This is a genomic window from Pseudoalteromonas sp. 0303 (assembly GCF_013349995.1).
Taxonomy (GTDB): domain Bacteria; phylum Pseudomonadota; class Gammaproteobacteria; order Enterobacterales; family Alteromonadaceae; genus Pseudoalteromonas.
In genome coordinates, this window is record NZ_JABVXF010000036.1 from 1 (window position 1) to 43,140 (window position 43,140).

A 43,140-nucleotide genomic window follows, 5' to 3' on the forward strand; every position below is an offset into this window, starting at 1 on the left:
TAGTGACAATGTGGGCGTTATTAGATCAGAAAAGAGGCGGATGTTAAAGCCTTTTTACAAAGTGCGATCCCGCCGTGACAATGCCACGAAGAAGCGCACCATTGTTTTTGCTGTCGCGAAGTTTATGAGCCAGAAGGACTTAACTGAAAAGCGCATTGAGTTTTGCCAGTTGCCTTACGCTATCCATCGTATTATGGGGGCGTAACATGGAGTTAAAAGACTACCAAAACGGTGTGTTGGATAAACTGGACTATTACTTAAAAAAGCTGGCCGACACCAAGGAAGAAGCGGAAGACTTTGTTGCATTTCAGAAAATGAAAGGCAAAGAGGCCCGCTTAACCGATTACGCCAAAGATACGTGGGAAGCTCTGGTACAGGAGCGCCGTATTGACCTACTTAAAGACAAAAGCGGTCACCTAGTGCCTGCGCCTTATATCACAAGATTTGATGGCTTAGAGCGGCCAATTCCTAATGTATGCCTGAAAGTACCGACGGGTGGTGGTAAAACCTTACTTGGTGTTGCTGCGGTTGAGCGCCTGCAAACGGATTTGTTTACGCAACAAACTGGTATGGTGCTGTGGGTAGTGCCGTCGGATGCCATTTACAAGCAAACCTGGAAACAGTTGGCCAATCGTGAGCATCCGTATCGACAAATGCTAGAGCGTGCTTCGGGTGGGCGCGTAAAAGTGCTCGAAAAGAACGATGCATTTACCAAGCGGGATACCGACGAAAACCTGTGCGTTATGTTGTTGATGCTGCAATCCAGTGCGCGTCAATCCAAAGAAACCTTGCGCATGTTCCGCGATAGCGGGCGATTTACCACTTTCTTCCCGATTGAAGATGACACCACAGCCAATGAGGCGCTATTGAGCAGTATTCGCAATCTAGATTGTAACGATCTATCCGATTACGGTTGGCAAGAAGGCATAGCCCCAGGCTCAGTGTCAGTTAAACAAAGCTTAGGCAATGTGTTACGCATGGTTCGCCCAGTGATTATTGTGGATGAGGGGCATAAAGCCTATAGCGAAACCGCAAGAGAAACCCTGTGTGGCTTTAACCCTAAGTTTATTCTTGAGCTCTCGGCCACACCTAACGCAAACGGCAAGCATCACTCAAATGTACTGGTGAACGTGTCTGGGCAAGCGTTGAAAGATGAGCAAATGATTAAGTTACCCATCAACTTAATCAACGAAGACAAAAGTGAGTGGAAGCATACCTTGTCGCTTGCGCACGCTAAACTGGCAGAGCTTGAACAGGATGCCGGGCAGCTTCAAAACGAAACCGGTCGCTATATTCGGCCCATCATGCTGATCCGAGTTGAGCGCACAGGTAAAGACCAACGAGATTCAGCCTTTGTGCATGCGGAAGACGCCCGTGAGTATTTGATAGAAAAACTGGGCGTAAATGAAAATGAAATTCGCCTGAAAACGTCTGACAAAGACGAGTTGGGTGATGATGATTTGCTCAGCGAAATGTGCCCTGTTAAATACATCATCACAAAGGATGCGCTACGTGAAGGTTGGGATTGCCCCTTTGCTTATGTGTTAACCGTGTTGTCTAAAATGACCGCAAAAACGGCAATCACCCAAATGATTGGCCGGGTACTCCGTCAACCACATGCGCGATTGACGCAAAAACCAAGTTTAGATGAGTGTTATGTCTACACCTTTGATCAGGATGTGATGGAAGCCGTCGCCGGTGTTAAGCAAGGTTTAGAAGAAGAAGGTATGGGGGATGTGGCGAATCAGGTTAAAGCCTCAGAAGCCAATAAACCCGCCGCGGTAGTGAGCAAAGAAACCTTATTGCGTAGAGAGCGTTTTCGTAACCTACCGAAAATATTCTTGCCTCGGGTTTTACACCGTGATGCAGGGTACAAAGATGGCTACCGTTTGTTTGACTATGAACGGGATGTGCTGGGTGACCTAGATTGGGAATCGCTGTCTTATTTGAATGCTGATAACTTCCAGCTAGTGGACGACAAGTTACAGCGCACGATTGCCCGTATCGACTACAAAATGTCAAAGGATAACCAAGGCGAATTGGACTTGGCCGATCCGGTTCACGAGAACATCGAGTTTGACCCGAATGCAGGCCTGGATATCTCGTTTATGGTAAGGCAGCTCACCGATGTTATTCCAAATCCATGGCAAGCCATGCGGGTATTAACGCACACGTTAGACATCTTGCGTGGTAATGGCGTTTCTGAGGAGGCTTTGTTTACTAACCGCCTTGAACTACTCAAAGAGATGAAGCGCGACGTTAAACAACAGGTCGCGCAATTATCGGAGCAAATCTTCAGATCTAAGTTGGACAAGGGTGATATTTCCCTACGTCTACTCGCTTCAGATAACAAGAAGCTAAATTGGGAACTGGCGCAAACCCTAGAGGTTAATGTCAGTGAGCATGAGCAGGTGCTTCGCCGCAAGGATGGATCTGAACTCGAAAAAAGCTTGTTCGAAAAGGTCTATCAAAATGGGCTGAACAATTTAGAGCGCGACACAGCTTGGTATTTGGATAAGCAAGAGTCTGTGTATTGGTGGCATCGTATTGCAGTAAATCAACGTGAATACAGCCTGCAAGGCTGGCAAAAACAAAAGGTTTACCCTGACTTGTTGGTGTGCGTCGAACAGCCAAACTCTGGCAGTTACCGCTTCTCTGTACTGGAAACCAAGGGTGAGCATTTAAAAGGAAACGATGATACTGAGTACAAACGCCGATTGTTTGAGCTATTAACTGAGCACGTCAAGACGGCGGTAGATGCTGGCGAACTTACGTTGGAAGCAGCGTCGGGTGGTATGTCGTTCAAAATGCTTATGGAAGACAGTTGGTCACAAGAGATTGTGCCTGAATTGAATTAATGAGTCATTTGTTGGTGTTGTGTTGTCTCCAACCTTGTCGCCCCTTCTAAAAGAGGGGCGAAACTCAAAAGGAATATCAAGTTAACGAGGATTTAGATGAGTCAGCCAATACCGACTTCTTATAATCAAATCATTGCGCATACGATTGAACAGGCGCTTGCCCTATCGGTGAATGCAAAGAGCGAAAATGCTATTGCTGGCTTTTGTCAGTTACAAGGCCCAACAGGCGGGGGCAAAAGTAGTTCGCTTTATCGTAGTCCAGACGGGAAAATTCCAGCAAGCCTTGAGTTTATAAAATCCAAAGGGTTGCAGGCCATATTGGTCACCCATCGCTGGAACATCCTGCATGACATTTATGAAAGTGCCACAAGTGCAAAAGACAGCTCAGGTAATCCACTGCTCGTTAGTATCCTTTATGCTCAGGATGAAACTGTTGTTAGTGCGGTTTCTCAAAGGGCACTGCCACACGAACAAGGCGTTCAAAAGTCTGACTTGCCCGATCCTTATAAGGCCATTGAGGACATCCATGGTTTAGGAGTGTTTCGTTCTAATGCTGATAAAGAGGCTCTCGTTCGTGCTTGCCACAACGTTGCTGCCATTGCCCGTAATGTTGAGTACAAAAAGAAAAATCCTGATTCGATGGGCGTCTTACTCGAACGAGAAGAGCAGGAACTAAGAAAACTGTGTGGCTTTGTCGAGCGCACACTACTTGGGTGCATGTCGTCCTTAGAGAAGGCCGTGAAGTATGCCAGTAAGCACCATGGCAAGACGCATGAACTCACAGCGCAAGCAAAAGAAAAGCTTCGTTTATATAGAGAAAATAAATGGGTGCGTCGAATTTTCCCGGCGATTGCCTGGCACGATGATAAGCAACATTTGCTGGTGTTAACGACGCAGAAGCTGTTCGCTTCCTTTTACGACGGTAAACAGAAAGTCAGAATGTCGAGCGGCCAACTGGCCGGAAAAGTAGTATTTGTTGACGAGTTTGATTACCAAGCGGACATTCTACAGACGTTACTTGCCCAGTCTCAAATGGTGCAAGAGCCGCCTGAGTGTATTGGTCAATTACTTGAAGGGGGCAAGCGTCTTTTAGCGCGAATGCAGTTTGTTACTGCACAGCCTATACCTGAGCTTTACAGTGAGCTGAAACAGCTTATTGCGGAGCTAGAGGAGGATTTGACCAGCAAAGGTGTCGATCTCAATCAGTCTAGGGCGCTGGTAATCCCTTTAAAGCAGTATGAATCCGGTGTGCCGTTCGAAAAGAAATATCTGTTTCGCTCAGATCATTTAGTAACCAGTGAGCCTTTGCAATTACAGCAAAAACCTCACGGCTTTGAAGTGAAAAGTTATGGGCAAAGCGATGAAGCATCAGTTGATGTCGGTGATTTTTTGCGTGTGATGGAGAAATATATCAGACGCTTCAGTTTGCTATTGTCGCAGTTCGCAACCGATGAGTCCGAAGCCTATGAGTATCTCGTTCGGCTAAACCGATTGCTGTTTGATCCTGCGAATGACTATCGACCATCCTACTACAGCACAGCGTTACCCAGCTTATCGCTGTTCTCCTTGCCTCGCACTAGCTTGCCTGAGTTAGAAGCGCTGAGTAAATCAAATCGATTACCCAATACTCAGACGAATATGTTTGGCCTAACAACTTGGCTGTTAACCACGGATGAAGCCGAAGCGGATATTGACCCGCTGAGGATCAAGATTAAACGCGCACTATTGCCGACAACGCCTGAAGGGTTAATGGTTTCGTTATCGAGTCGAAACCTCGTTTTTGCACTATCCGCAACCTCTTATATCGAAAGAGGGATTGGTCATTTCGATATACGTTGGATTGAAAGTGCTTTGCGTTACGTGGCTCAGGCTCGCAACCCATACTGTACCGAGAGTTTTTTGGGCGATAGCTTTGAGCAGCGCCCCGAAGATTGGTTTAAGAAGCCAATTCCGTATTTACAAACTGACGAGGATAAGCAGCTGCAAATGGCAGTGATCCGATCGTTGGTTAAAGAAAAATCTGAAAAGCGTCGCTCGACACTGAAAACCACGATCCACGACTTTGATGATGCTATCAATGCGCCAGTTTTTCAGGAAGCAAAACTGCATTTGAACGCTGCATTTTTTGAGGCTGAGCACTCAGATTACAAGTATGAATACCGGCAGTCTGTGTTATTTAAATTACTGCACGTTCTACATTTGGCAGCGAATGAGCCACAACATAAAGGTCACCTGGCTTTTGTTAACTCAGTCAAATACCTTCGGAAATGGTTGATAAGTGATACCGCTGAAAACAGTAGGATGAGCGCGGATTGGCTTGAAATGGAGCGTTTAACCACTGGCGTATTGTCTTCTTTTGATGATGTGTTTATTCCTTTGGCTGTCAATGGTAAGCCCATGATGATTTGCTTGCTCAATGCTGAAGCACAAAAGCGAGAAGGATTTGAGCACGCATATCAAGCGGCGTTCGACTCTGGCCGTACCGTGGTGGTAATGACACAAACTGCATCCGCTACCAATGGCATTAATTTGGATTACTCCTTGCCTAACTCTCAAGGGCAGATGGATCTGACGTCGCTGTTTATTATTGAAAGTAAGCACTTTTACTTTTCACCATGGGATAGCAATGACGATGATGACGAAATGTCTCATGCTGGCTTTCAGCTCAGAAACTTAGAAAAATTAGTCAGGCGTTCAGAGTTTTCACGTAAGCAGCAGCGGCAATTTATTATGCCGTTAATGAATAACTCAGTCGCTAAAATCCAGGAGCTAAACAAGCTCTATAAAGCGACAAATGACTACGTTAAGAATCTTGCCGCTGACGTGCAGCAGCAAGTTGGTCGTATTGAACGTGCTTGGACGTATGTGCCCCATGTCGCCATTCATTTAAGCGATGATTTAGCAGGCCATCTTCGCAACTACGGCCAATTAACCGTTTGTACTAACAACCGAAATTGGGTTTCAAACCTTAATAATCAGCTGATTGATGATCTTACTCATTCCGAAGATGCATCGGTTTCCAACTTTCTTACCCTGTTGAAAACGCGATCCCAAGATGGCTCTGCTGCGGTAGATATTATTGATAACAAGTTAGTTTCCGCTATCCGAGATGCACGACAAGGTAAGGGTTGTATCGAAGATATTTCAGGACTTTGGCATGAACTAGGCCGCGCTGTATTGCAGCATGATCTCCAATGGATGCCGCATAACAATACGTTTGGCATTACTGAGCCTTTGTGTCGTTGGGCGTGCTTTGAACGGCCCAAGGAAACAAAGGTTACTGGTGAAATATGGTACGACCCAAAAAGTTGGCAGTTCTTTGAAAAGCGTGCAGCGGGATTGATCAAATATAACCCACAGACGCTTTATGAGGTTGTTAATCGGCAACCTGCTATTTCGGATTGGTTTAATCGTAAAGGTTTTCGAACGTCGTTTCAGCCGTTTGCCAACGACATTGAAGAGCAATTTGCATTTCATCCCGTTGTGATTCAGCGAATTTTACAAGGGCGTATTGGTGAGGAAGGTATTCGCGCACTGCTGAGTGACAAGCAGCTAGCCACTAAACAAGACGTCTACAACCATGAGTTGTTTGAATTATATGATTTTGAGATAGCAAACGCGGATGTTTTTGTTGATGCTAAATTTTGGTCTATAGCTGCACTGGAGCAGTCGGATGAAGGCTTTGAGCAATGGCTTGCTTCTGGTAAACGTCCTGAATTTGCGCCTTTGGGATTAATTAAGAAGCTGGAAAAGATCCGACAAATCCGTGGTGAAAATGCCATTTTGGTTATCGCGAACCTATTGACTGGTGAAGATTGTTCCTTATCGGGCTTTTCTGAAATGTTGGAGCCGGTAAAAATTGAAAATGCTTCAATCCTGTTTCTACCAGGTTGTTTGGTGAGCGATGGATATCAAATGACGTCTGGCTTTAAGTGGTTTTCGAAAATAGTTTGGCAGCGTATGGGGGAGCAAGGTTAATGGATAAAAATAAAGATTTGAGGAAGTTGCCGCTGTCTCATTTGGTTTATTTGAATAGCGAGGTTGATGCAGATAAAGCCAACAAATTTGTGGTTTATCACTATCCACTCATCAATAACAACTATCAGTGGAAAGAGAAGAAAGCCTGGGAAGAACGTATCGATGCTGAACTAGACAGTCGGCAGTTTGCCTATTTAATGAAAAAAAATGCTAATCAGTTTGGTCTCTATGTGGCTTTACAAAGTTCAAGTGATATTCCTCCATCTATTGTAGACGCTGAGTTGCAACCTATTACTCCCGTTCGAGTTGAATATTCACCAGTGTTAAATCCTGTGTGGATTCGACTAATGATGCGATCATTACGGGCTTTTGGCGGTCATTGTAAAGGCGCTTACAGTTTAGGTTGTCCGTTATTGAAAGTAGATAGCTGGGCTGGCGGTGTTAATGCGATCAGCCTAGATTGTAGAACTCAGCAGTTAAATGATGGTAATACCACTGAAATTGCTCTGTTCTATACCAATGTTCCATTAAGACCGTTATCTAATGATGATGATATAGATCGCATTAAGAAGCCTCTATGGGTCTATGACAAAAATAAGGTACTCGTCAGGTGGTATCCTGGCCATGAAAGAAAACCGAGAGGTACGCTGTTTAAAGAAATTGGAAAGAGTAAAAATTCACGGAAACAGCGTCCGTTTCTGGATCTTTCTACACCAACTAGGTTTGAGCAAAGTTGGCCTATGGTGTTAAAACCAGTGCAAGATGCGTTTATCTGTTTTGCGCGTGACTATGGTTTTGAACTTTCAGCTAAAACATTAAATCTCCAACCACTGTCGTTGAAAACAAAGCATAAGGCCAATAAGGCTAAGTCATCTTTCCCAAGCATCGAGATATCCGGTGAAATCAAGGTTATAGACCTAAGAGTTAATACCGTTGTTGCTTGTGAAGAAATCTTAGACTTATTTAAATCGCTCATTGCACAGAAAGGCGTCGATGTTTCGTGGGATTTACTAGATGGAATTGCGGTAAATGACTTTGAACGGATAAAGCTTGACCGTTCGGATCGCGTTTTGATTCTGCTTGATCAGGAAAAAGGTATTGAAGATGACCGTTATCCACTAACGAAGTCTTTAGTTGGACGGTGTGCAGTTCAACATATCAATGTTAATCCTCATGATGTAACGGGAGATCCAGTCGAAAAAAGGTTATTAATCGAGTCAAAAAGAGACGATGACCCGATAAAGCTATACGTTGCGTCTGAAGGTGGATATTACACCTACAACTACGAATTATTAGATACCAAGGCATACAAAGAAGCGATTATTAGAAAGCTTGAAGTGGTTCTTAAAGAGTTAGAGCTTAAACGTTTACTCATTGACGTAGACCGGCCTGTTTCTCAGGTTTTGCCATTGCAACGCGCCTGTTTAAATGAATCAACCATTGTCATTACTGATGGTTATTTGTTTACGGTTTCAAACGACAGGCCGGTGTTGATCCCCTTCGATCCCACTGATTCTGGTATGACTTTGAAAATAAATGAGTACCTCGCCAATTTCGAAACATCCGTAGATGATTTGCTCACTTTGATGAATGAGAAGTGGCCCTATAGTTATCGTCAGAATGTCGTAATGGATTACTACGGTACTGAAGTTGATAAACAACGACGATTTGCGGCAAGAATTACGCTTGTTTTGAGTAAGGATAAGGATTCACAAGTATCAATCATGATGCAAGATCCATCTTACGACCAAACGAATGTATTGCCACTGGGTATGGAAGATGCGCTTTCGGATTTAACCAAGAAACAGAAGCCTTATCCGTTGACGGATTGGGTTCTGCCAGATAGTGAAGTATTGCTCAATATTGTCAAAGAATTGAGTGATGATGGCGTGTTATCCAGCCAAAAGGCAACAATGCGATTTGAAAGTGAGTTACCCGAATTAGTTGAATTATGGCAAGAACAATTAGTTTCGCTTCATCAGCAAAATGAAACGAAGGTGACTTACTATCAGGTAAAAAAAGAGGTTATTCAGCGTTGGTTAGATAAGCGAGGAAAGAAAAAAGATACATCAATCAGCGGTAGTTTAGATACCTTGTTATCTCGATACTTTGATAAGCCTTTAAATGACATCAAACGCTGGATGAGTAACATTCCGGGTATTCAACGCATATGGTACGACAAAGAAAAGGGATATTTTGTTGTCGGTGGATTAACCTCTCCAAAAGCTCAGTTGATGAGACAGCCAAGCATCCGACAATGGCACACCTTGCAAGGTGAATTGGACATCGAATTACTTGCTGATTTGCTAGATGTTGATTGGGTTCGTATGAATCAGCTTGCGGGTAACCCCTGCGTCACAACATTAATCAAGCGATGGAAAGAGATAAATCCCGAGTCTAGAGATGCGATTTTGCTCAGTTGCTAAATGACTTTATTAAATAATTCTGTAAATGAAATTGAAGCGATAAAAAATGCTAAGTAATAGGATAAATAACCATGTTCACGGTAAATCATCAAACCAACAGGATTAGTCCTGTTAGGGCAAAGAAGTTCAGTGAGCTTGGCTTTTCTGAGCGAAAACACCTTCAGGAATGGTTGGCGCATGAACCTTCTGCGCTGGGTGAAGAGTTATTAATTATTCAAAAGGAGTTCGATGGCTTTGATGATACCCGCGAACGCTTAGATTTACTTGCGCTAGATAAAGATGGCAACTTGGTTATCATTGAAAATAAACTGGATGACAGCGGTCGTGATGTGGTCTGGCAGGCGCTTAAATATGCCTCCTACTGCGCCAGTTTGACCAAAGCGCAGATAGTTGAAATCTACCAACAGTACTTGGATCGCTATGAACTTGTAACAGGAGAAGTTGACCCGTTAAATGGCCCCCAAGGTGCTGCACTTAATGCCAGTCAAAGAATTTGTGAATTTCTGGATGCGCCAGATCTGGATGAGGTCAAGCTCAATCTAGGTAACAGCCAGCGTATTATGTTGGTTGCGGCAAACTTTCGCAAAGAAGTGACCAGTACTGCACTTTGGCTCTTGGGGCAAGGCATTAGTATTGCTTGCTTCAAAATTACCCCTTATTCGTTGGGAGAGCAGCTACTCATCAATATTGACCAGATCATCCCCACGCCCGAAGCGAAGGAGCTGATGATCGGTATTAATGCTAAAGAAGCGGAAGAAAAAACGACCGAAGTGGTACTGAAAAACCGCCATACGGTGCGTCGCGAATACTGGGAGCGAGCCTTAGAGGCGTTTCAGAAAAGTCCGTGCCAGCTCTACAACAACATTAGCCCAAGTAAAGATCATTGGCTATCAGCAGGTTCTGGACTGAGTGGTTGTCCGTATAACCTGATTTTTCTGCAAAAAGAGCTTCGAGTTGAGCTTTGGATTAGCCGTGGAATTACCGAAGAGAATAAATATCTCTTTGATTCATTGCTTGGGTCCAAACAGGACATTGAACAAGTATTTGGTGCGGAGCTTGAATGGATGAGATTGGATGAAAAGAAATCTTGTCGTATTCAGTTTTCAACCAAAGCCGATGGCTTCAACAAAGATACGTGGCCCAATGCGGTTGCGTGGCACTTAGAGCAGATGACTAAGTTAGAAAAAGCTTTAAAAGGGCCGCTGCAAAAAGCGGCTGAAGCGCTAAAAAACAAACCGGCAGAGGTATCCTGATTCCCGTAAGCTGAATTTTAGTATTTCAACTCGCTTGTTTCATCGGGTGCTAAAAGACCTAAATACATTGTCTGCACATATAAGTATTAAATCTTTGAATCTAATTAGCCAGCAACACTAGATTGAACCTTCACACTATCGTGTCGGAGGTTCACTATGTTCAAAAACCTATTTTTTCAAACAAAAGCACTACCAGAGCTGTCATCTCAACTGGATGCAGAAATTCCACGCTACCCGCCATTCCTAAAGGGGTTGCCAGCTGCGTCCCCCGAGGATTTGCAGTCCACACAAGACGAGCTAATTGCCAAACTGCGCCAGGTACTTGGCTTTAACCTGCGTGATTTTCAAAGGCTAATTCAGCCCTGCATTGATCATCTGGCTGCTTATGTTCATTTGTTGCCAGCTTCTGAGCATCATCATCACAGTGGCGCTGGTGGTTTATTACGTCATTCGTTGGAAGTTGCTTTCTGGGCTGCACAAGCTGCTGAAGGGATCATCTTTGTTGCCAGCGGCACACCGGTTGAAAAAAAAGAGCTGGAACCAAGGTGGCGTGTTGCGGCCGCTCTTGGCGGTTTGTTCCATGATATTGGTAAGCCTGTTTCAGACTTGTCCATTACAGACGAAGATGGACGCTATCAGTGGAACCCTTTTTTAGAGACCTTATCCCAGTGGACCAGTAACAACAGCATTGAACGCTATTTCATTCGCTGGCGCGACGGACGGTGCAAGCGGCACTAGCAATTTTCAATTTTGGTATTAAACCGGGTGATGACACCTGAGTTGCTCGCCTGGTTAACCCAACCGGGCCCTGAAATTTTGCAAGCCATGCTGGAAGCAATTGGCAATACCGATCCAGAGCATGTCCTGTCCAAATTGGTCATTGAAGCTGACCAAACCAGTGTCCAGCGAGACCTGAAAGCTCAACGCATTTCCGTTGACGACAATGCCCTTGGTGTCCCAGTCGAACGCTATCTACTTGATGCCATGAGGCGATTGCTTGCCAGTTCCCAGTGCTGGTCAATCAGCGAGACGCCAGAGTCTGGGTACGAAAATCGAATCAATCAACCCATCTTTACCTGGTTTGGAAAAGCGCGGCTAAGGACATCATTGAGCTGTTGGCCAAAGACAAGATACCTGGCATTCCACGAGATCCCGATACCCTTGCGGACATCCTCATTGAGCGAGGATTGGCCACTAAATCCACCTCAAATGAGCGATATGAAAGCCTTGCCCCTGAAGTGCTGATCAAAGACGACAAGCCAATCTGGTTAGCCATGCTGCATATAGTTGAGGCCGATTTATTGTTCAGCTCGAATGTACCAAGTGGTGTGACACTGTTTAGTAAACCTGATTGGGAAGCAACACAGCAAACACAAGCAGAGCCTCAGAGTCGTTCTTGTGAGCAGCAAGGCTTGTCTGAAGCGTCATCATCAATTGAACTCAGCAATTCGGCTGAGTCGCCATCGACAAAATCATCCGAACAAGATGATGAACTTCGTCATGCCAGTGATGTTAATCACCTTCAGGCAACTGAAAATGTTCCGGGTGATGGATGCGAAAAGCCTAACGATTCAAACGATGCCGCTATCTCAAATAACGTAAGCCAGCAAAACGAAGCAACATTGAATCTCCCTGAATCTTTGGCGTGGCTCCCAGAGGCCAGCAGTGCGTTGGTTATGGTTGGTGAGCAAGTCCTGATCCGCTATCCCGATGCCGTAAGACATTGGTGTGCTCCCCGAAAACTGCTTGCTGAACTCAGTCAATTAGATTGGCTTGAACTAGATCCGGCAAACCCGACGCGTAAAGCCAGAACTGTGACTACAAATGATGGCGTTCAGGAGCAAGGGTTACTGCTGAAACTATCGATTTCTAAAGGGCTTACTTCACTGATTGACCTTCCCAAACAAGACGCAGAATCAGCGGCAGCAATTCAGAACGAAGAGGCTTCACAGCGTCCGAGTCGAACTGAGACAACCAATGCCCAAGCAAGAGAGCCCGCCAAAAGAGCGGAGCGTAAGCAAAAGCCGATTGCGCCCAATGCGAACTCAAGTACAGACCCCAAACACGCGCAGCGGCAACAGATGGTTAATTTTGTGAAAGATTTGCCCATCTTACTGACCGATGGCGATTACCCAGACGTGGATCATAGTGCCGATGGTATTCGCGTCACGATACAAACCTTACGCCAAGTCGCCAATGAGCATGGCATTCCAGCCGGACAGCTGCTTCGGGGGATCTCGGCCAGTGACCAATGCCAGTTTGATGAGGGGGAAACGGTTTTGTTTACCGCTCACGCTAAACGTTAATCCTTTTGAAATTAATCGGATTGCAAACGGTTATTTTGCGGAGCATGAATGAAAGAAAACGCATACGAGATGCCTTGGCGCACGAACTATGAAGCCATGGCAGCAGCAGGTTGGCTGGTCGGAGCAACTGGGGCAATTGCCGCAGAAATGCTGACTGAGCTACCACCTGAGCCATTTTGGTGGATGACAGGGATTTCCTCGGGCATGGCGTTGTATCGCCTGCCTGAGGCTTACCGTCTTTATAAGTTGCAGATGGGGCTAAAAGGCAAACCATTGGCATTTATGGAGCTGTCGCATTTGCAAAAGGTGATGGCAAAACATCCTGATGAATTGTGGTTAGGGTATGGCTTTGAGTGGGACCAACGTCATGCCCAACGCGCTTATGAAATCCTAAAAAGGGATAAGCAAACCTTGCTTAACCAAGGTCACGGCAAACAAATGGGTTCGACCTGGATTCATGGTGTTGAGCCCAAAGAAGAAGATGTTTACCAGCCAGTTGGTCACACTGAGGGGCACACCTTAATTGTCGGCACCACCGGTGCGGGAAAAACACGATGCTTTGATGCGATGATCACTCAGGCCATTTTGCGCAATGAAGCTGTGATTATTATTGACCCCAAGGGAGACAAAGAACTTAAGGATAATGCACAGCGAGCCTGTATTGCCGCCGGTAGTCCTGAGCGCTTTGTGTATTTTCATCCGGGGTTTCCAGAGCATTCAGTACGACTTAATCCCCTGAGGAACTTTAACCGGGGTACTGAAATCGCCAGCCGAATTGCGGCACTAATCCCATCCGAAACCGGTGCTGATCCATTTAAAGCCTTTGGCCAAATGGCACTGAATAACATAGTGCAAGGTTTGTTGCTTACGTCACAACGTCCTGATCTGAAAACACTGAGACGATTCTTGGAAGGTGGCCCAGAAGGCTTGGTAGTAAAAGCCGTCACAGCCTGGGGGGAGCAGGTGTATCCGAACTTTAGTGTGGAGATTAAACGCTTTACTGAAAAGGCCAATACCTTGGCTAAACAAGCCATGGCGATGCTGCTTTTTTATTACGAACGCATTCAGCCCGTTGCCGCCAATACCGATTTGGAAGGGCTATTGAGTATGTTTGAGCATGACAGAACCCACTATTCCAAGATGGTGGCTTCATTGATGCCGGTGCTCAATATGCTCACCTCAAGTGAACTAGGTCCATTGCTATCACCTATTGCAAACGATGTGGATGACAGCCGGTTAATTACGGATTCTGGCCGTATTATCAACAATGCCCAAGTGGCGTATATCGGGTTGGATTCATTGACCGACGCCATGGTTGGTAGCGCCATTGGTTCGCTGCTTTTATCCGATCTCACCGCCGTGGCCGGTGACCGCTATAACTATGGTGTTGAAAATCGTCCCGTAAATATCTTCATCGATGAGGCGGCTGAAGTCGTCAACGATCCCTTTATTCAACTGCTCAACAAAGGCCGTGGCGCAAAAATGCGTTGTGTGATTGCTACTCAGACCTTTGCTGACTTTGCCGCTCGTACAGGCAGTGAAGCTAAGGCTCGCCAGGTGTTAGGTAACATCAACAACTTGATAGCTCTTCGGGTGATGGATGCCGAAACGCAGCAGTACATTACTGACAATCTGCCAAAGACTCGGTTGCAGTACATCATGCAAACTCAAGGTATGTCGTCCAACTCGGACAGCCCCGCGTTGTTTACCGGCAATCATGGCGAGCGCTTGATGGAAGAAGAAGGTGATATGTTTCCACCGCAGTTATTAGGCCAGCTTCCCAATCTGGAGTACATCGCCAAGCTTTCAGGTGGCCGTGTGATCAAAGGCCGTATTCCTATTTTAACCAGCTCTACACAGGCAGCATAAGGAGTCTGTATGCATCATTCTGTCTGTCTGAAAATGACAACACTTACCAGTAAAGAAATGCTCGCTCAGTGGCAGCAACATAACCCTCAGTTCAAGGAAACCTTAAGACTGCTTGAAACCGACTGGCCTCATGCTTTGGCCTCGGTGTTTTGCTTGGCGGACTACTTAACGGATGCGTTCACGTTAGATGGCCATTCCATCTTTGATTTGTGTCTGTGTAATGGCTTGGGCAGTTATGAAGAAGTTAGTTGTGATGATGACAGTGTCCGACTGTGGCATTTCATTGAGGCATTGACCTGGACTGCCGCCAGTGCTTTAACGGGGATTCGCCTGCGTGATCCTGACCATTTCGAGTGGGCCGCCGTAGATGGTGTGTATTTCTACTCCTGGATTCGTAATCGTCCAAATCGGATGGCGTATTTGGCTGAAGGACGCATCGACGTGCGTTATGTCAGTGGCCATACGACGACAAAGCGGCTTCAACAAGTGATTAAAGCCCGGATTATGACGCCAACCGTTGCAGCCATGCTGACCCGAGTCGAAGAGGATGTTTGGCATGAGCAAGCATAAGTCGGTTTGGCTACTTTGTCTGGCGCTGATGCTGGAGATTATTGCCATTGGCGTGTTAGTGCCCGGTGATTGGACTGGCCGGGTCATTAGTAAAGAGAAGCAGATGATCCAAAACCAATTGGGCGCACAAACAAGCTATTGGATTGGTCAAACTAGCCATAGCTGGTATCAGTCATGGGTTGTGGATACGCAGATGGAGCAAACTGTGCGTGATTTTCTGATCCCCACTGAAGAGCAGCGACTGCGCTCTAAAGGGATGGAGAACATGGGAGGCTTTTGGTTTGTCTGGGTAGAAGACCGTATTCAGGCATTTTTTGATGTGTTGTACCAAGTGTTCACTCGATTTGCTTTGCTGATGGTCTGGTTGCCCTTTGCGCTTATTCTCATGTTACCGGCGCTGTGGGACGGCTTGATGACCTGGAAAATTAAGAAGACAACCTTTGATTTTTCGAGCCCTATCATTCACCGCTACAGCATGATCATCCTGGGCTCAGGCGTCATTTTGCTGTTTATGGGATTGTTTGCCCCGCTGGCTATTCCACCGGTGGTACTACCGTCGATGATCATCGGTTTAGCATTGATGGCAGGGTTGGCGTTAAGTCACTTGCAGAAGAAGATATGAGGCCTAGGTTAATGTCTACTAAGACAGGATGATAACATCGAAAGATGATATGAATATTCGCGTTTTTCACATCATGATTAGATGTGATTGTGAGCTTTATTCAAATCATGCTATGATTTGAATATGCTATTATTTAAATCAAAAGGCGACAAGATGTGGATCTGGCAACAAGCTGACTGGCCAAACTTTATCTGGGATGAAAAGGTTATTGACCCCAAGTTACGAGACATTCGCTTTCACCAAGGAATGTTGTTGGGCAAGATGTCGAGTCAACCTAAAGACCAAAAACAAAGTATGTTAGACACGCTATTGGCGAACATTATTCATTCGAGTGCCATTGAAGGTGAGAAGCTCAATGCTTTTTCTGTTCGCTCGTCGTTGGCTAATAAACTTGGTCTTTCTGAAGAAAAACCATTTCCAACCACTGAACGCACTGATGGCCTTGCAGAAATAATGCTAGATGCGGTGGAGAATTTAGACTCGCCGCTCTCACTTGAGAGAATATTACAATGGCATAAACGACTGTTTCCTGAAGGTTACACCATGTTTAATCCTGTGATAGGGGGGCAGTTACGCGGCGAAGAGCCTATGCAGGTAGTGTCGGGTAGGATTGATAAACCCACGGTGCATTTTGAAGCGCCGAGCCGAGATGTGCTTGAGTCCGAACTAGGCGTGTTTATTCGCTGGTTTAATGACTCTCGTGAGGACCCTGCTTTAGATCCATTGCTTAGAGCGGCGATAACACATCTCTGGTTTGTGACGCTCCATCCTTTGGATGACGGCAATGGTAGGATCACCCGCTTACTCACTGATTTGGCGCTGGCCCAGGCTGAGCGCCAATCTGTCCGTTTCTATGCAATGTCAGTGGCGATTCTAGCCAACCGTAAAAGCTACTACGAAATATTAGAGCAATCCCAGAAAGGTGAACTTGATATTACCGCTTGGCTTATGTGGTTTTTAAACACCTTAGGTGAAACATTCACCAATGTGCTCGAAGAAATCGACCAAACGGTTTTTAAAACAAACTTCTGGCGAAATGTCGATCAAACGCGACTGTCCTCGGAACAAGTAAAAGTGCTCAATCGAATGCTTGATGGAGATTTTGACCAAGGCATTAATACGTCGCAATACCATAAAGTGGCGAAAGTGAGTAAACCAACCGCATCTCGTCATTTAGCTGCGTTGGTCGAGCTTGGTTGCTTGGTAAAAAGTGAAGCCGGGGGGCGGAGCACTCGGTATAAACTGGCGCACGTGAGTTAAAAACACGAACATTGAGAGAATTACGCCAATATAACTAGCGACAATTTCAACTAGCTTAAGGTTTGCGTGTTCGAGCGATTTTGCGTGTAAGATTCCGTTCGATGAGAGCAAATTCGCGACTTAGCTTATGAAATTCTCTTGCAACACTAGGATTTTTAAGTGCTTTATCTTTCAATGTTTTTAGAGACATCAATTTTACCCCTAAGCTAGTTCATAAGATTGGACTTTCAGCGTTGTCTTTTGATTTCTGAGAGCTGATAAATCATAAGCATTTTGCAGGCGCAACCAGTGGTCAGCAGAGGGCTTAGCAAAAGCCAACTCCAAGCGCACGGCCATTTCAGGAGTTATTGCACCTCGTCCGTTCAATACATTGGATAGGGTTTTACGGCTTACATTTAAGTGTTCTGCAACATCGGTAATCGTCAACTCAAACGGCTCGATGATCAACTCTTTTAATATCTCACCAGGGTGAGCTGGATTATGCATAGTCATTAGTGATAATCCTCGTAGTTAACAATTTCCGCATTTCGTTCATTGAATCTGAATGTAACGTGCCAATTGCTGTGAACTAATTGTAACCCTTAAGGTTGCGATATCAATCTGATTGTAAGAGCAGAATCACCAAGCCACCTCAAAACCTTAAAGAATTCGGCATCTAGCTGACCACTGAAGCTGCCAATCCCGAGGCATCCTTCACTTCTCAATTCAAACAACGAGGAGTGACTATGGAACCTGTGAGTATTCCATCCTATATCGATGACCCGCCGCACTTCCTGCTTTGGAGTGCCGATGAGATGGCTCCCATTCTGTTGGGGCTAGTGATCGGCATTTTTACCGGTAATGCCTTGGTTTTATGCCTGTTGGGGTTGGTGACAACCAAGCTCTATCGGCGTTTTCGTGATGGTCGCCCGGATGGTTTGATTCTTCACGCCATCTACTGGGCCGGACTGTTGCCAACCAAAGCCAAGACGATCCCTAACCCATTTATCAGGAGCTATCTGCCGTGAAGTTCGACGTGTTTTTAAAATCATGGCAAGGCACGCAATTAGAGAACCGATGGCAACGGTTCCTGATTGCGGTGCTGGTGCTATCTAACTTGCTGCTTGCGGTTGCGGCATTTTCTCGCAATACCGTGGTAGCCATTCAACCGCCAACCTTGTCTGAAACGGCTGAAGTGTCACGAAACCAGGCTACTCAGCCTTACTTGGAATCCTGGGGGCTCTACCTGGCTGAGCTTATGGGCAACGTGACGCCGGGTAATGTGTCTTTTATCCGGGGTGCTATTGAGCCGCTACTTTCTCCAGCGGTGTACCAGCAAGTGGTCGATGCACTGGAGATTCAGGCAAGACAGATCCGTGAAGACCGAGTCACGCTCAAATTCCAACCCAGACAAGTGGAATACGAGTATGAAACCGGCCATGTCTTTGTGACCGGTTACTCCTTGGTTTCTGGGCCATCTGGAGATGAGCAGCGCCAAACTCGCACCTATGAGTTTGACATCGATATTGAGCAATACCATCCAAAACTTAGCTGGATGGATACGTATGAGGGGCAAGCTAGAACGAAGCGAGTTCGTGAAAAGTTGACCCAAGAGCAAAACCGGAGGGTGAATGATGCGAACCAAAATTAGTCGATGGATGACACCAAGCTTAATCGCAATTAGCTTGAGTGGCGTTCTGTTATCACAAGCGTCGTATGCAGACGTGGAATTACCGATTGTGCCAGCCAGTGTGATGAAGCAGTCTGCTACTGCAAATCCACCGGTTCAAAGCAATTCGGTTGCAGCGGATACGCCAACAACGCTACTGATGACACCGGGGGTTAATGAACTGATCCCTGTAGCACTTGGTCATCTGAATCGAATTGTGACGCCGTTTGAATCGCCTCAGGTGAGAACAACCAGTGATGCTCAGACGCAAATCAAGGGGAATGTTGTATATGTAGCCACGGACAAAGAATCACCGGTTTCACTTTACATCACTCCGCCTGGTCAGGAAGCGCCCGCATTATCTGTCACCTTAGTGCCTCGTCGTATTCCACCGCGTGAAATTACCTTAGCTATTGATGGTCAGCAGTGGCCTATTAAGGGCGTCGTGAACCGCAAAGCCGCCACTTGGGAAACAGCTCAGCCATACGTTGATAACCTACGAGACTTACTCAGACGCCTTGCATTAAATGAGTTGCCACAAGGCTATGACATCCGTTTGGCTGTCCAAACTGACATAAGCCCTAAATGTTTTCAGCCAGGCTTAAAGTTTGGTTTTAAGCAGGGGCAAATTGTGACGGGACATTACTTCACCGTCTATGTAGGACTGGTTGAAAGCTTTGCCGATGAGCCGATAGAAGCCAGTGAAATAGCCTGTCATGCACCGGATATAGTGGCAAGCGCCTACTGGCCTCGCAATATCTTGTTGCCGGGTGAAAAGACTGAGTTGTATGTGGTTGTTCGCAATCATCGTGAAGAAGCGGTGGAAAGTCAGCGACCTTCGCTTCTTGTGGGAGGTGAATAACGATGAAAGCACAATGGGAACAAATGAGCCCGAACATGAAGCGTGGCCTATCGGTTGCTGGTATTGCTGGTGGTCTCATTCTTATGGTGATGGTGTTTTCACCTAATCCTGATGATGGCTCAAGCAGTCGGAACCGACAGGAAACGATCCGGCACATTCTTACAGATACCAATACTCGTGATGTTGGGGTCGATAGTTTGGCTGCAAACGTAAAACTACTCAGTGAGCGCAACGAGCAGTTACGCCGTGAAGTTGAACGCTTGCGTCGTGACGTCGATTCAGGACGGCTAAACCCAGGTTCGCCTTCAATACCAAGTGAGGTTAATGCGGAGTTGGCTCGCCTTCGAGCGGAGCTTGATGATGTTCGCGCTGGAGGTGATTCAGTAGCTGAAGGCACAAATAGCCGGTTTGAAGTGCCTTTATCTGCCATGGAATTGCCTAAAGAAGAAAAGCCACTGCCGTCTAACCCAGACGACTATTTTGCCAATGCGCCGCTGCCAGATCCGCTCTATCAACAGCCAGTCAATGGTCAAGGGACACGAGCACGGGATGTTCCATTGCCGCCAATCACGATTCGTATGATTGAGCCTGAAGTGGTTGCCGAACCAGACGTTGTTGTGCAAGAAGCGCCGCCTTTGTATCTACCGGCGGGCAGCATCATCTCAGGTACTTTGATCACAGGTTTGGATGCTCCTACTCACGAGTCCGCAAGACGTGAACCTTTTCCTGCATTGCTGAGGATTCAAAAGGAAGCCATTTTACCCAACCGATTTAGAGCGGATATCAAAGAGTGTTTCTTGATCGCCGCAGGTTACGGTGATTTGAGCTCTGAGCGTGCGTATTTGCGAGGCGAGACCATTTCATGTGTGAGAGAAGATGGTGGCGTCATTGAAACGCGACTGGATTCTTATGCCGTGGGTGAAGACGGCAAAGCCGGTATTCGTGGCCGATTAGTGTCGAAACAAGGCCAGCTGGTGGCCAAATCGATGATGGCCGGATTCCTTCAGGGCTTGGCTGGCGCATTTGATGTGAATCCTGTACCAACGATTCAGACGGGTAATGCCGGTGATACTCAGCTGTACCAGCAAGTCATGAGCCAAGAAGCATTACAAGGCGCTGCGATTAAAGGCACTGGTAAAGCATTGGATCGAGTGGCCAAGTTCTATTTGGACATGGCTGAAAATATGTTCCCAGTCATAGAGGTAGACGCTGCAAGGAAAATTGAAGTCATCGTCACTCGTGGGGCCTCGTTGTCGTTGGCCACTTCACAAGGGGTAGGTGCAAGAAGATGAAAAAATCCTGCATGTTGCTAACCGATCGAAGTCCGTTTCAGACAATAAGATGTGTATCCAGAGGAGAGTGAATCATGACGACATCAATGCAGAACAACCCAAAGCACCAGTCAAAACAGTGGTCTAAAGCTGGATTACTTTTATTGGCAGTCGGCTCAACCTTATTGTCTGGCTGTAGTTCATTGGGTCTTGGGAGTAGTGAATATGGATGCCCAGGTATGCCTGACGGTGTGCGCTGTTTATCCGCTCATGAAGTCTATGAGCTTACCAGTAATGGCGCTGCACCCAAGACGATTGATGCTGTGGCGACTCGAATTGGTTCTCCCTCTGGGTATTCACAATCTGATTTAGAGACAGGACTGCTGAGCCATCCAGCATTACCCGAGACGCAGCAATCTGCACCTATTCGCATTCCTTCAAGGGTAATGCGGATTTGGATTGCGCCTTGGGAGGATGACCGTGGAGATCTGAATTTATCCAGCTACGTGTTTACCGAAATTGAACCGCGCCGGTGGGATATTGGGGTGTCAGCACCTCGAACAGTTTCGCCAGTGCTACGTCCACTTCAGACTCAAAGCGATTCAGCGTCAGCGGGAGCTGCTGGTAAGCGCGATAACTTGAGTATCTACGGAGAAACTAACGAATGACAAATGCAGTTCGCACCATTCAAACTCAGCGCCTAATGACCATTGGTGCGCTTGGTTTAATGGCGTTAATGATTTCGGAGCCCTCATTTGCGGGCACCGGTGGTGATGCTTTCACCGATGTGTGGGATACCCTAAAAGATTGGACCCAAGGTACTTTGGGACGGATCGTAGCGGGAGCCATGGTTCTGGTGGGTATTGTGGGCGGTATCGCTCGCCAAAGCTTGATGGCTTTTGCCTTGGGCATTGGAGGCGGTATGGGTCTCTACAATACGCCAACAGTCGTTGAAAGTGTCATGTCTGCAACTTTACCTGTTGTTGCCAGCACTCAAGAAGTCGTTGGCACAACAGTTCCAGCAATCAGCGCCGTCTTACTGGGCACCTGATAAACTCTATAGAGACCTTTAAAAGGTTTGGGTCTACAAAGTCACTGCTTTGTGGACCCAATTTTTACATTCTAAATTCATTATTTGTAACGTTGCCTAGTAACTCGTTACTCACAGTTTTAAATAGTTTCGCCAAAGTATTTTGCAGGTAAACTTGAAACTTATCCTGAGCTAGGGTTCTATCAAATACATCTGTTGGTAAGAAACGTTTCATTTCTGCAATGAACGCTTCACTAGACACAATATCAGGAAGTCGTTCGAGAAAGTTTTCCAACATTTTGTTGAAGTGCTCAAGTTTATAATCTGACACTTTGTTTTTAACTAAGTCCATATTGAGTGTCGCGCCTTGTTGCTGTAACCAAGCTAAATCCCATATATCTCGGTGGCGGACATACCTTGTAGTGGCAGGTAAAGAAATGATTTTATCCGCCATGACCTCATCCAAGCTTTCTGTCAGAATTAGCGTATCACTGTATCCATCAGGCAAAAAATCGTAGTTTATTTGAAGAGGTTGCGGCTCTCTTGTATAGGCTGGAATGTTTGCCACTTCTACTTTGATTTTTTGTTTTGGCAGATCTTTTCTCTCAGGAGAAGTCACTACCGCTATTTGCCACTTATCAATGCTCAATTCAGAATATTTAGGATCTTGCTTTAGATCCTTTGGTTCTTTTACTGTCACTTCAAGCCCGTATCGTTCGCCAATGTACTTTTCTATACAATATTTCATGTCTGCCAACATTGCTGAGCTGAAATCCTTCCCGCCAGCAAAATCCAGATCTTCGCTGAAACGATTGCCGCCATAACAAAGGCGCAATGAAGTGCCACCTTGAAAAGTTAGTTTGTCTAGAAGTCCACCTTTCTCTAGCGCAAATAAAATATCGTAGTGTAAGAGCTCTTTCTCTATCACTGAACGCATATGAGATACATTTTCAACTTGCATTGCTTTATTTACCAATTGCGCGAAATTTTCTTGATCAATTTTCATATAGCCCATCCTTGCTTACTAAATGTGTATTTCGGCCAACTCGTTTTAAGTCTCTGTATGCAGTTTGTTTCGTTGCTAACCTAAGCGGTCTGCCGACTAAACTGGTATTTTCTAAAATATCCATTGGATCTCGTTTCGTATGCGTAAATTCAATTGTACCCAAAGGTGTCTTGAATTCACCGGAACGTCCCGTTGTCATAACAGTTAAGCGATCTACTGGAATTTGCGAAATAACTCCAAAATCAGAAAGTGCAGACTCTAGGCTAATGTAGTTATATTCTCCACGCCGAATGGTTTTAGCAATTTGCTCCAACGTATCGCTGCCTTTCGACTGCGCTAAATTGTATAAGTACACACCATTAATGATACGGGTGAGTAAGCCATCGTCTTGCAAACGTTTAATTCCTGCACGCAATGCTCGTTCATTATCTTGATGAAAGATTTTCGCCAGATCTGAATTAGTAAAAACACAGCGACCACGCTTGTCGTATTCTAAGAGCTTTTTAATTGCCTCAGCCTTTTTCACAATACGCCTCTAGTTATCAAAGATGACACTTAAACATGTCATAAGTGTAGATTTAATCCTTGCGGAGTGCAAGTATACAATAACGACACTAAAAAATGTCAAACTTGTAAACTTGACTTCTGGGAGGAAAGGGCTTGGTTAGTTTACGCGGTGATGAAATTTAACACCCAGAGTGTGAAAAAGAGGATTTAGATAAACTAGATAAATTAGGGGAAGCCTGTAAGGCTGCCAGAATGAGAGCTATACCTCTACTAATAGTGCGTAACAACACGTGGCACCCTAGCAAGGCATCCAATTCTTCAATCTATCTAACCGAGTCCACATAGGACAACTGCATAGACTGGAGCCTCGATTTACATTAACGAGGACTCCTCATGCGAAAACTATCTCCAATTATTCTGGCGCTTGCGCTGTCTCCATTGGTTCAAGCCGAACCTGTGTCTGAAGTGTCGCCCGTTGGCAAAATTGACGGCATGGTTTCTTTGCCTGTCACGGGTATGAAAGCTGTCGAAAGCAATGGCCGTATTGTTTTCATGTCAGACAGTGGCCGGTTCGTCATTGATGGCACACTCTATGATGCCTGGTCCAAAAAGCCGCTTACCAGCCTTGATGAAATTCGAGAAGCGGGAAACACGCTGGATTTAAGTCGCCTTGGCTTAAAAATGGATGATTTGAACCCACTGACTTTAGGCGAAGGCAAAAAGAAAGTGGTGGTCTTTGTTGACCCACGATGCCCGCACTGCCATGAGCTTTTGAAACAAGCTTTACCGCTAACCAAAGAATACACCTTCCAAATACTTCCTGTGCCAGTGCTTGGTCCTGATTCAGAGCGTCAGGTTCGCCAGCTTGGCTGTGCGCGTGACAAAAAAGCGGCCACCGATGCATTGCTGAATGGCCGGATTGGTAACCTAGAACAGGATGATGCCTGCAACTTAGAACCAATGCAGCGTACCTTGGTGACGGCTCAAATCCTGGGCATTCAAGGTGTGCCTTTCATCGTCGCCAATGATGGTCGCATCAGCCGAGGCCGTCCTTATGATCTTTCTGCTTGGTTGGAGGGGCGTTAATGAAAGCCTCTCTGTATTCAGGGCAACGCGCTTCAGAGCTCTTGCCTGTATTGGCCTATTCCGACGATGAGCAACTGTTTTTCATGGAAGACCAGAGTGTTGGCTTTGGTTTTCTATGTGACCCATTGCCGGGTGGTGATGAGTCTGTTGCAGACAGGGTTAATGTTCTACTCAACAACGACTGGCCAAAAGACACTTTGCTGCAATTTGGCCTGTACGCATCCCCTGATATTCAAACCGACCTTCAGCGCATGATGGGCTTACGGCATCGTCAATCCGATCCATTGCTTAGGGCGTCGATACGCAAACGTGTGGATTTCCTCGATGGGGGCACGGTTCAACCGATAGAAGAATCGACCCAGACTCAGGTACGCAACTTTCAACTGATCGTCACCTGCAAATTGCCTTTGGAAAGTCCTATACCGACGGAGCGTGAGTTGAGTCGAGCATCCGCGCTTCGAGCTTCTTTCTCTCAGGCGTTGGCAACGGTTGGTTTTCGCGTCACTGAGATGACTGACCGAAATTGGCTCGCGGCATTAAGTGCGCAACTTAACTGGGGAAAAGATGCTTCTTGGCGTAATCCATCTCCAATCCGCAGTGAGGCAGATAAACCACTTCGAGAGCAAGTGTTGGATTATGACCGAGCTATCAAGGTGGATAGCCAAGGTCTAATGTTGGGTGATTACCGAGTTAAAACCTTATCGTTTAAGCGCTTGCCTGAGCGGATCTGGTTTGGTCATGCCGCAAGTTTTGCGGGCGATATGATGACGGGCAGTCGCGGTTTACGCGGCAGCTTTTTGCTGAATGTCACCATTCACTTTCCCTCAGCTGAGGCGATGCGATCTCGTTTAGAGACGAAGCGTCAGTGGGCGGTCAATCAGGCCTATGGCCCGATGCTCAAGTTTGTGCCGGTGCTTGCAGCCAAGAAAAAGGGATTTGATGTTCTTTTTGAAGCTTTGCAAGAAGGTGATCGTCCTATTCGGGCCAATATGACTTTGACGCTGTTTTCACCAACGGAAGAAGCGTCCATCAGCTCTGTTTCAAATGCTCGAACCTATTTCAAAGAACTCGGATTTGAGCTGATGGAAGACAAGTACTTCTGTTTGCCCATTTTCCTGAATGCCTTGCCATTTGGTGCTGATCGCCAGGCGATGAACGACTTGTTTCGATTCAAGACCATGGCGACACGGCATGTGATCCCTCTCTTGCCTTTGTTTGCGGATTGGAAAGGCACTGGCACGCCGGTGATTAACTTTGTTTCCCGTAATGGCCAGATCATGAGTGTATCCCTTTATGACTCGGGCAGTAATTACAACTGTTGCATAGCAGCGCAATCGGGTTCGGGTAAGTCATTCCTGGTGAACGAAATCATCTCCTCCTACTTATCTGAAGGCGGGCAATGCTGGGTGATTGATGTTGGCCGCTCCTATGAAAAACTGTGTGAAGTTTATGACGGAGAGTTCTTACAGTTCGGGCGGGACAGTGGCATTTGCTTAAACCCGTTTGAAATCGTTGAGGACTATGACGAAGAAGCGGATGTACTGGTTGGGTTATTGGCCGCAATGGCCGCACCTACGCAGTCATTAACCGATTTTCAGATGGCCAACCTAAAACGTCAGACCCGTGAACTGTGGGAGAAAAAAGGTCGTGCGATGTTGGTTGATGATGTGGCAGAGGCTTTAAAAAATCATGAAGACCGACGTGTGCAAGACGTGGGTGAGCAGCTCTATCCGTTTACGACACAGGGCGAATATGGCCGCTTCTTTAATGGCCACAACAATATTCGCTTCAAAAACCGTTTCACCGTTTTGGAGTTAGAAGAGCTCAAGGGGCGCAAGCACCTGCAACAAGTGGTGTTGCTTCAGCTTATCTACCAAATCCAACAAGAGATGTACTTAGGTGAGCGGGATCGTCGCAAGATTGTGTTCATTGACGAAGCCTGGGATCTGCTGACTCAAGGTGATGTCGGTAAGTTCATCGAAACGGGTTACCGTCGATTTCGAAAATATGGCGGCAGTGCTGTGACGGTAACGCAGTCGGTCAACGATTTGTATGACAGCCCTACAGGAAAAGCCATCGCTGAAAACTCGGCCAATATGTACCTGCTTGGCCAAAAAGCCGAAACCATCAACGCGCTCAAAAAAGAAGGCCGTTTGCCATTAGGTGAAGGCGGTTATGAGTACCTGAAAACGGTTCATACCGTCACGGGTGTCTATTCCGAAATTTTCTTTATTACCGAGATGGGCACCGGGATTGGCCGCCTCATCGTCGATCCGTTTCACAAGCTGTTGTACTCGTCCCGTGCAGAAGATGTAAACGCGATTAAGCAGTTAACGCGCAAAGGCCTTTCTGTTGCTGATGCCATCTCCCAGTTGTTAAAGGAGCGAGGCTATGAATAAGACCACGCTTTGGCCATTTATGGCCTCTATTACTTTGTCTATTGCTGGTAGCGGTTTAATGACCAGTTGGCTCTTAATGAAAACACTCGAACCCATCCACAGCCAGTTGGCGTTAAGTACGCCCATTGCAGTCGTGGATTTTGGGGAGGCGGTGTTGTCACTGGGTCCTAATGCCAGCGAACAAGACATCGAATCCAGGTTGTTTCAGACCAATCAGCAAATTGAAAAGTTAAAAGCAGCCGGTTTTATCGTGCTGGATGCCCAAGCGGTGGTGGGTGCAGATGATTCTGTATTCGTGCCAGTAGGCTCAAAGGAGGTGTCTCATGCAGATACTCCGTAAAAGAATGCCTTGGCGGCCATACCTCATCCGGTTGACCGTTCTTGCGTTAATCATGGCCTTGGTAGGCACCTACGCCATGATGCGCTACCGAATAGGTATTGATACCCAGCAAGAGCGCTGCCTGCCTGATACCACGGTGTACCTGATTGACCTATGGAATAAAGAGCCCGTTAAGGATGGTTTGTATGCCTTCCACTCAAAAGGACTTGCTCCGTTATATAACGACGGTACTCGTATGCTGAAACGCCTAACAGGGATGCCTGGGGATGAAGTCAATGTGACTCCTGAGCATGTGCTGGTGAATGGTGCTCAAGTCTCTACCGGCATGGCATTAGCCCAGCGTCTTGGTGTGGCTGAAACAGAATTTAGCCGCTCATTGACGCTGCAAGAAAACGAATATTGGTTTTCCGGCGAGGCTGCAACAAGTTTCGACTCCCGCTATTGGAATGCCGTTAAGCGCGAGCAGATTGTCGGTCGCGCTTGGCCGCTTTGGTAGGAGGTAGATGATGCAAAGACTATGTCTCTTATTTTGGTTGGTTGCTCCATTGTCTTGGGTTCAAGTTTCCTGGGCACAAGAGCCTTATCCGTTGTCAGACGAAGACAAAAAGATCGTCGAAATGAGCCGCAGCATTTTACAAAGTGCTGTGGATGGCTCATCTGAATTTATTGAGCCTTTTGCACCGGTTGAACAACCTGTGTCGCTCAAACACAGCGATGAATGGTTGATATTTGCGTCGTCCTCATTGGGTGATTCGTCACTGAAGCAGCTATTTAAAGAGGCCAGTGCTACCGGCGCTATTGTGTTGTTTCGGGGAATTCCTGAAGGAAAGACCTTGGGGGCGGCTATCCGTGATTGGCATACCCTGATGGCGGGACTTGATCCTGTTCCTCAGGTTCGAATCGATCCGAAAGCCTTTGTGCACTGGCGGGTGACTAGCGTGCCTGCCATTTTCCGCATAGACGATGACAAGGTGACTGCAAGTGCACTAGGGGTTTACAGCAAGGACTGGTTGCAGCGACAAATTGAAACTGGCAATAGCGGTTCATTGGGTCAACGCGGTCCGATTCATTCGATTTTAGAACCGGATTTGATGCAAGTGGCGATGCAGCGTTTACAGTCGCTTGACCTCGGCGCGTTAAAGAAAAAAGCCATTGAGCGTTTCTGGTCTCGCCAAACATTTACTGACTTACCCAAAGCCACGCAGTATCGGATAAGAATGGTTGATCCAACCATCGTCATGCAGCGGCCACTATTGGATGCTAATGGCCGAACATTGATCCCAGCAGGAACGCGTATTAACCCGCTCAAAGCCTTGCCATTTACTCAGCAGCTCGTGGTGTTTAATGCGTCGAACTCTGAGGAAGTGGACGCAGTAGCGCATTGGCTTAAGACGCAAGATAGGACACTGCGCCGCATTACGCTTATCACCACGCAGCTCGACCGTGCCCAAGGCTGGAATCGCCTCAATGCGCTCGAAAAGACATTGGATAGTCCGGTTTACCTTCTCAATGCCTCGCTAAAGCAGCGCTTTGATCTGCAAGTCACCCCATCGTTTGTTCAAGCAAAGGGGTTTGCGTTTGAAATAGAAGAAATTCCAGCAAAGGAGCTTGTTCATGAAAAAGCTCAATAATACGTATCGTCGGTTGCGGACTCTCGTTGTCATGCTTGTCCTGGGCGCATCTATTCCTGCTAAAGCCGACCTGACCTGCCCAGACGCGGGTTTATTGTCGGGCAAGTTGCTGACGGATGTTTGCTGGTCATGCATTTTTCCTATCCGGGTTGCAGGGCTTCCTCTTGGCTCTGGCAATGTCCCAAGCGGCGCATCAAACAAGTCATTTTGCTTATGTGAAGACAACTTAGGTGTGCCAAGGCCAGGTATTGTTACCAGCATGTGGGAGCCAGCGCGTTTGATTGAACTGGTCAGAACGCCAGGTTGTTCGCCTTCACTGGGAGGGATTCGCTTACCGTTAGGTGATAGGCGATTGCAAGGTGGTCATGGCGAGGGTGAATACGATACCGGTGATCTTGCTTTCTACCATTACCATTATTACGCCTTTCTGCTTTTGGTCATGCTCGATTTGTTCATGGATGGCAATTGCAATGCCGATGGTTACATGGACTTTGACTTGATGTATTTGTCGGAATTGGACCCAACATGGCTGAACGATGAACTGGCCTTTTTTACTCAGCCTGAAGCGGCTGCCGTTGCCAATCCATTGGCTATTTCGGCTTGTACCGCTGACGCTGCTTCATCAACGTTTGGTAAACCAATCGACCAGTTGTTTTGGTGTGCTGGCAGTTGGGGCCATCTCTATCCCTTATCTGGCCATACCTTAGCCTTTGGCTCATTAGCAGAAAACACCAGCCATTTAGCAGCGCGAGCAATCGCGGCTCAACACAGGCGTGGTCTTGCAAGGCGAACAATGGGGAACAGTGCGCTATGCCGACCTGTTATCGAACCCATGCTGCCGAAATCCCAATACAAGATGAGTATGTTCTTCCCTGTACCGGAAACTGAAAGTGCGCATGTCATCGGTGAAAGCACCATGAAATGGGGAGAGTGGCGAACGATCCCCGGTGCCGGTGAAGATGCGCTCTACATTTTGTGGCGCTGGCAAGACTGCTGTAACTCGGGAGGTTAACTATGAAACCAACACTTTTTACCCGAGTGTTAGCGGGTATTTTATCTATAACTATGGCGTGCTTGCCCTTACATGGTGTGGCCGCTGATGTGCAGCGCCAATCCGGCTTAAGCGGACAACAAGAAGGTAAGCAATTGCTGCAAAACTGGACGATGCCCGCACTCAATGGCAATACATTGTCGGTGCCGAATGGCAGTGGAAATGAGACGATTAACTTGCAAGAGCTTTTCCCTGGTATGGATCAGGGTTCATTGGATGTCTTAACGGGCGTTTATGGTTCTGATGCCAGCATGAATCAATTGGGGACGCAGCGCCAAGAGAGCATGGCATCCGAAAGTGGCGCTACGGGTGAGGCGTTTCGCTCGCTCCAGCAAATCAAAGACAGGTCTCGGCCAGATATGGTCAATGATCCGCTTTGGGCATTAACTGATGCGGTTCAAACTGACCCCAACCTATTAACCCAAAGCTTCCCAGGCTGTGAGTCTCAAGGTGAAGGCAGCCCAAATTACCAGCAATGTGACAGGCTCAATACAGCGGTTAACAGCTGCACTATTACTCACGATTACACGGCAGGCATTATTGAGCATGTTTCAGGACCGATGAACCTTCGCTCTTGTGGTGAGGGTTGTCTTGAGGTTTGGATAGGGCGAATTGGCGACAACTACTGGAGTGGTAGTTGTAAAGTGTTTGAACAGGCCATCACACTCAAAGTCGTGAATCCCGATGCGATTACCTCAGCCGTACTTGAGTACGCCAAATGGGATGACTACATGCAAGTGTGGCTTGGCGATCAGAAAGTCTGGTCTGGGCCGAACAATAACTTTCCACCAGAAACGGCAGGTCGCTGCGAGCTCAGTACCAGTTGGGAGCGCAATCCAAATACCGATCTCACTGCCAAGCTAAAAGCGGTAGAACCAGGTTTAGAAGTGCCGGTAAAAATTCGCGTATCGGTCACTGGTAGTGGTGAGGGGTATGCACGCATCAAGGTACGCTTTGATCCAACCAAGGTGGTGATGAATGATAGTTGGTCGCCGCAATCCTGTATCGAACAAGCAGCGGATATTCCGACAAAGTTTTCAGACTACAGCATTCAATGCACGGATCAGCCGTCTTCAACCAACGGATGTACGGTGGTCAATGGTGTTTCAGTTTGTGGATCCTACTTTGCCCCAAGCCCTGTGGCTGGCATATCGCCTTTGTGTCGGCGTGTACAAGTGAGTGTGGATGACGAAAGCTATAAGGGGATTGAAAATCAGGCCTGCCAGGTGCTTGAAGCGAACCCTTCCTGTGGCTTCATGTCGTCAGAATGTGCCGAGACCAATGATAAAGGTGAATGCATTCGTTTTACCGATACCTATGACTGTGGATTGCAAACCAGCGATCCAAAGTGCGTGGTATCCAATCTTATGCCGAGTAGTTTTGAGGCCTGTGAGCCTACTCAGACGATTACGCCATTTACTGAAACCAAGCATGTACCGGATTACCAGGTGTGCGAAAAGATCAGCACGCTTACTCAGTGTCAGTTAGAGCGACGTGTATCTGCCGAAACACATCAACAAAGCTTGTCCATTGAGCGCGGTTGCTTTAGCTCTGAAACGCTCAGTTTTGTTCCTCAGCACAGTAACACCATGCAAACTGGAAACGCGACGCTGAGTATTTTTGATAATCAAAATACTGAGATAAAAATCACCGAGTCGCCATCCAAGGCAAATGGTTGGAAAACGACACTCTCATTGACGGGCAATAAGGAGACGGTGACTGAGACGAAACCGTCCATTAAGTACCCTGAAATGACCTGTCCAAAAGGAACCTTGGTTGGCTCATTGTGTAAAGTCGTCAATGGTTCGATTATTTCGTGGCATGAACCCCAGGAAGTCACTCGTTCCAGATGCGAATCCGGCTGGAACAAAGTCGATTTCGACACTTGCAGCCGAGAAGTTCAGAAGTGTTTGGCTCCTGCGAAACTGAGCGCTTCCTTGACCTTCTCCGGCAAGTACTTAGAGCAAGACGTTGTTCATCAATCAAGTGATCCGGGCATAGGCCAATGCTTGATGCAAACGGATCAGTTTACTGCGGTGCAGTGGCAGTGTTTGGATACGGGGACAAAACGAATCGAGGGGTTAACGGTTGGTAGTGGCGAGTTGGCAAAGCTTGGAAGTCTTTATCCGGCGGTTGTTTCGTCTCCTGCTCATTTAACCAGTCGTGGTAGCTCTGATGGACTGGGGCTCTCATGCTGGAGGGCAAAAGCGACCTACAATGCCTCGACTGCTCACCCAGAGTTCAACATGGGCAGCTCAGATAGCTGGGTAGATGCCAATGGTAATATACAAACCATCGTCAATAACGGACAAAACACGACCACCAATACGTGTTCCGCGCTGGAGCAAAACCCAGCCTGCCAGTATGTCAGAACCGAATGCACTGAAGGCGGAGCTGGTCATGAAGGCTTCTGCTATATCCAAAGTTTGGTGTATGACTGCGGACAAAGCGTAGAAGTGCAAAACGCTCGAATGGAAACTCAATACAACTGTGAGGGGCCAGTTCGCTGTATGGGCACAGATTGTTTAGAGCCAGAGTCAATCAAGCAGGCTAACTTTGCAGAGGCCGCTGCGATGCTTAATGCAGCGCAGTTTATGACCAATGATATGTCATGCACGGGAGCTGATGGCCAAGATAACGTCGAGTGTACGGTCTTTAAAGGTAATGCTGGCCAGTGCAAAAAAGCCGTTGGCGGCATAGTGGATTGCTGTGAAAAGCCAAGTGGCGTGTCGTTATCGGATTACATCACGATGATAGTTGCGGTCAACAAGCTTGATACGGCAGTCATGGCCATGAATCCGTCGTCGGCAATCTATGGTTCCTGGAATACGCTCAGGGAGCCAATCACGAGCACTTGGAGTGCGGTCAAAGAGCCTTTTGTGTCTGCATGGGACTCTCTCATGGGGGCTGGGCCATCAACGGCTGCTGGCGCGGGAGCGGAGCAAGCTGCGACTGGCTTTATGCAGGTGTTGACCAACAAAACGGCTGAGTGGGTAGGCACGACCTTTGGTTCGGGGGCGCAATCGGCACTGTTTAGTAACGTTGGTGGCGCAGTTGGAGCCGATGGTGTCGTTTCGGGTGGTAACTTTGCGCTGGGTGGCGCTGCGGGCGCGGTTCTGAGTGCGGTTATGACGGCCTACATGATTTACTCAGTCACCATGATCCTCATTCAGCTTATCTGGAAATGTGAGCAGAGTGAGTTTGAGATGAACGCTAAGCGGGTATTGAAGAGTTGTCACTATGTGGGCTCTTACTGCAAGTCTAAGTTCTTAGGTGCCTGTGTTGAGAAACGGCAATCATATTGCTGCTTTACTTCGCCGCTTTCACGGATCATTCAAGAGCAAGTGCGTCCGCAATTGGGCCTTGGCTGGGGCAGTGCGAAATCTCCCAACTGTGAAGGCTTGACTGCGAGTCAGTTAAACCTGGTAGATTGGAGCCAAGTCAATCTCGATGAATGGATAGGTATTTTATCGATAACAGGCAACCTACCCGAAGTACCGTCACTGGATCTGGAAAGACTGACTGGCTCAGGAAGTACGCTAAACGTGGATGGAAACCGTCAAAGTGCCGCAGACAGAGCCATTGAAAGGCTAAACGGAATGGATGCACAGAAACTGCGTCAGGAGGCGACGGAAGAAATTTCGGGAAATAATTGAGCACGTCCTTCTAAAATAGCTGCGCCAATAATGTTCCATATTGGTTACTTTAATGCGTTTTTCCGCTTTAAAGTAACCATTTTTGTACTTTGTGATCACAGATCGAACATATTTCAGCTAACGCGCTTTTGCCCCAAAACGTGTTAATGTAATTACTCTATAGGTCGGCTTTGAGCGAAAAGCAGTCTCTCCAGCTTTTCAGATATTTGTGCTCTTTCGCACGGCAACTGTCAATAGTAAGGGACTGAGAATATTAACTAATTCAAGTCGTGTTTTCTGATAAACTAAGATGAACGTATGGGCAAGGCTTTTAACGAAAATAGTATGTCGAATCCTCACAAATCCTTTTTTGAGACCGAAATAGATAGGTTATATAAAAATGGGCCTTTCAGTTCCAAAATGTACGTACAAGTAAGACAGTCCAAAGCCTTTATGGAAAAATTCTATATGAAAAAAATAGAATTGGATGATATGGCAAAGGCAGCTTTCTTATCTCGATTTCACTATGTTAGAGTATTTCGACGTATGTATGGCTTAACGCCAAGGGCATACTTGAGAGATATTAGGATATCAAAAGCAAAAGAACTTTTAAAAAATGGCGAGACAATTACAACAGTCTGTTTTGAAGTTGGTTACGACAGCCTATCAACATTCTCTTCGGTTTTTAAGAAGTGCGCTGGTTGCACTCCCAAAGAGTATCAACTAAGAAACAAAGCAATCTAGAATAAGTTTTTTTCATGAATTAGGTTAATCTAAATATATTCTATTAATTCAGGTTAAGGTATCAAATATGTTAAAAATTTACGTAACTAGTGTTCCCGTTGACGATCAAGACAAAGCTTTAAATTTCTATACAAAAATTTTGGGTTTCATAAAGAAAAACGAGGTTCCATTAGGGGAGTATAAGTGGCTAACCGTTGTATCTCCTGACGAGCAATCTGGTGTTGAACTTTTATTAGAGCCTATGGCATTTGAACCCGCAAAATTGTACCAACAATCTCTTAGAGAAGCAGGTATACCTTGGACTTCATTTGCAGTTGATGATGTTGAAAGAGAATTCGAGAGGTTAAAAGAATTAGGTGTCGAATTTTCCATCCCTCCAAAAGAAGCTGGAACAGTGAAAATAGCTGTACTAGACGACACTTGTGGAAATTACATTCAGTTAATGCAGCAATTGTAATTGGTTAAAAACAACCATATAAGACACTCTCTTATATGGTTGTAATCTTCAGCACAAATATAACTAGCTAATGTCCGTTATTGGCACAGAGCTGTCATTCGGCTCTGAAGCGTTTTTGTCCAAAACTGTTTTACAAAGTCCACAACTGCAATTTAGAAGAGCCCCTTCGAGAGGGGCTGGTTGATGGGAGCCCAGTTGGCTAGTTGGCGGGGGTATCTGTTTCCTCTTCAGTGATATCGTCATCGGTTGAAGGCACAGCTTGCTCAACTTCTGCTTCTTTACCCTTAGCTTGGGCTGATTTTCGTGCTCGAATTTCGATATCAATTATGCGTCGAGCCAGTTTGATAATGCGCTGTTGCCATGCGTAGTTGCCATCAACACGTTGTTTGTTGCTAAGCACGCTAGATAACCAAAGTGTGTCCATTGAAATCATCAATGCATCGAGTTTGCGAACTAAGCCGACAAACTGGCCAACCTGGGGCGAGCTGATTTTGGCGTTGAAGGTTATCGGGTCGGTGTAGTCAGGTACTTCATCGATGCCATTGGACTCCATCAGTTTGTCCAAACGATCTTGTTCGTTGTCTACCGCCTTAGCGCAATCTTCGATCAACTGGCTAATGATCTGTTCCACTTCATCAATTTCGTTCTCATCGCCAATGATGCGCAGGATGACATCGATTCCGTAAAGCGCACTGACCGTCCGTCTAAAAACACGGTCAACGACACGTTGCGCCTGTAAGCTGTTAATTGTAAATGATTGTTCAAAGATGGGTTTTGAGTAATTGGGTTTTGCTTGGGCCATAAGTTTGCTCCTGATATGACAATAATCAGTTCCTAGCCTAATCCTCTGTGAGGTAATGGCCTTTCAGCTAGGTGGAAGAATTGAGCATCTTTCTGACTATCCTGTCTGGATAAGACGGTTACACTGACTTTCAAATATTGCTGATCTGTTTCAGTGATATCTGCGCCTGAGAGCATGAGCTCAAAGGAAGCCCGCCGCTGAGTTTTCTCAGTGGTACTAAGAGGTAGCTAGCCTCCTTAAACAAATAGCCTGCATGTTTTTACATGCTCAACCATGCGTTCCTTGCGGTTCGCCTTTTCACCACCCAACTGGGGGAGTTTTCCCCAGTTGGGGGTGACTCCTTCAAAACTAAATTAAGGAGTCACCAATGGAATATATCTTCGGATTTATTATCCAAATCGCAGGCATTATGTTGCTTGCAAAACTGAGCTGGTCGCTTTTGCGATTGGTTGCTCGTCAAAGCGTGCGCCCGTTTCGATTTGTCCTTACTCAAATCAAGCGTTTGCTCACACCAACACCAAAACGTCGTCCAATGGCAGTGCCTAAAGCTCCTGGTATGCCCCGTTTGACATCTGCGTTTTACAAAGAGCCACATCAGTACGATATGGCTTTACTCGAAATACCAACCTATCTGCGCCGTCAGCCTTCTTTGCCCAGCCGGGCAGAAACGACTGTGTGCACAGAGTTCAACTAAGACGAGGAGAACATCATGAAAAACCAAGTAACACTCATAGGCTACGTTGGCTCTGAGCCAGAGACGCGAGCCTATCCATCAGGTGATTTAGTGACCAGCATTTCGCTGGCCACTTCTGAGAAATGGCGCGACCGTCAATCCAATGAGCTCAAAGAGCATACGGAATGGCATCGGGTCGTTTTTCGAGATCGTGGTGGATTTAAGTTAGGGCTAAGAGCAAAAGATTTAATCCAAAAAGGAGCGAAGCTTTTTGTTCAAGGGCCTCAGCGCACGCGCTCATGGGAGAAAGATGGCATTAAGCATCGATTGACCGAAGTGGACGCGGACGAGTTTCTGCTTCTTGATAGTGTGAACAAAGCATCTGAGCCATCACCGGCGGATGATGCGGGCTCCCAAGCTAATTGGGCACAAACTTATCCTGAACCAGATTTTTAACCGAGCGAAAACGCTTTAACCCAGCCGGGAGTACTTTCCCGTCGGGGCAGACTCCCACTTTGATTGTCGGAGTCCACAATGGAAAAACCAAAGCTAATCCAACGCTTTGCTGAGCGCTTTAGTGTCGATCCAAACAAACTGTTCGATACCCTAAAAGCAACAGCATTCAAGCAACGTGACGGTAGTGCACCGACCAATGAGCAGATGATGGCGCTCTTGGTAGTTGCAGATCAGTACGGCTTGAACCCTTTCACCAAAGAGATTTTTGCGTTCCCTGATAAACAAGCTGGGATTATTCCAGTGGTAGGTGTCGATGGATGGTCTCGCATCATCAATCAACACGACCAGTTTGATGGCATGGAGTTTAAGACTTCAGAAAACAAAGTCTCACTGGATGGCGCGAAAGAATGCCCGGAATGGATGGAATGCATCATCTACCGGCGCGACCGTTCGCACCCAGTCAAAATCACTGAATACCTGGATGAAGTCTATCGACCGCCTTTTGAAGGTAACGGCAAAAATGGCCCTTACCGTGTAGATGGTCCATGGCAGACGCACACTAAGCGAATGCTAAGACATAAATCCATGATCCAGTGTTCCCGCATTGCGTTTGGCTTTGTGGGAATTTTCGATCAAGACGAAGCGGAGCGAATTATCGAAGGCCAAGCAACACATGTTGTTGAGCCATCTGTGATTCCACCCGAGCAAGTTGATGATCGAACCCGAGGGCTTGTTTACAAGCTTATCGAGCGGGCGGAAGCTTCAAATGCTTGGAATAGTGCATTGGAATATGCCAATGAACATTTTCAAGGTGTTGAACTGACGTTTGCGAAACAAGAAATATTTAATGCACAGCAACAAGCAGCCAAAGCGCTCACACAGCCTTTAGCTTCTTAGCGCCACGCATTCATTCTACTAACCCTGTCGGGATTATTCTCCCGTCAGGGGGAAGGTCTCGTCTTTTTTTGGAGATCTTCCATGACTAAATCAGCCTCACTTTTTCGCTTGGTATTGGTTGTTGCCCTTGTCGTAGGTTCGATTCAAGCCGGTAAATCGGCAATTGATTCGGTTCAAGCAAGTGTTGTTCAGCACCAAACAGCGATAGCACAAGCTGCAAAGTAACCACTTAACCCTGAAGGGGAGTTCTCTCCTTCGGGGGAGTCTCCCCTCAAAGGAGGCAATATGAAGGTTATCGACCTATCACAACGTACTCCTGCATGGCACCAGTGGCGCATTGCAGGGGTTACGGCATCTGAAGCCCCAATTATTATGGGGCGTTCACCCTACAAAACACCTTGGCGATTGTGGGCAGAAAAAACCGGATTCGTATTACCGGAAGACCTGTCGAATAATCCTAATGTGCTTCGCGGTATTCGGTTGGAGCCTCAAGCAAGGCGAGCATTTGAGAATGCGCACAATGACTTTCTTCTGCCGTTATGTGCAGAAGCCGATCATAACGCAATCTTTCGGGCCAGCTTTGATGGCATCAACGATGCGGGTGAACCCGTTGAATTGAAATGTCCTTGCCAGTCAGTTTTTGAGGATGTGCAAGCTCACAGAGAACAAAGTGAGGCGTACCAGTTGTATTGGGTGCAAGTTCAGCATCAAATACTGGTCGCCAATAGCACTCGTGGTTGGTTGGTATTCTATTTTGACGCTCAACTGATTGAGTTTGAAATACAACGAGACGCCGCGTTCTTAACTGAGTTGCAAGAAACAGCGCTTCAGTTTTGGGAGTTAGTACAGACCAAAAAAGAACCGTCAAAATGCCCTGAGCAAGATTGTTTTGTTCCCAAGGGTGAAGCCCAATACCGCTGGACATCGTTGTCTCGCCAGTATTGCTCAGCACATGCCGAAGTGGTTCGACTGGAAAATCACATTAAATCTTTGAAAGAGGAAATGCGAGACGCTCAGTCAAAATTGGTCGCTATGATGGGTAACTACGCTCATGCGGATTATGCTGGGGTCAAACTCAGTCGCTACATGATGGCGGGCACGGTGGACTATAAGCAATTGGCCACCGATAAGTTAGGCGATCTGGATGAACAGGTTTTAGCCGCTTACCGAAAAGCGCCACAAGAGCGGTTGCGCATCAGCACCAATAAGCCAGAGCAGCTCGTTGAAACACCAATCAAAATCAGTCTTGAGCAAGAAAACTTGGTTCTGCCAGGTGACTCGCCGAGCTCATTTTATTTTTAACGTTCACTTGGAGCCGATGTCGGCTCCTTTCTCATGCGCTTACATCGAGTGCATCAGAAAGCAGTTTCACTCGTAGCCAATGCTGGGTACGAATGATAGAGCGAGCTGAACTCTTACATACACAGCCATACCACAATCAACACACCACCCGACGGGGACTTCATTCCCTGTTGGGGCATGGGGCCTCGTCAAAACTGATGAGGTTTACCATGACTGAACAATCCCCATTTTTGGTTCAAGTGAATCAAGCGTTTAATGTCCCGGCTCCTGATGCTTTCGTTCTGGAAGGATTTAGTGCCGACACTACCCATCCAAACATTCCCGTTCGCAAGGACGAGTATGTTTTTAGAAAAGAAGACTTACGTGACGTATTGGCGTTTTTGTCTCACCCAGACGGTGACGGTTTGTATATTACAGGCCCCACTGGATGCGGTAAGACCTCGCTAATTTGCCAAGTTGCTTCTCGATTGAATTGGCCTGTTCAGCAAATTACTGCGCACGGTCGATTGGAGTTGTCCGATCTTATCGGTCACCACACGCTGGTTAATGGCAACATGACCTTTGTGTATGGACCGCTGGCACTGGCTGTCAAGCATGGCCATTTGCTGATCATTAATGAAATGGATCTTGCTGAGCCTGCTGAATTGGCTGGGCTCAATGACATTTTGGAAGGTGCCCCGTTGGTCATCGCACAAAATGGCGGTGAGATCATCATGCCACATGCCAAGTTTCGTTTTATCGCTACCGGCAACAGTGCGGGCAGCGGTGACCAAACGGGCTTGTATCAAGGTGTGCTCCAACAGAATTTGGCTTTTCTTGATCGCTTTAGAATCATCGAAGCGACCTATGCAGAGCCTTCTGTAGAGGAAGCCATTCTGGAGAACGTTGCGCCGGGCTTGCCAGAAGTCTTTCGCCAAAAAATGGTGAAAGTGGCTGGTGACATTCGTCGTCTCTTTATTGGGGGCGCGGATGGCGGTGCTGAGCTTAGTATCACCATGTCCACTCGGACCTTGGTGCGCTGGGCAAAGTTAACACTTGCTTTTAAAGGCGCTCCTAACGCAGTGGAATATGCACTGGTTCGGTCTTTGACGGCTCGTGCTGAGTTGGAGCAACGAGAAGCCATTCACCGTATTGCCGCTGATGTCTTCGGTGACCATTGGGAGGATTGATGATGGATAAGTGCTTTGCTCTTTACCGTTACAGTCATTCTGATGGGACAGCCAAAGAATGGGCCATTTACGTTGGATCAGATACCCAGGAGATTGAAGTTCGGTTTGGAAAAGCCGGTCAATTGTCGCAGCAGCGATTGATTGACTCGACTGATCCTAAGGCTGAAGCAGACCGAAGAATCAATGAGAAAATCAACAAGGGTTATCGATTTGTTGGACACGTCGGCATTGATCATCAAGGGCGGCCATTTGAACTCTCAAATGCGCTTGATAGCGTCGCGTGCGCCAATAACGTCAGTTGGGAGTTTCGTACTCGCAAGGACGTCAATGGCCAAATCTCGCTGGCGCAAAAAGCGTTGTTCGATATGGCAAAGCTGCTTGAAGCCTATGGCTTGGCTGTTATTGATGATAACCAGGTCAGGATTGGAGAATGGTCATTAGGGTTTTGCAAAAGCGGATTACCTAGTACCAATCAAATCAGCATGGTGTCAGGTGAAGGCGCTGGCATTGTTAACACTGATGATGGCCCGTGGCCATTGTTGCTGTTACTGGCCTTTAAGCGTCAATTACCACCATTGTGTTCGCTCACAGTAGCGAGTCCTGAAGGGATAGAAGTATCCGACCAACTGAAGTTGGAAAAAGATGTATTGCGGTTACTAGGCAGTGATTTAGAGCGGGTTCGCCCGATTGCTGAAGCACTGGACTTAATGCCTGCGAAAATCGATCTCAACCAATCGTCGCCTGATTCGCAAAATTACTATTTCTGATAGTGATGTTGCCATTAGCGCGTCAACGACTACCACCCAAATGGGGGCCATTGCTCCTGTTGGGAGTGGTGCGTCCCCATCTCGCATGAGGATGTACTATGAGTATTCAAACCCTCGACAAACTTTTGATTTGTCACATCGACTGTTCCATCTGGAGCGGTAGAAAAAAACTAAGGCCTGAAGATTTCAGACTAGCCAATGGCAGCCAACTTCCACCGAAGGATGTTGCCAGCTTAGGGAGTAAAAAAATTTGCGACCCTGAGGCATTGGCGAACTTTGAAAGGCTTAAGAAAGAAGCGCAGCGCTTGTGTGAGCAAGTCGGTGTGCGGTTCTTAGGTGGCTATGCCGTCCCTGAAGACCGAATTGATCAAATTGTTCCAGAACTTGACCGGATCGGTCAGGAGTTTGCGCAGTGCAAGCAGTTGTTCTTGGACAACTATGATCAGGTGACGTTTGACTGGGTTGCAAAACACCCGGAATTTGCAGATGCAATCCGGCGTGCGCTGTCACCCATCGAAGACGTGGAACAACGGCTTCAGTTCGATTATGCCATCTATCGAATGCAACCGGCTGACCAAGCTGGTGGCTTAGATGACAAGGTCAATGGTATGGGACACACCCTCTTTAGGGAGGTGGCTCGTGATGCCAATGATCTCTTTGAGCGTTCCGTTGCAGGTAAGAATCAAATCAGTCAGCGAGCCCTTAACCCTCTCAAACGGTTAAGAGACAAGTTGGATGGTTTGTCATTCCTGGATCATCGAGTTCAGCCGATGGTCGAAGCGATGGACAATTTATTTGTTCGTCTGCCGAAGACCGGCCCTGTGACAGACAATCTCTATCACGAACTGATGGCGACCATTTTAATTTTGTCTGATCCAGACAAGATGAGAATGCACGGTGAAGGACAATTGGATATCAGACAACTGATGCCCAAACCTGAACCTAAACCCGCACAGCCAGTATCTGCTCAGGCAGATAACTTGTGTGCAATACCACAACCAACCGTCAGACCAAACCTTGGTTCGACTGTACCAAACTCATTTTATTTCTAACGTCCTTGAGGGCATGTTGCCCTGAAGGGCGCATGTCCTCTGAACTATGTAAGAGGAAATTATGCAATCAACCATCCATAACCCCAGCCAACTGAACCAGTTTGAAGCACATTTTCGTGGTGTGACTGATGCGGTTGAAAGTGAATCGATACCAGAAGTGGCGTGTTGTCGAACGTTAGTACAACGGTCGTACTCAACACATAGTGTCGTGATCCCCAAGAACCCTGTTTTGATCGCAGATGCGGACGCACAAGGAGTTTGGGTAACGGCCATGGTATTTGTTCCAAACATGGCATTGCAGCAAACCGCTTATGAGCGGGCCTGGCTGCAATATCAACACGAGGTGTCTACTCAGTTACAAGACCAGTACGGTCTGACATTGGATGACATCCTGAGTTTAGACCAGCTTAAAACGTCATTTGAGCAGCACGAGAGTCCAGCTCAATTGGTGGCTTGGTTAGGTCAAAAATACGACCTGGATAAGCTAAAAGCACAGGTTTAAACACTTACATTCCCAGCGGGGAAACGCTCCCGCTGAGGGAGTATTCCCCCTAATAATTAGGAGACTCCCATGAATCATCCATTAAAAAACGCACTGCCAATCGTTGCCGCCGCTTATGGCGAAAAGTTTGGTGTGAAGGTGCTTATTCAAGGACAAGATGCGTTTACCGATGGTGAGCGGATTGTGATCCCAACAGCAAACCCAGACGACCCACACTATCAACAGATAGCTTGGGGTTATCTGGCTCATGAAGCGGCGCATATTCGGCATACCAATTTTGACATGGTGCAGAAGGCGTCGTCTAAACCGATCCGTAAGGCACTTCTCAATATCATTGAGGACGTTCGCATTGAAAACGAATTGGCAAAGGATTACCCCGGAACCCGGCGCAGTATTTCGCAAGTGATTGAGTACATGGTAGACACTCAGCAAATGTGTGTACCTGAACAGCTTGAGCCTGCATCTAACTTGCAAGCCTGGTTGTTGTGCCGCTTGAGATGCCATTTTCTGGGCCAGAAAGCGCTGACGCCTTTGTATCAAGCAGTTGATGAAAGAGTGAGACAACTCTTTCCTGCCGCAGCGATGAGCCGGTTAAGCGCCATGCTGACAGCAGTGCCTAGCTTAGGGTCTACAGCACGGCAAGATCATTATAAATTGAACTTATAGAATATGTAGTGATCAGATCAAGGCATAATAATCACCTTGGTCACG

Annotated in this window: 37 protein-coding genes and 2 pseudogenes; 35 read left to right on the forward strand and 4 right to left on the reverse strand. The window is 46.8% G+C overall.

Features of this window, described 5'->3' with window-relative positions:
* The 10 genes and pseudogenes from HUS62_RS18375 to HUS62_RS18420 all read left to right on the forward strand — a co-directional run.
* On the forward strand, nt 1-205 hold a 205-nt coding region (locus HUS62_RS18375), incomplete at its 5' end, for a hypothetical protein (RefSeq protein ID WP_220095069.1).
* A 1-nt stretch (nt 206) separates the two neighbouring features.
* Nucleotides 207-2,858 carry a DEAD/DEAH box helicase gene (locus tag HUS62_RS18380; RefSeq protein WP_175080724.1) on the forward strand — a complete coding sequence of 884 codons (2,652 nt, stop codon included), beginning with the start codon at nt 207-209 and terminating at the stop codon, nt 2,856-2,858.
* Between the two features lie 96 nt (nt 2,859-2,954).
* Nucleotides 2,955-6,836, forward strand: coding sequence for a hypothetical protein (locus tag HUS62_RS18385; RefSeq protein WP_175080725.1), 3,882 nt, complete (start codon nt 2,955-2,957; stop codon nt 6,834-6,836).
* A complete protein-coding gene (locus HUS62_RS18390) occupies nt 6,836-9,262 on the forward strand; it encodes a hypothetical protein (protein WP_022609800.1) in 2,427 nt (808 codons plus the stop codon). The genes HUS62_RS18385 and HUS62_RS18390 overlap by 1 nt, the downstream gene beginning before the upstream one ends.
* A gap of 71 nt (nt 9,263-9,333) precedes the next feature.
* The gene (locus HUS62_RS18395; RefSeq protein ID WP_022609801.1) at nt 9,334-10,515 is read left to right on the forward strand and encodes a DUF4268 domain-containing protein; all 1,182 of its coding nucleotides are present in this window, start codon (nt 9,334-9,336) and stop codon (nt 10,513-10,515) included.
* A 156-nt stretch (nt 10,516-10,671) separates the two neighbouring features.
* A pseudogene (gene mobH, locus HUS62_RS18400) lies at nt 10,672-12,821 on the forward strand (MobH family relaxase).
* Nucleotides 12,822-12,869: 48 nt separating this feature from the next.
* Nucleotides 12,870-14,690: a conjugative transfer system coupling protein TraD gene (gene traD, locus HUS62_RS18405; protein WP_024008839.1), complete on the forward strand. Its 1,821-nt coding sequence runs from the start codon at nt 12,870-12,872 to the stop codon at nt 14,688-14,690.
* A 9-nt stretch (nt 14,691-14,699) separates the two neighbouring features.
* Nucleotides 14,700-15,260 carry a conjugative transfer protein gene (locus tag HUS62_RS18410; protein ID WP_175080726.1) on the forward strand — a complete coding sequence of 187 codons (561 nt, stop codon included), beginning with the start codon at nt 14,700-14,702 and terminating at the stop codon, nt 15,258-15,260.
* Entirely contained in the window at nt 15,247-15,882 is a 636-nt protein-coding gene (locus tag HUS62_RS18415) for a DUF4400 domain-containing protein (protein ID WP_175080727.1), read from the forward strand. Before HUS62_RS18410 ends, HUS62_RS18415 begins: the two co-directional genes overlap by 14 nt.
* A 153-nt stretch (nt 15,883-16,035) precedes the next feature.
* Nucleotides 16,036-17,142, forward strand: coding sequence for a Fic family protein (locus HUS62_RS18420; protein ID WP_175080743.1), 1,107 nt, complete (start codon nt 16,036-16,038; stop codon nt 17,140-17,142).
* A gap of 201 nt (nt 17,143-17,343) precedes the next feature.
* Here HUS62_RS18420 and HUS62_RS18425 read toward each other — a convergent pair whose 3' ends face one another.
* Nucleotides 17,344-17,634 carry a HigA family addiction module antitoxin gene (locus HUS62_RS18425; protein WP_175080728.1) on the reverse strand — a complete coding sequence of 97 codons (291 nt, stop codon included), beginning with the start codon at nt 17,632-17,634 and terminating at the stop codon, nt 17,344-17,346.
* Between the two features lie 233 nt (nt 17,635-17,867).
* On the opposite strand from HUS62_RS18425, the gene traL reads away from it, so the two are divergent.
* From traL to traA, 6 genes are all read left to right on the forward strand, one after another.
* On the forward strand, nt 17,868-18,149 hold the full coding sequence (traL, locus tag HUS62_RS18430; RefSeq protein WP_175080729.1) for a type IV conjugative transfer system protein TraL: 282 nt from the start codon (nt 17,868-17,870) through the stop codon (nt 18,147-18,149).
* Nucleotides 18,146-18,772 (forward strand): TraE/TraK family type IV conjugative transfer system protein, encoded by a 627-nt coding sequence (locus tag HUS62_RS18435; RefSeq protein WP_175080730.1) that lies wholly within the window; start codon nt 18,146-18,148, stop codon nt 18,770-18,772. Before traL ends, HUS62_RS18435 begins: the two co-directional genes overlap by 4 nt.
* The gene (locus HUS62_RS18440; RefSeq protein ID WP_175080744.1) at nt 18,756-19,652 is read left to right on the forward strand and encodes a type-F conjugative transfer system secretin TraK; all 897 of its coding nucleotides are present in this window, start codon (nt 18,756-18,758) and stop codon (nt 19,650-19,652) included. Before HUS62_RS18435 ends, HUS62_RS18440 begins: the two co-directional genes overlap by 17 nt.
* Nucleotides 19,653-19,654: 2 nt before the next feature.
* Nucleotides 19,655-20,944: a TraB/VirB10 family protein gene (locus HUS62_RS18445; protein WP_175080731.1), complete on the forward strand. Its 1,290-nt coding sequence runs from the start codon at nt 19,655-19,657 to the stop codon at nt 20,942-20,944.
* Between the two features lie 74 nt (nt 20,945-21,018).
* Nucleotides 21,019-21,591, forward strand: coding sequence for a type IV conjugative transfer system lipoprotein TraV (gene traV, locus HUS62_RS18450; protein ID WP_175080732.1), 573 nt, complete (start codon nt 21,019-21,021; stop codon nt 21,589-21,591).
* Complete coding sequence (traA, locus tag HUS62_RS18455) at nt 21,588-21,974, forward strand: TraA family conjugative transfer protein (RefSeq protein WP_143692912.1); 387 nt, start codon at nt 21,588-21,590, stop codon at nt 21,972-21,974. Before traV ends, traA begins: the two co-directional genes overlap by 4 nt.
* 64 nt (nt 21,975-22,038) lie before the next feature.
* Here the strand turns inward: traA and HUS62_RS18460 are convergent, their stop codons facing one another.
* Nucleotides 22,039-22,959, reverse strand: a complete 921-nt coding sequence (locus HUS62_RS18460; RefSeq protein ID WP_175080733.1) for a nucleotidyl transferase AbiEii/AbiGii toxin family protein — start codon at nt 22,957-22,959, stop codon at nt 22,039-22,041.
* Nucleotides 22,949-23,485: a type IV toxin-antitoxin system AbiEi family antitoxin gene (gene abiEi / locus HUS62_RS18465; RefSeq protein ID WP_007105006.1), complete on the reverse strand. Its 537-nt coding sequence runs from the start codon at nt 23,483-23,485 to the stop codon at nt 22,949-22,951. The genes HUS62_RS18460 and abiEi overlap by 11 nt, the downstream gene beginning before the upstream one ends.
* Before the next feature lie 374 nt (nt 23,486-23,859).
* Between abiEi and HUS62_RS18470 the strand changes: the two genes are divergently transcribed.
* The 9 genes from HUS62_RS18470 (at nt 23,860) to HUS62_RS18510 (ending at nt 34,809) form a co-directional block, all read left to right on the forward strand.
* On the forward strand, nt 23,860-24,552 hold the full coding sequence (locus HUS62_RS18470) for a DsbC family protein (RefSeq protein WP_143692910.1): 693 nt from the start codon (nt 23,860-23,862) through the stop codon (nt 24,550-24,552).
* On the forward strand, nt 24,552-26,951 hold the full coding sequence (traC, locus tag HUS62_RS18475) for a type IV secretion system protein TraC (protein WP_175080734.1): 2,400 nt from the start codon (nt 24,552-24,554) through the stop codon (nt 26,949-26,951). The genes HUS62_RS18470 and traC overlap by 1 nt, the downstream gene beginning before the upstream one ends.
* Nucleotides 26,944-27,291: a plasmid-related protein gene (locus HUS62_RS18480; RefSeq protein ID WP_072155948.1), complete on the forward strand. Its 348-nt coding sequence runs from the start codon at nt 26,944-26,946 to the stop codon at nt 27,289-27,291. Before traC ends, HUS62_RS18480 begins: the two co-directional genes overlap by 8 nt.
* Nucleotides 27,275-27,787, forward strand: coding sequence for a S26 family signal peptidase (locus HUS62_RS18485; RefSeq protein WP_025673472.1), 513 nt, complete (start codon nt 27,275-27,277; stop codon nt 27,785-27,787). The genes HUS62_RS18480 and HUS62_RS18485 overlap by 17 nt, the downstream gene beginning before the upstream one ends.
* Nucleotides 27,788-27,797: 10 nt before the next feature.
* The gene (locus HUS62_RS18490; RefSeq protein WP_135926306.1) at nt 27,798-28,922 is read left to right on the forward strand and encodes a TrbC family F-type conjugative pilus assembly protein; all 1,125 of its coding nucleotides are present in this window, start codon (nt 27,798-27,800) and stop codon (nt 28,920-28,922) included.
* The gene (locus HUS62_RS18495; protein WP_175080735.1) at nt 28,906-29,934 is read left to right on the forward strand and encodes a TraU family protein; all 1,029 of its coding nucleotides are present in this window, start codon (nt 28,906-28,908) and stop codon (nt 29,932-29,934) included. Before HUS62_RS18490 ends, HUS62_RS18495 begins: the two co-directional genes overlap by 17 nt.
* 2 nt (nt 29,935-29,936) lie before the next feature.
* Nucleotides 29,937-33,629, forward strand: a complete 3,693-nt coding sequence (traN, locus tag HUS62_RS18500; RefSeq protein ID WP_175080736.1) for a conjugal transfer protein TraN — start codon at nt 29,937-29,939, stop codon at nt 33,627-33,629.
* A gap of 447 nt (nt 33,630-34,076) precedes the next feature.
* Entirely contained in the window at nt 34,077-34,352 is a 276-nt protein-coding gene (locus HUS62_RS18505; RefSeq protein ID WP_220095068.1) for a helix-turn-helix transcriptional regulator, read from the forward strand.
* Nucleotides 34,353-34,419: 67 nt separating this feature from the next.
* Nucleotides 34,420-34,809 (forward strand): VOC family protein, encoded by a 390-nt coding sequence (locus tag HUS62_RS18510; RefSeq protein WP_175080738.1) that lies wholly within the window; start codon nt 34,420-34,422, stop codon nt 34,807-34,809.
* Between the two features lie 199 nt (nt 34,810-35,008).
* Here HUS62_RS18510 and HUS62_RS18515 read toward each other — a convergent pair whose 3' ends face one another.
* On the reverse strand, nt 35,009-35,611 hold the full coding sequence (locus tag HUS62_RS18515) for a hypothetical protein (RefSeq protein ID WP_064663803.1): 603 nt from the start codon (nt 35,609-35,611) through the stop codon (nt 35,009-35,011).
* A gap of 367 nt (nt 35,612-35,978) precedes the next feature.
* Here HUS62_RS18515 and HUS62_RS18520 point away from each other — a divergent pair, with 367 nt between their 5' ends.
* The 10 genes and pseudogenes from HUS62_RS18520 to HUS62_RS18565 form a co-directional block, all read left to right on the forward strand.
* Nucleotides 35,979-36,305, forward strand: coding sequence for a hypothetical protein (locus tag HUS62_RS18520; protein ID WP_064663804.1), 327 nt, complete (start codon nt 35,979-35,981; stop codon nt 36,303-36,305).
* Nucleotides 36,306-36,320: 15 nt separating this feature from the next.
* Complete coding sequence (locus HUS62_RS18525) at nt 36,321-36,740, forward strand: single-stranded DNA-binding protein (RefSeq protein ID WP_064663805.1); 420 nt, start codon at nt 36,321-36,323, stop codon at nt 36,738-36,740.
* 78 nt (nt 36,741-36,818) lie between these two features.
* Entirely contained in the window at nt 36,819-37,637 is an 819-nt protein-coding gene (bet, locus tag HUS62_RS18530; RefSeq protein WP_000414662.1) for a phage recombination protein Bet, read from the forward strand.
* An 81-nt stretch (nt 37,638-37,718) separates the two neighbouring features.
* Nucleotides 37,719-37,862, forward strand: a complete 144-nt coding sequence (locus HUS62_RS18535) for a hypothetical protein (RefSeq protein WP_175080739.1) — start codon at nt 37,719-37,721, stop codon at nt 37,860-37,862.
* 60 nt (nt 37,863-37,922) lie between these two features.
* Nucleotides 37,923-38,939 carry a YqaJ viral recombinase family protein gene (locus tag HUS62_RS18540; protein WP_175080740.1) on the forward strand — a complete coding sequence of 339 codons (1,017 nt, stop codon included), beginning with the start codon at nt 37,923-37,925 and terminating at the stop codon, nt 38,937-38,939.
* A 209-nt stretch (nt 38,940-39,148) separates the two neighbouring features.
* Nucleotides 39,149-40,108 (forward strand): AAA family ATPase, encoded by a 960-nt coding sequence (locus HUS62_RS18545; RefSeq protein WP_086744530.1) that lies wholly within the window; start codon nt 39,149-39,151, stop codon nt 40,106-40,108.
* Complete coding sequence (locus tag HUS62_RS18550) at nt 40,108-40,875, forward strand: hypothetical protein (protein WP_175080741.1); 768 nt, start codon at nt 40,108-40,110, stop codon at nt 40,873-40,875. Before HUS62_RS18545 ends, HUS62_RS18550 begins: the two co-directional genes overlap by 1 nt.
* 98 nt (nt 40,876-40,973) lie before the next feature.
* Entirely contained in the window at nt 40,974-41,927 is a 954-nt protein-coding gene (locus HUS62_RS18555) for a DUF3150 domain-containing protein (RefSeq protein WP_175080742.1), read from the forward strand.
* Between the two features lie 61 nt (nt 41,928-41,988).
* On the forward strand, nt 41,989-42,429 hold the full coding sequence (locus HUS62_RS18560; protein WP_118090121.1) for a hypothetical protein: 441 nt from the start codon (nt 41,989-41,991) through the stop codon (nt 42,427-42,429).
* 69 nt (nt 42,430-42,498) lie between these two features.
* Nucleotides 42,499-43,062: pseudogene (locus HUS62_RS18565) on the forward strand (hypothetical protein); the annotation flags it as partial.
* Nucleotides 43,063-43,140: the final 78 nt, after the last annotated feature.

Excerpts from the sequence above, each read along its gene's own strand:
- HUS62_RS18380 (WP_175080724.1), top strand. The coding sequence starts at position 207 with ATGGAGTTAAAAGACTACCAAAACGGTGTGTTGGATAAACTGGACTAT.
- HUS62_RS18385 (WP_175080725.1), top strand. The coding sequence starts at position 2,955 with ATGAGTCAGCCAATACCGACTTCTTATAATCAAATCATTGCGCATACG.
- HUS62_RS18390 (WP_022609800.1), top strand. The coding sequence starts at position 6,836 with ATGGATAAAAATAAAGATTTGAGGAAGTTGCCGCTGTCTCATTTGGTT.
- HUS62_RS18395 (WP_022609801.1), top strand. The coding sequence starts at position 9,334 with ATGTTCACGGTAAATCATCAAACCAACAGGATTAGTCCTGTTAGGGCA.
- traD (WP_024008839.1), top strand. The coding sequence starts at position 12,870 with ATGAAAGAAAACGCATACGAGATGCCTTGGCGCACGAACTATGAAGCC.
- HUS62_RS18410 (WP_175080726.1), top strand. The coding sequence starts at position 14,700 with ATGCATCATTCTGTCTGTCTGAAAATGACAACACTTACCAGTAAAGAA.
- HUS62_RS18415 (WP_175080727.1), top strand. The coding sequence starts at position 15,247 with ATGAGCAAGCATAAGTCGGTTTGGCTACTTTGTCTGGCGCTGATGCTG.
- HUS62_RS18420 (WP_175080743.1), top strand. The coding sequence starts at position 16,036 with ATGTGGATCTGGCAACAAGCTGACTGGCCAAACTTTATCTGGGATGAA.
- HUS62_RS18425 (WP_175080728.1), bottom strand. The coding sequence starts at position 17,634 with ATGACTATGCATAATCCAGCTCACCCTGGTGAGATATTAAAAGAGTTG.
- traL (WP_175080729.1), top strand. The coding sequence starts at position 17,868 with ATGGAACCTGTGAGTATTCCATCCTATATCGATGACCCGCCGCACTTC.
- HUS62_RS18440 (WP_175080744.1), top strand. The coding sequence starts at position 18,756 with ATGCGAACCAAAATTAGTCGATGGATGACACCAAGCTTAATCGCAATT.
- HUS62_RS18445 (WP_175080731.1), top strand. The coding sequence starts at position 19,655 with ATGAAAGCACAATGGGAACAAATGAGCCCGAACATGAAGCGTGGCCTA.
- traV (WP_175080732.1), top strand. The coding sequence starts at position 21,019 with ATGACGACATCAATGCAGAACAACCCAAAGCACCAGTCAAAACAGTGG.
- traA (WP_143692912.1), top strand. The coding sequence starts at position 21,588 with ATGACAAATGCAGTTCGCACCATTCAAACTCAGCGCCTAATGACCATT.
- HUS62_RS18460 (WP_175080733.1), bottom strand. The coding sequence starts at position 22,959 with ATGAAAATTGATCAAGAAAATTTCGCGCAATTGGTAAATAAAGCAATG.
- HUS62_RS18470 (WP_143692910.1), top strand. The coding sequence starts at position 23,860 with ATGCGAAAACTATCTCCAATTATTCTGGCGCTTGCGCTGTCTCCATTG.
- traC (WP_175080734.1), top strand. The coding sequence starts at position 24,552 with ATGAAAGCCTCTCTGTATTCAGGGCAACGCGCTTCAGAGCTCTTGCCT.
- HUS62_RS18480 (WP_072155948.1), top strand. The coding sequence starts at position 26,944 with ATGAATAAGACCACGCTTTGGCCATTTATGGCCTCTATTACTTTGTCT.
- HUS62_RS18485 (WP_025673472.1), top strand. The coding sequence starts at position 27,275 with ATGCAGATACTCCGTAAAAGAATGCCTTGGCGGCCATACCTCATCCGG.
- HUS62_RS18490 (WP_135926306.1), top strand. The coding sequence starts at position 27,798 with ATGCAAAGACTATGTCTCTTATTTTGGTTGGTTGCTCCATTGTCTTGG.
- HUS62_RS18495 (WP_175080735.1), top strand. The coding sequence starts at position 28,906 with ATGAAAAAGCTCAATAATACGTATCGTCGGTTGCGGACTCTCGTTGTC.
- traN (WP_175080736.1), top strand. The coding sequence starts at position 29,937 with ATGAAACCAACACTTTTTACCCGAGTGTTAGCGGGTATTTTATCTATA.
- HUS62_RS18505 (WP_220095068.1), top strand. The coding sequence starts at position 34,077 with ATGAAAAAAATAGAATTGGATGATATGGCAAAGGCAGCTTTCTTATCT.
- HUS62_RS18510 (WP_175080738.1), top strand. The coding sequence starts at position 34,420 with ATGTTAAAAATTTACGTAACTAGTGTTCCCGTTGACGATCAAGACAAA.
- HUS62_RS18515 (WP_064663803.1), bottom strand. The coding sequence starts at position 35,611 with ATGGCCCAAGCAAAACCCAATTACTCAAAACCCATCTTTGAACAATCA.
- HUS62_RS18520 (WP_064663804.1), top strand. The coding sequence starts at position 35,979 with ATGGAATATATCTTCGGATTTATTATCCAAATCGCAGGCATTATGTTG.
- HUS62_RS18525 (WP_064663805.1), top strand. The coding sequence starts at position 36,321 with ATGAAAAACCAAGTAACACTCATAGGCTACGTTGGCTCTGAGCCAGAG.
- bet (WP_000414662.1), top strand. The coding sequence starts at position 36,819 with ATGGAAAAACCAAAGCTAATCCAACGCTTTGCTGAGCGCTTTAGTGTC.
- HUS62_RS18535 (WP_175080739.1), top strand. The coding sequence starts at position 37,719 with ATGACTAAATCAGCCTCACTTTTTCGCTTGGTATTGGTTGTTGCCCTT.
- HUS62_RS18540 (WP_175080740.1), top strand. The coding sequence starts at position 37,923 with ATGAAGGTTATCGACCTATCACAACGTACTCCTGCATGGCACCAGTGG.
- HUS62_RS18545 (WP_086744530.1), top strand. The coding sequence starts at position 39,149 with ATGACTGAACAATCCCCATTTTTGGTTCAAGTGAATCAAGCGTTTAAT.
- HUS62_RS18550 (WP_175080741.1), top strand. The coding sequence starts at position 40,108 with ATGATGGATAAGTGCTTTGCTCTTTACCGTTACAGTCATTCTGATGGG.
- HUS62_RS18555 (WP_175080742.1), top strand. The coding sequence starts at position 40,974 with ATGAGTATTCAAACCCTCGACAAACTTTTGATTTGTCACATCGACTGT.
- HUS62_RS18560 (WP_118090121.1), top strand. The coding sequence starts at position 41,989 with ATGCAATCAACCATCCATAACCCCAGCCAACTGAACCAGTTTGAAGCA.